The following is a 56,258-nucleotide window of genomic DNA, read 5'->3' on the forward strand; positions in this document are numbered from 1 at the left end:
CCGCCCTTGCCGCGGGTGAGCGCCTTGAGCTGCTCGTAAGGGTTGGGCACGCCATATCGACGCATCACGGTCTGGATCGGTTCGGCGAGCACTTCCCAATTGTTGTCCAGGTCTTCCTCCAGGCGCTGGCGGTTGACCTCGAGTTTGCCCAGTCCCTTGAGGCAGGAGTCGTAGCCGAGCAGGGCATAGCCCAGCGCGACGCCCATGTTGCGCAACACGGTGGAATCGGTCAGGTCACGCTGCCAGCGGGAGATCGGCAGCTTTTCCGCCAGGTGCCGCAGCACTGCGTTGGCCAGGCCCAGGTTGCCTTCGGAGTTCTCGAAGTCGATCGGGTTGACCTTGTGCGGCATGGTGGAGGAGCCGACTTCGCCTTCCTTCACCTTCTGCTTGAAGTAGCCCTGGGAGATATAGCCCCAGATGTCGCGGTCGATGTCGATCAGGATGGTGTTGATGCGGGCGACCGTGTCGTAAAGTTCCGCCATGTAGTCGTGCGGCTCGATCTGGATGGTGTAGGGGTTGTAGGTCAGGCCCAGGCTCTCGACGAACTTGCGGGCAAAGCTTTCCCAGTCGAACTCGGGATAGGCGGAAAGGTGGGCGTTGAAGTTGCCTACCGCGCCGTTGATCTTGCCGAGGATTTCGTTGCCGGCGAGCTGCTCGCGCTGGCGGCGCAGGCGGTACACCACATTGGCGAGCTCCTTGCCCAGCGTGGTGGGGGAGGCGGTCTGCCCGTGGGTGCGCGACAGCATCGGGGTGTCGGCCAGCTCGTGGGCAAGCTCGGTCAGTCGCGCAATGATGTTGTCGATCGCGGGAACGATGACTTCGTCACGCGCATTTTTCAGCATCAATGCGTGCGACAGGTTGTTGATGTCTTCGGAAGTACAGGCGAAGTGGATGAACTCGCTGACTTCGCGGATTTCGTGGTTGCCGTCGAAATGTTCCTTGAGCCAGTATTCCAGGGCTTTGACGTCGTGGTTGGTGCGGGCTTCAATCGCCTTCACCTGCGCGGCATCCGCCTCGCCGAAGGCCGCGATCACCTTGTCCAGCTCTGCGATGGTGCCCGGGCTGAATGGCGCGATTTCCTTGAGTTCCGTTTCGGCAGCGAGGGCCTTGAGCCACTCGACCTCGATCAGTGCGCGGAAGCGGATCAGCGCATATTCGCTGAAATAGGGGCGTAACGGATCGAGCTTGGATTGATAGCGGCCATCGAGGGGGGAAAGTGCGTTAAGAGGTGTGAGCTCCATCGGTAAACCTTTTTGCATGGTAGTGAGCGCCGGCGCAAGGGCAACAGTCATGTTAAGCCGCTCTGCCAGCGTTGGAAAAACGTGATTTTACCTGACATCTGCGATTGACAAAATCTCGGCTTCACCCGTTTTTTTCGCGGTGCCCATGCCAGCAGTGTTCATATTGGCGCCCCTTGCTGCGCCAAAGCGGTGCATTGGGCTGGCAGCGTCATTGTTGAGGGTGCCGTGCCTCCCGGGATTCTCCTAGTGAATCGATGAAGAAAACATGACTGAGGTGACGAGGTTGTGCTGCAGCAACTGCAAAAATACATGCGCTATTGACTGGGAGAGATGTAAACAAGATTCATTCTCTAAAAAATCCTGTGAAAACAGGCACGTTCATTGCCTGCAGCACATTGCCGGCGATTTATAAGCCAGCCGCAACACTGTATAATTCGCTTATTCAGGCCATGCAAGCCATATTGGCAACCAGCAGCGAACGCTGCCTTGGAAATGCGCCGCAACGGCGCCATGCGGGAAATAGACAATATGCGTTGCAGCCTACCGCTATCACGAAGTTAATGGAAAACCATGCTAATCGCTTATCGTAAACATGTAGAAGAACGCGCCACCGCCGGCCTGCCCCCTTTGCCGCTGGATGCAGAGCAAACGGCCGCCCTGGTCGAACTGTTGAAGAATCCTCCCGCTGGCGAGGAACAGTTCCTCGTCAACCTGCTGGAAAACCGCATCCCTGCCGGTGTGGATCAGGCCGCCTATGTGAAGGCAGCCTTCCTCGCAGATATTGCCAAGGGCGAGGCAATATCGCCGCTGGTTAGCCCGCAACATGCCGTGAAGCTGCTGGGCACCATGCTGGGCGGCTACAACGTGCAGGCCTTGGTCGCATTGCTGGACGGCCCGCTGGCCGTTGACGTCGTCAAGGCGCTGTCGCACACCATCCTCATGTTCGACGCCTTCCATGACGTGGCAGAGAAAATGAAGGCAGGTAATACCCATGCGAAGACGCTGATCGAGTCCTGGGCCGCCGGGGAGTGGTTTACCAGCCGCCCCAAGCTGCCGGAAGAAATGCGCCTGGTGGTGTTCAAGGTGGATGGCGAAACCAATACCGACGACCTTTCGCCCGCGCAGGAGGCCTGGTCGCGCCCCGACATTCCCTTGCACGCCAAGGCCATGCTCATCAACAAGATGGCGGACGGCTTGCAGACCCTGGAAAAACTCAAGGCACAAGGCCTGCCGCTGGCTTATGTCGGCGACGTGGTCGGCACCGGTTCATCGCGCAAGTCCGCGATCAACTCCGTGCAATGGCACATGGGCAACGATATTCCCTATATCCCGAACAAGCGCACCGCCGGCGTAGTGCTGGGCGGCAAGATCGCGCCTATCTTCTTCAATACCGCTGAAGACTCTGGCGCCTTGCCTATCCAGTGCGACGTGAGCGCGATGAGCACGGGCGACGTGATCGTGGTGCGCCCTTATGACGGCAAGGTGCTGAATGCCGCGGGCGAAGAAATCGCCAGCTTCGACCTCGCGCCTTTGACCATGCCGGACGAAGTACGCGCGGGCGGCCGCATTCCCTTGATCGTCGGCCGCGGCCTCACCAACAATGCGCGCCAGTTGCTGGGCCTGCCGCCTTCAGATCTGTTCATCCAGCCGGTTGCGCCCGAAGACACCGGCAAGGGCTACACTCTGGCGCAGAAGATGGTGGGACGCGCCTGCGGCCTGCCTGAAGGCAAGGGCGTGCGCCCGGGCACCTATTGCGAACCCAAGATCACCACCGTCGGCTCACAAGATACGACTGGCGCGATGACGCGCGACGAACTCAAGGAACTCGCCTGCCTGGGCTTCTCGGCCGACCTGGTGATGCAGAGCTTCTGCCACACCGCAGCCTACCCCAAGCCGGTCGATATCAAGCTGCAGCACAGCCTGCCGGAATTCATCTCCAGCCGCGGCGGCGTCAGCCTGCGTCCCGGCGACGGCGTGATCCATTCCTGGCTCAACCGCCTGATCCTGCCCGATACCGTCGGCACCGGCGGCGATTCGCACACCCGCTTCCCGATCGGCATTTCTTTCCCGGCCGGTTCCGGCCTGGTGGCGTTTGCCGCCGCGATGGGCGCGATGCCGTTGGATATGCCGGAATCCGTGCTGGTGCGCTTCAAGGGCGAAATGCAGCCCGGTATCACCCTGCGCGACCTGGTGAACGCGATTCCCTATGCCGCGATCCAGAAGGGCGAGCTGACCGTAGGCAAACAAGGTAAGAAGAACATCTTCAACGGCCGCATCCTCGAAATCGAGGGATTGCCCGACCTCAAGGTGGAGCAGGCGTTCGAGTTTGCCGATGCCTCTGCCGAGCGTTCCGCCAACGGCTGCACCGTGCACCTGAACAAGGAACCGGTGATCGAGTTCCTCAAGTCGAACATCGTCCTGATGCAGAATATGATAGACAACGGCTATGAAGACGCCCGCACCCTGCAGCGACGTATCGAGGCAATGGAGGCCTGGCTTGCCGACCCGCAACTGCTGGAAGCCGATAAGGATGCCGAATACGCCTACGTGCTCGAAATCGACCTCAACGAGGTCAAGGAGCCGCTGGTGGCCTGCCCGAACGATCCGGACGACATCAAGCCATTGTCCGCCGTGGTGGGCGACAAGATCGACGAAGTCTTCATCGGCAGTTGCATGACCAATATCGGCCATTACCGTGCAGCGGCCAAGGTGCTGGAAGGCGCCGGCAGCATCCCGACGCGCCTGTGGATTGCGCCACCTACGCGCATGGATGAGAGCCAACTGCGCGACGAGGGCGTGTATTCCGTGTTTGGCGTGGCCGGGGCGCGTACCGAAGTGCCTGGCTGCTCGCTGTGCATGGGCAACCAGGCGCGCGTGGCTGACCGTGCCACCGTGTTCTCGACCTCGACCCGCAACTTCGACAACCGCATGGGCAAGGATGCGCGCGTGTATCTTGGCTCTGCTGAATTGGCCGCTGTCTGCGCCCGCCTGGGCCGCATCCCGACGCAGGAGGAATACCTGGAGACGGTAGGCGACAAGCTCAGCAAGAATGCCGACAATATCTACAAGTACCTCAATTTCGACCAGATGCCTGAATATGCCAAGAAGGTCATCCCGATTTCGGAAATCGCAGGCTAGTAATTTGTCATCGCATTAAAAAAACAGCCGCTTGATGCGGCTGTTTTTTTGTCTATGCTATTCGGAGGCAGGGGCTCATGCAGGAGAGTAGCTCCAGCGCGGACTCAACAGCACGATGATGAATGAGACCAGCGAGAGTGTCGCCGCAATATACAAAAAGGCGGGTTCTGTCGACAGCCGTTGTGGATAGATGGCCTGGGCGGCCCCAAGCCCGGCGATATTGCCGCCCGCTACCAGCACTGCCGCGGCATAGTCGTGGAAGCGGCGCGCCTTGTTTGCGCTGCGGGACCACAGCGGGTCAGTGTTGTAGCTCGGCAAACGTTCGTGGGCGGCATCGAGCTTTTCCAGGCTGGATAGGAACGTGCGCAAATTGGTGATGGCGCATTCCGCCTTGTAATTCAGGAAGGCCAGGCAGATTGAAGCGACCGGAAAGCCCAGGATCAGCCATTCGACGGGCGGTGCATGGTCAGACGGGGAAGGGCGCAAGGCCACGAGCGCAGCCAGCAGGCTGACCATCAGGGTCACGTACAGCGCCAGCGCTTGTTGCCTCTGGGCAATCCGCGCGTTGACTTCTTGATATGCCGCAATGAACCTATAGTTTGCATCGACGATGATAGCCATGTGATTGGTAGGGAGTGATGAACGTACGAGTTATCGTATGTGACAGGTGGTTTTGCGTCAAACCGGCTGGGCAGCCCCCATTAAAGCCTATCCCCGGCATTGTTGATGATTGCGTTCCAGGATGTATGGGCAAGTGCGGCCATGAGAACGAATAGATAAAGGAGGTTGTCTTGCATGAGGGCAGTGCTCAGATTGAATTGGTGATGGTTTCAGGTAGAGCAAGAATAATGCTTGAGCCTATGGGCCATTCAGGAATAGGTGTTGATTTTCTAACGCTATGATATTTAATGGTTATGATGGATGTGCGGCCGGTTTAAAGGAGCCATTGGGATGAAGATTCTAGTTTCTGTCGTGCTGTTTTTAAGCTGCGGAGTATTGTTTGCAGCAGAAGCTGCACCCAAGCCGCCAGTCCAGGTGGAATATATCTCGCCGGAGAGGTTCACGGATATTTCCAGCACCAACCATGGGCCGCCCAACCCCAATTATCTTGACCAGTTGCGCAAGCACGTTGAAAAGAAGGCGGCGGGTTATCTGCGCCCGGGTGAACAGCTGACGATATCGATCAAGGATATTGATATGGCGGGCGGCTTCGAGCCCTGGATCATGCCAGTCAATCCCGACGTGCGCATGGTGCGGGATATTTATCCGCCACGCATCGTGTTGAATTACGAATTGCGGGATGGCGATGGGAAAGTGCTGCAGGTTGGCGATGAAAAATTGAGCAACCCAGCGTTTTTGCTCAACCCGCGTCCCAATAGCCTGGATACCATGCGCCATGAGAAAGCGTTGCTGGACGGCTGGTTGAGCAAGGTATTTTCCGGGCGCGCTGGCAATTAGTCTATGGAGGCATGGTCATGACCTTGGATTGGGAAAGCGCGACGCCGCTGGCCTCGCTATTGGGGGGAGGACTGATCGGGCTGTCCGCTGCGCTGCTGGTGGTGGCGAATGGCAAAGTTGCCGGTATCAGCGGCATTCTGGCGGGTCTGCTGCAAAGGCTGGACCAGCGCAATGCCTGGCGGCTTGTGTTTCTTCTGGGCCTGCTGTTCGCGCCTATTGCCTATGAGGTTTTATGGGGCATGCCGGAGATCGTGGTGACAACGGACAAGGGGCTGCTGATCAGCGCCGGGATACTCGTCGGGTTTGGCACGCGCCTGGGTAACGGCTGCACCAGTGGGCACGGCGTGTGCGGCATTGCCAGGCTTTCCCTGCGCTCGATCGCGGCAACGGCGGTCTTCATGGCAACGGCGATGTTGACGGTATGGATAGGCCGTTGGATCTAGGAGGAAATACGTGCCCTTGATGACTGCGCTGATTGCCGGTTTTCTGTTTGGCTTGGGCTTGATCGTCTCCGGGATGGTCAACCCGCAGAAAGTGCTGGCGTTTCTTGATGTTGCCGGGCGATGGGACCCGTCATTGGCCTTCGTAATGCTGGGCGCGATCCCGGTCGCAGCCGTCGGTTTTTTCAGGATGCGTTTGCGTCAGCGCACTTTCCTGGGCCAGGAGGTGCAGGTTCCGGAGCCCGGGTGCATCGACGCCAGGCTGTTAATAGGCGCAGGATTGTTCGGGATAGGGTGGGGAATGGTCGGATATTGCCCCGGGCCTGCTTTGGCGGGTGTGGGAGCAGGCAGCGCCAGCGCTGTGGTCTTTGTCGGCGCCATGGTGGTCGGCATGTGCTTTTACCGGTGCGTCGATAGCCTGTTCCCCGGGAAATGAAATGTCCGGCAGCAGGCTGGTGCCTGCTGCCGGCAGTCGCTTAATGCTTGTCGTCCGGATGCGCCATGATGCGGTCGATCCAGGCGATGGAGACCGCTGAGGCGATGAAGGCCATATGGATGACGGTTTGCCAGATCAGGGTCTTGTCGTCCAGGTTCTCGACATTGATGAAGGTCTTGAGCAGGTGGATCGAGGAGATGCCGATGATGGACATCGCCAGCTTCACCTTGAGCAGGTTGGCATTGACGTGCGACAGCCAATCCGGCTCGTCCGGGTGCCCCTTGAGGTTGAGGCGCGAGACGAAAGTTTCGTAGCCGCCGATAATGACCATGATCAGCAGGTTGGAGATCATCACTACGTCGATCAGGCCCAGCACCATGAGCATGATGTCGGCCTCGTGCAGTTGCGGCAGGCGCTCGATCAGGTGCGCCAGCTCCTTCATGAAATGGATGACATAGACCACTTGCGCCACGATCAGGCCTAGGTAGAGCGGCAATTGCAGCCAGCGGCTGCCGAACAGGATGGCGCTCAACGGACTCATTCTGGTTTTAGGCGGGGATTGCATGCGTGTTTCCTTTCTTGCTGGATAAAACGATTCGATGATCTGGAGCTGGAAGATGCTTCAGGGAATATGATGTTGCAGGGTGTAGCCAGCACCGTCGTCCAATGCCAGTTTCTCCGCCAGATAAGGCAGGGCTTGTTGCAGGGTGTCCGGCAACGTCCATGGCGGATTGATCACGAACATGCCGCTGCCGTGCATGCCGAAACCGTCCGCGGAGGGGGCCTTGATGCTGAGCGTCGCATGCAGCCAGCTGGTGGCGCCCAGCTTGGCCAGCCTGTCGGTCAGCAGGTCGACCTCGGGGCGCTGCAATAATGGATACCAGAGCAGATAAGTGCCCGTGGCAAAGCGCTGCAGGCTGTCCTTCAACGCTTCGATGACGCGCTGGTAATCGCGCTTTTCCTCGTAGGGCGGGTCGATCAGCACCACCGCCCGGCGCGGTGGCGGCGGCAGCAGGGCTTTCAGGCCCGCAAACCCATCCTGTTGTTCGACCAGCACCTGGCGGCCTGCCGGCTTGAAATGTTGCCTGAGCAGTTTCGCGTCGCTCGGGTGCAGTTCGAACAGGCGCTCGCGGTCGCTGCCGCGCAACAGTTCTTGTGCGACGGCAGGGGAGCCGGGGTAATGCTTGAGCGCCTTGCCGCGGTTGATGTGCTTGATCAGCTCGATAAAGGATAGCAGCGAGTCAGGCAGGTCGTCGCATTCCCATAGTTGTCCGATACCTTGCTTGAACTCGGCATTCTGTACCGCATAGCCGTGGTCCAGCGCATACATGCCGGCGCCGGCGTGCGTGTCGATGTACCAGTAGGGCTTGTCCTTTTGATTGGCGTACGCCAGCACTTGGTGCAATACGAAATGCTTGAGGACGTCGGCATGGTTGCCGGCATGGAATGCGTGACGATAACTGAGCATGGGCAGGGGTTGGCAATAACTGGCGACATTATAAAGGACGGGCCGGCCGGTATTGTGTTTTATCCATGAAATTTCTACCCCGCCATTATGGCGCGGAGACGACGGCATACGCGACAGATATTTACGGCCGCGGCTTTTTAATTGCTGCCATGCCTGCTAGCATTACACCCTTATGGGCGCTCATCATCATCAAGATCATTCACATGCGTGCGGAGGCAGCCAGCCTTCCCTGTTGCTCCCTTTGCTCCTGATCGCCGGGTTTGCCGTGGTCGAGGCTGTCGGCGGCTGGTGGACGGGTTCATTGGCCTTGCTCAGCGACGCCGGCCACATGGTGTCGGACGCCTTCGCCTTGGCGCTCGCCTGGCTGGGCGGCTGGATCGCCCGCAAGCCGGCCACGCGCAAGCATAATTTTGGCCTGGTGCGCGCCGAAGTCATTGTCGCGTTGTTGAACGCATTGCTGATGCTGGCGGTGATCGCCGGCATTGCCTATGAGGCCGTGCAGCGTCTTGCCGACCCCCGGCCGGTGCAGGGCGGGGAAGTGATGCTGATCGCGTTTGTCGGCATGCTCGTCAACATCGTCGTGGCATTGATATTGCACAAGGGACACAGCAGCTTGAACAGCCGCGCGGCCTTGCTGCACGTGCTGGGCGACTTGCTCGGCTCGGTAGTGGCGATCGTGGCCGGGGCGGTGATTTACTTCACGGGCTGGATGCCGATCGACCCCATACTGTCCATCTTCATCTCGGTGTTGATCCTAGTCTCCACCCTGCGCCTGCTGGGCGAAGTGCTGCACGTGCTGATGGAAGGCGTGCCGCCGCATATCGATATCCAGGCCGTAGAGCATGCCATGACCGTAAGCGACAAGGTTCAGGGCGTGCATCACTTGCACATCTGGTCGCTTTCCTCGGAAAAAACCGCGCTTTCGGCCCATATCGTGCTGGAGGACATGCACGATTGGCATGAGGTCTTGAACAACCTGGGGCATATGCTCCATGACCGCTTCAACATCGAGCATGTCACGCTGCAGCCGGAAACTAGGAGCGCACATAGCGATGCCAACGCCAATTGCTGGCTGACGAGCAATACTGGCCATCTTCATGATCATGGGCACGATCATCCGCATGAGCATGGCCATGCGCATTGAACCCGGACTGAATCTGACAACCCACGCCAGGAGAATAAGCAAATGCCTTACGTCGACATCAAGGTAGCGGGCACATTGACCCGCGAGCAAAAGGCCAAGATTGCGGAAGAAATCACGGATACGCTGGAACGTATCGCCAAGAAGCCCAAGTCCTATACCTACATCACCTTTGAAGAGGTGGCGGGAGAAAATTGGGCCGTGGCGGGCGAGTTGCTGGATAGCGATTAAGCCGTTGCCCTGTCCTATTGAGTTGATGCTGCTGGCCGCCTGACGGCCAGGAACCCCTATGTTCGACCCCAAACCGGTACTGAAAAACCTGCCCAACCTGCCTGGCGTGTATCGCATGATCAATGCCCAGGACGAAGTGATCTATGTAGGCAAGGCCCGCGACCTCAAGAAGCGGGTGTCGTCCTATTTCCAGAAAAACCTGCCGTCCCCGCGCACGCGGCTCATGGTGTCCAATATCTCGCGCATCGAAACCACGGTGACGCGCTCGGAAGCGGAAGCGCTGCTGCTGGAGAACAACCTCATCAAGGGCTTCATGCCGCGCTACAATGTGCTGTTCCGCGACGACAAATCCTACCCATATATCGCCCTGACCGGAGATGCCTTTCCGCGCCTGGCTTTCCATCGCGGCGCGCAACGCAAGGGCAGCAGCTATTTCGGCCCGTTCCCCAATGCGGTAGCGGTGCGCGAAAGCATCCAGCTCCTGCAGAAGGTGTTTCGTCTGCGCACTTGCGAGAATACCGTGTTCGCCAACCGTTCAAGGCCCTGCCTGCTGCACCAGATCGAGCGCTGCACCGCGCCTTGCGTCGGCTTCATCACGGAAGAGGATTACCGCCGCGACGTGATGCACGCCAGCCTGTTCCTGCAAGGCAAGGAGCAGCAGGTGATGGACGAACTCGGCGAGAAGATGAACGAAGCCGCCGAGCAGATGGACTATGAACTTGCGGCCGTGTACCGCGACCGCATCCAGAACCTGCGCCAGGTGCAGGCCAAGCAGTTCGTCAGCGATTTCAACGTCAGCGATGCCGACGTGATCGCCTGCGCCGAGCTGCAAGGGCAATGGTGCGTGAACCTGGTCATGATCCGCGGCGGCCATCACCTCGGCGACAAGAGCTTCTTTCCCAAGAATGCAGACGGCGCCGACCTGGAAACCACCATGGAGGCCTTCCTCGAGCAGCATTACATGGCAGGCGCTATTCCGCCGTTGCTGATCGTGGGCGCGCCGCTGGAAACCACTGCAATGGAGGAAGTGTTCAGCGAGCAGGCGGGCCGCAGGATCAAGATCAACACCAACCCCATCGGTGACAAGCGCGTCTGGCTCAAGATGGCGCAAACCAATGCTGAACTGGCCCTCAGCCAGCGTGTTGCCCAGCAGGCCAACCAGCAGCTTAGGCTGAATGCCTTGCGCGAGGCGCTGGATCTGCCGGAGAACACTGAACGCATCGAGTGTTTCGATATCAGCCATACCATGGGCGAAGCGACGGTGGCCTCCTGCGTGGTATTCGACAAGGGCAACATGCAGAATTCAGAGTATCGCCGGTACAATATCACTGGCATTACGCCGGGAGACGACTACGCGGCGATGCGCGACGCGCTGACGCGGCGTTACCGCAAGGTGGCGGCCGGCGAGGGCAAGCGTCCTGACCTGGTGTTCATCGATGGCGGCAAGGGGCAATTGGGCGTGGCGGTCGAAGTCATGAACGAAGTCGGCCTACCGGACATCCAACTGGTCGGCATCGCCAAGGGCGAGGAACGCAAGCCGGGACTGGAACAGATGTTCTTTCCCGAGCGTGAAGAGCCTGTGGGCTTGAAGAAGGATCATCCCGGGCTGCACCTGTTGCAGCAGATCCGCGACGAGGCCCACCGCTTTGCCATCACCGGCCACCGCGCCAAGCGCGGCAAGGCGCGCATGCATTCAAGCCTGGAGGATATCGGTGGCATAGGCGCCAAGCGCCGCAAGAGCCTGCTGATGCGGTTTGGCGGCCTGGATGGCGTCAAGAATGCCAGCGTGGACGAAATTGCACAGGTGGATGGCATCAGCCATGCGCTGGCGCAGAAAATTTATGAGGAGTTGCACTGATGGTCTGGAATGTCCCCAATAGCCTGACGGTGATGCGCATCCTATGCATCCCGCTTTTTGTCGGGATATTCTATTTCCCGGAAAGTACCTTGCCCATGCACGACAAAAACGTGCTGGCGACGTTCATTTTCGCCTTCGCCGCCATCACCGACTGGTTCGACGGCTACCTGGCGCGCGCGCTCAACCAGACTTCGGCATTCGGCGCCTTCCTCGACCCGGTCGCGGACAAGCTGATGGTGGCGGCCGCCTTGGTGCTGCTGATCGAGCTCGACCGCGTCGGCGCGGTGGTCGCCTTGATCATCATCGGGCGCGAAATTGCGATCAGCGCCTTGCGGGAATGGATGGCGGGGGTAGGCGAGCGCGGCAGCGTCGCCGTCGCGTTCATCGGCAAGGTCAAGACGGCGGTGCAGATGGCGGCCATCCTGTTCCTGCTGTACTACGATCCATTGGGGCCGCTGAATATCAGTTTTTACGGCGAGGCGCTGATTTACATCGCAGCGTTTTTGACATTGGTGTCAATGGCTTACTATTTGAAGGCCGCATGGCCTCGCATGAAGGCTGGTTGATCGGGCTGAAATACGCTTGACACACGCCTGAAAATCCTTAGAATAGCGCCTTCTTTCGATGCGGGAATAGCTCAGTTGGTAGAGCGCAACCTTGCCAAGGTTGAGGTCGCGAGTTCGAGACTCGTTTCCCGCTCCAGGATTTAAAAGGGAAAGTGGCTGCAAGCACTTTCCTTTTTTATCAGGTATCCGGAAGGGTAGCCTGATACTGTTTATGGCGCGATAGCAAAGCGGTTATGCCGCGGCCTGCAAAGCCGTTTAGGCCGGTTCGACTCCGGCTCGCGCCTCCAGGTAAATGATTTTGCTGTGAAGCAATGCGGGAATAGCTCAGTTGGTAGAGCGCAACCTTGCCAAGGTTGAGGTCGCGAGTTCGAGACTCGTTTCCCGCTCCAGAATTCATCAAAAGCCCAGACTTCGGTTTGGGCTTTCTTGTTTGTCTTGCATCGTGCCTGCGACAATTCCAGCATACTTTGCAATGCTTCTTAGCCGAGTGATTCTTTTACAAGAGGATTGCTAACTGGGCCCATCCTCACTTCTTGCTTCAAGACGTTTCTGGCTGCGCCCGAGCAACAATCCATTGCCTGCCCATACGAGGGCGAACAGACTGCCGATCAGCATTGCGACAGCAGGTTGTCCTGCCAACAGATCTATTCCGTGCTTGACCCAGCCGCTCACGGCATCGCCGCCGCGGTATACGACGGTGTCGATGAAGTTCTTGGCCTTGTATTTCTGCTCGGGGGAAACCGAGGTGTAGAGCATCTCGCGGCCAGGGCGTACCAGCGCATATTCTCCGGCACGGCGCACCACCATGACGACAGCGAGCACCGCGAATACGGGGGCCAGCGCGAGCCAGAGAAAGCCGGCAGCAATTACCAGCGGCACCGCGACCAGCAGCACGCTGACGCCGAGGCGCTGCGCGATGCGGCCGGTCAGGAAGAACTGGGTCAGCAGCGCCAGCGATTGCACGACGATGTCGATGATCCCGAAAACCTGGGTCTGCTGCACTTTATCGGGGAAAGTCGCTTCCACCAGGCGCGCCTGCTCGAAGTAGAGGAAGGTATTGGCCGTCGCCAGCAAGATGACGAAAGTGGCGATGCCCAGCAGGTATGGCGAGCGGAATACTGCCGTTGCGCCCGAGAACGGGTTGCCGCCCAGCGGCTGCGAGCGGGCACATGCCTCGTCCGGCGCGCGCGGATGCAAGTTGCGCCAGCGTTGCAAGGCGAGGCCGGCTACAGCGCTGCCCGCCAGCATCAGCGCCGACAGCGCCAGCAATCCGGAGTGGCCGAGCGGCCCGACCAGGAGCGTGCCCAGCACCGGCCCGGCCAAGCCGCCCAGGCTGGCGCCTGCGGCCATCAGTGCAAACAGGCGCTTGGCCTGTGCGCTGGAAAAGACGTCGGCGAGGACGCTCCAGGCCAGCGAGATGGTCAGCATGTTGAAGACCGACAGCCAGATGTAAAACGCCCTTGCCACCCATGGATTGTCCGGCTGCCATGCCATGCCTGCGGCGAAGGCAAGCAGGTTCAAGGTGAAGAAGCCGTAAGTCCAGGGCAGGATGCGCCGGCGCTGCGCCATAGAGGCGAGCCAACCGAACAGCGGCAGTACGGCAAGCGTGGCGACGAAGGTGCCGGTGAACAGCCATTGCAGGTTGCGCACGCCGCCTGCCAGGCCCATGGTCTCGCGCACCGGGCGCAGCATGAAATAGCCCGCGAACAGCAGGAAGAACATGAGCAGGCCGGCCAGCACCGCTGGCGCTTCCTGCTTTTCCACATTGAACAGGCGGCTGGCAAGCGAGGAGAGGCGCATGGAGTGAATTCCCTCAGCCGACCGTGTCGATCAACGATTTCCGCTGCGCTTCGGTCAAGGCCGGTCCGCTGCCGGCCTTGAGGTTGTCGCTCTGGCGATCCGGCTTGCCGGTAGCGGGTATCACGGTGGTGACGGCGGGGTGGCTCAGGGCAAACCTGAGAAAAGCCTGCGCCCAGGAGGTGATCCCAGCTTCTGCGGCCCAGGGCGGCAGCAGTTTGCCTTGCATCCTGGAAAACAGGCGGCCGTCTTCGAAAGCGCGGTTGATCAGGACTGCCACGCCGAGTTCCCTGGCGATTGGAAACACTTTCTGTTCCGCGTTGCGGGATATGACGGAGTAATTGACCTGCAGGAAGTCCGGCTTGACCTTGCGCACCACCTCGGCCAGTTCGTCATGGCCGCTGTCCACGTAATGGGTGAGCCCGGTGTAGCGGGTCTTGCCCTGCACCTTGAGCTCCTTGATCACTTCGAACTGGGTGCGCCAGTCCCGCAGGTTGTGCACCTGGAGCAGTTCCACCTTGTCGGTGCGCAACCGCTTGAGCGAGGCCTGGAATTGCGCCAGGCCGGCCTCGCGCCCGGAAGTGCCGAGCTTGGTGGCGAGGAAGGCCTTGGAACGCAGGCCCAGCTCTTCCAGCAATTGGCCGATCACTTCCTCGGCAGTGCCATAGGAAGGGGCAGTGTCGATGACCGTCGCGCCGCCTGCGAAGAACCGCCTCAATACTTCACGCAAAGGGTCGAGCTCGGCGGCGCTATTGCCGACTTCGAAGCTGCCTGAGCTGCCCATGCCGATCACAGGCAAGCGCTCTCCGCTGGACGGGATAACGCGGGTCTGCATGGATGCGGCTTGTGATAACGGCTTGGCGAACACAGGACGGGCCAGGGCGAGGCCTGCGCCGGCTGCCGCGATGCCGGAGAGGAAACTGCGTCGGGATAGCATGGGAAAGCTCCTTATTCAGTTGGCAAGATGTTCAACGTTTGCTTTATTGGAGTTTAGTTTTATTGTTGGAGTAAATAAATGACGGATGCATTGAAATGCATTATGGCATGCTGAGCCAGCGATAGCTGCCCTTCCTGTGCTCCGGGTTGTATGCGCGATCTCCGGAACGTCGGGTTTACGCAAGCATTGCAGGGAAGAATCATGTTGCCGATATGCGGTTGATGGCAATGTAGGGAAGCCGCATGATCTTGTCGATTGCAAGCCGGGCCAGTGCCCAGGCGCGTTCCTCGCGCATTTGCTCTCTTTCCTGTTCGCTATGGGGCAGGAACTGGCCGCCGAACGTCAGGGAGTGACGCACGGTATTGTTCTCATTCATATAGGCTTTGACAACATCTTGTACTCGCTCTTCGCGGCTCTTGTATAACGAGGGCATCGCTTATCCTTCTATCCGTGGCAGGATTCTACCGGTTCAAGTTTTGTAAATGACACAGTTTTTTCATCTTACATGGCGCCGCCGTGCCTGTGTCAAGCGAATTGCTTTAGAGCGGCTGACAAAACTCTCCTGGCGTCGTTGCGCTGCCATGCCGTACTGCTTGTGCTGTCTGCGGCAAATCGGCTAGCCAGGATTGTTTCGCTGAGTTGTGTAAGCCATTCTTGGTTGCGAATTCCTACACATGCTTCGGAATATGACGACTCTTATTTTAAAGAACGCCATGTTTACGATTATGGAATCCAGATCAAGTTTGAGGATGATGTATGCGGTTTTTCAAGTTTTCATTGCTGATGCTGGCATTGTCTTTGCCGTTGTACGGCCGTACCGAGGATAGCGAGTCCCTGACCACGTATGCTGACGATTCGGCCACTACCGGCAAGGTCAAGGCTGCGCTCGCGCGCGACCAGACGCTGGATGCGCTTGATATCAAGGTGCAGTCCGACGACCTCGGTGCGGTGCATTTGAGCGGCACCGCGCGGTCGCAAGCCGAGGTGAGCCAGGCGGCAATAGTGGCGCGCAGCGTGAGCGGAGTGGTATCGGTGCAGAACGATATCGTCATCGACAGTCCGGATCCCAAGAAGAAGTAGGGCATGGTATAGCGGTTCGAGGTTAGAATACGCGGGTTAGTGCCGTGAATAAGGTAGTAAGCCTGCATGCAGGCCGATGAGCCGTCATTGACCCAGTGTGACTCTGCCGATATAGATTGGGCGCACTAACTTCCCACCTACATATCAAACAAGCTGCATGTGCAGCCGTTTTATCGCTGTGCAGTTAGCAACCTGGCGGCAAGCCCGATGAAGACGACCCCTGCAATCCTGTTCATGTTCCTGACCGCCTTGGGCGAGCGTTGCAGCCAACGGCTGAGCCGGCCGGCGGTATAGGCGACCAGGCTGAAGATGACCAGCGTGGTGATCATGAACAATACGCCAAGCTGCAATATCTGCAGAGGCGCACGTCCGGCGCCATCCTTGACGAATTGCGGCAGGAAAGCCAGGAAGAACAACGCCACCTTGGGGTTGGTGACGTTCATGAGGATGCCGCGCTGATAAAGCCCTTTGTCGAGCCCGATAGTGTCATGATTGGGGAGAGCCGTGCCTTCGTTGCCGGGCGATGTGCCCATGCCTGAGGTGAACGCGCCGTAGGCAAGGTAAAGCAAATAGACAGCTCCCACGATCTTGAGCGTGGTAAAGGCGGCGGCCGATGCCTGGAAAATGGCGGCGACGCCGAATGCGACGGCGGCGGTGTGCACGACCAAGCCGGTGCATAGCCCAAGCGTCACCGCAATGCCCTTGCGCACGCCGCCGGCAGCCGCTTGCATCAGGACGAACATATTGTCCGGGCCGGGCGCCAAGGCAAGCACCGCCGATACCGCGACGAATTGCAATGCCGTGTCGATTGAAATCATGCCAATTCCTTTAAGGACTGCGAACAAAACTCTCCGGCGTGTTGCTTGCCTTATCGTACGCTTTACTGCCTGCGGCAAACCCCTTGCCAATCCCAGCATAACCCCGCCGGGGAAGGTTGTCCAAGGGCGCGCTTGGCGGCATGGCCCGGCTAGGGCTAGCCACGGTTATTTCGAGGCGACGACCGGCGCAGCCTCCCAGCTACCGCCCAGCGCGCGGATCAGGTTGACCGTGGCGCGGGCGCGCTCGCCGTCGAGTTGCAGGGTGACGCGCTTTTGCTGCAGCAAGGTTCGATCCGCATCGATCACCTCAAGGTAGCTGACCAGGCCTTCGCGGTAGCGGCTCTGGGCGAGGTGGCTGGCGCGTTGCGACGAGGCGACGGCCGTGTCCTGCACTTCGGACTGGTTGTCGAGGATGCGCAGGCTGGCCAGGTTGTCCTCGACCTCGCCAAAGGCGTTGAGCACGGTCTGCCGGTATTTGGCGACGTCTTCTTCGTAGACGGCGCGTGCGCGTTCCAGCCCGGCTTCGCGGCGGCCGCCGTCAAAGATCGGCATCGAGAGCATGGTGCCGATCAAGGGCCCGAGCAGGAAGGTGCGGTTGGACCACTCGAACAGGCTGCCTAGCTCGGAGGATTCGTAACCGAGCGCGCCGGTGATGTTGAGGCGCGGGAAATAGGCCGCCTTGGCGACGCCGATGCGCGCATTCGCCGCCGCCATCGCGCGCTCGGCGGCTGCGATGTCTGGCCGGCGTTCCAGCAACGAGGACGGCAAGCCGGCTGGCACGTTGATGCTGATGCGTTGCAATGGAAGCGCTGCCAGGCTGAATTCCGCTGGGGTTTTGCCCAGCAGGATGGCGAGGGCGTGTTCGGCAATCGCGCGGCGGCGCGTCACGCCCAGTTCCTCCGAGCGTGCGGCCGCGAGTTCGGTCTTGGCGCGCGCCAGTTCCAGTTCGCTGATGTCGCCGGCGTCGTAGCGGTGCTGCGTCAGCTGCACGGTTTGCTCGCGCAGCTTGACGGTGTGCTGGTAGATGTCACGCTCGGCATCCAGCTCGCGGATGGTGAAGTATTGCTGCGCCACATCCGCCTGCAGGGATAGCAGGACCGAGCGCAGCAGGGCGGCGCTCTGTTCCGCATCGGCCTGGGCGGCGTTGACCAGCGAGGATACGCGGCCGAACAGGTCTGCCTCATAGGCGAATTGCGCCTGCGCGCGCCACAATGTCTGTTCGCTGCCGTTCTCGGTGCGCTGGGCATCTGGCGATACGCGTTGATGCCCGGGGCTGATGCCGCCGCTCAATTGCGGGTAGCGGTTGGAACGCTCGTCCTTGAACAAGGCGCGGGATTGCGCCAGCCTGGCGGTGGCAGCCTGCAGATTCTGGTTGGCGGCCAGGGCCTCGTCCTCCAGGTTGTCCAGGGTGAGGTCGTTGAAGACCTGCCACCACTGGCCGCGGTGGTTGAGTTCCGCCGGCTCTGCAGTCTTCCACTGGCTGGACTGTTCTCCAGTCGCATGAAGGGAGGCTTCCTTGAATTGCGCCGGTGTTGCCACCTTTGGCTTTTCATAGACCGGGGCCACTGAGCATGCCGTCAGCAGCAGCGTCGCGGTCAATAGCGATAATGTCTTGGTCGGTTTCATGGTGTGCTTCCTATATCAAATGGCTGGCGGCTGGGCCGGCAACATGGGGTTTGTGCTCGGTGGCCGAATGCAGCTGGCGGCCTCCGCTCAGCTTGCGCAGCAGCACGTAGAACACGGGCGTGAGGAACAGGCCGAACAGGGTCACGCCCAGCATGCCGAAGAACACGGCGATGCCCATGGCGTAGCGCATTTCCGAGCCCGCGCCGCTGGACGTCACCAGCGGCACCACGCCCATGATGAAGGCGATGGAGGTCATGAGGATGGGGCGCAGACGTAAGCGGCTGGCCTCGATCGCGGCCTTGACGATGCTGCTGCCTTGCAGTTCCAGCTCGCGCGCGAACTCGACGATGAGGATGGCATTTTTTGCAGATAGTCCCACCAGCACCATCAGCCCGATCTGGGTAAAGATGTTGTTATCGCCCTTGGTCAGCCAGACGCCCGTGAGTGCCGCCAGGATGCTCATCGGCACGATGAGGATCACCGCGAGCGGCAAGGCCAGGCTCTCGTACAGCGCCGCCAGCACCAGGAACACCAGCAGCACGCTGATTGGGAACACCCAGATGCCGGCATTGCCCGCGAGGATCTGCTGGTAGGTCAGGTCGGTCCACTCGAACTTGATGCCGGGCGGCAGGGTCTGCGCGGCTATCCTTTCCACTGCCGCCTGGGCCTGCCCGGTGGAATAGCCCGGCGCCGGCCCGCCGTTGATGTCGGCGGCGGTATAGCCGTTGTAGCGCACCACCATTTCCGGACCGTAGGTAGGGGTCACCTTGACCAGCGAGGACAACGGCACCATGTCGCCCGCCATGTTGCGGGTTTTCAGTTGCAGGATGTCCTCGGCCTTGGCGCGGTAGGGCGCATCGGCTTGCGCGCGCACCTGGAATACGCGGCCGAATCGGTTGAAGTCATTGATGTAGAGCGAGCCGAGGTAGATCTGCATGGTGTCGAACACCTCGGTCACCGGCACGCCCAATTGCTTGGCCTTGGCACGGTCCAGGTCCACGTTCAGCTGCGGCACGTTGATCTGGTAGTTGGTGAACATGGGGCCCAGTTCCGGCGCCTTGGAAGCCTCGGCGATGAAGGAGTTCACTGCCTTGTCCAGCTCGGCATAGCCCAGCGCGCCCCTGTCCTCGATCTGCAGCTTGAAGCCGCCGATGGTGCCCAGGCCCATGACCGGGGGCGGCGGGAACACGGCGATATAGGCGTCCTGGATCTGGCCGAATTTCTCATTCAGCGATTGCGCGATCGCGGCGGCCGACAATTCCTTGCCTTTGCGTTCGTTGAACGGCTTGAGCGGTGTGAAGACGATGCCGGCGCTGGAACTGTTGGTGAAGCCGTTGATCGAGAGGCCGGGGAAGGCGACCGCGTTTTCCACGCCGGGCTGCTGCAATGCGATCTCGCTCATGCGGCGGATGACTTCCTCCGTACGTTCCAGCGAGGCGCCGCTAGGCAGCTGGGCGAAGCCCACCAGGTATTGCTTGTCCTGCGCCGGCACGAAGCCGCCCGGCACAATCAGGGAGACGCCCACGGTCAGGCCGAGCAGCACGGCATAGACGCCCATGGCCGAGCCCTTATGGTTGATGATGCCCTTGACGCCCTTGCCGTAGTTGTCGGAGGCGCGGCTGAACAGGTTGTTGAACCTGGCAAAGAAGCCGCCCAGCCAGCGGTCCATGAAGCGCGTGAGCCAGTCCTTCTTGTCGCCGTGGCCCTTGAGCAGCATGGCGGACAGGGCAGGGGACAAGGTCAGGGAGTTGAACGCCGAGATCACGGTGGAAATGGCGATGGTCATGGCGAACTGCTTGTAGAACTGCCCGGTAAGGCCGGTCATGAACGCCAACGGCACGAACACCGCGATCAGGGTCAGCGCGATGGCGATGATGGGCCCGCTCACCTCGCGCATGGCCTGGTAGGTGGCGTCGCGCGGGCTCAGGCCCGATTCGATATTGCGCTCGACGTTTTCCACCACGACGATGGCGTCATCCACCACGATGCCGATCGCCAGCACCATGCCGAACAGCGACAGCGCGTTGATCGAGTAGCCGAATGCCAGCATCAGCGAGAAAGTGCCGATGATGGAAACCGGGACCGCCAGCAAGGGGATGATGGATGCGCGCCAGGTCTGCAGGAACAGGATCACCACCAGCACCACCAGGGCGATCGCTTCCAGCAGCGTGGACACCACGGCGCGGATGCTGGAGCGCACGAACTGCGTCGGGTCGTAGACGATATGGTATTCCACGGATTCGGGGAAATCGGCAGCCAGCTCCTTCATGGTGGCGCGCACGGCATCGGAAATCGCCAGTGCGTTGGCGCCGGGCGCCTGGAAGATCGGGATGGCGACCGCAGGCTTGTTGTCCAGCAACGAGCGCAGGCCGTATTCCGAGGCAGCGAGCTCGATGCGCGCCACGTCGGAAAGGCGCGTGATGGCGCCGTCGGCAGAAGTCTTGAGGATGATCGCGGCAAATTCCTCCTCGGTCTTGAGACGGCCCTGCGCATTGACCGACAGTTGCAGCGGCACATTGTTGGGCGATGCGCCGATCACGCCGGCCGCCACCTGCACGTTCTGCTCGCGGATCGCCTGCACCACGTCGGATGCGGTCATGCCGCGCTGGGCGACTTTCTGCGGATCGAGCCAGACGCGCATGGCGTAGTTACCGGAGCCGAACAGGCCGACTTCGCCCACGCCCTGGATGCGCGCCAGCCTATCCTTGACGTTGATCACGGCATAGTTGCGCAAATAGGTCATGTCGTAGCGGTTGTCCGGCGAGGCCAGGTGTACCACCATGGTGAGTGTGGGCGAGCTTTTCAGCGTGGTGAGGCCCAGCCGCTGCACGTCGGGCGGCAGCCTGGGCAACGCCTGGTTGACGCGGTTCTGCACCAGTTGCTGCGCCTTGTCCGGGTCTACGCCGAGCTTGAAGTTGACGGTGATGGTGAGGTTGCCGTCGCTGTTGGCCTGCGACTGCATGTAGATCATGTCTTCCACGCCGTTGATGGATTCCTCCAGCGGCGAGGCCACCGTCTCGGCGATCACCTTGGGATTGGCGCCGGGGTATTGCGCGCGCACCACCACGGATGGCGGCACGACTTCGGGATATTCCGAGATGGGCAGCTGGAACATGGCCAGCGCCCCGCCCAGCAAGATGAGCATCGACAGCACGCCCGCAAAGATCGGGCGGTCGATGAAGAATTTTGAGATATTCATTTGTAAGTTCTCCCTAAGATTTAGAGCCTGTTCATCCTCTTTTTATAGGGGACGCATGGTTTCAAAGCGTGCCCGATCAAGGCGCAGGCCGCAGGCGATGCTTATTGCCTCGCCAAGGTCTGGAACGCAGAGCGGGTGCGGTTTGAAGCCATGCCCTGTGGGTTGTCCCGCCAGCATAGTCGCTGCGTCGTTGCAAATCCTCGCCGGGCAACGGCCCGACTGTGGTTTTCGCCTTGCATCGCCGGCCCTGGCGGGACAACGTACCCTGTGAAAAGAGGATGAATAGGCTCTCATGCGTTGACGGCCTTTTGCTGTTTATTGGGAAGGCTGCGGATCGTGTGGATCGCTTCCTCTGCCCGAACCTGGGCCAATGGCGACGCGCTGCCGGGCATGGCGACCAGGTGCGGGCTGACCTGGCTGCCGGGACGCACCCGTTGCAGGCCATTGACCACGATGCGTTCGCTAGGCTGCAGCCCGCTTTCCACCACGCGCAGCTCACCATGGGCCGCGCCTAGCCGTATCTCTCGGTAATTGGCCTGGTTCTGCGCATCGACCACCAGCACGTAGCGCTTGTCTTGGTCGGTGCCCACGGCTTTCTCGTCTATCAGTAACGCCGGGTGGGTGCTGCCGCTGCCCAGCCTGACGCGCGCATACAGCCCCGGCAGCAAGTCGCCCTTGCGGTTGTCGAACACGGCGCGCACGCGGATGGTGCCCGATGCGGTGTCTATGCGGTTATCGACCGAGCCGATGCGGCCTTCGCGGCTATAGCCGTCCTCGTTCGCCAGCCCCAGCAAGACCTTGAGCTGGCTGGTGTGTCCGGGCTGGATGAATTTCAGGTAGCTTTGCTCGTCCACCTCGAGCGCCGCGTAGATGTTGTCGGTAGACACCAGCGTGGTGAGCGGCGTGGAGCTCGCGCCCGCGGAAACGATATTGCCCAGCGTCACCTCGGCGCGGGAAATCCGGCCGGATACCGGTGCCGTGATGCGGCTATATTCCAGGTTGAGGCGGGCGGTCTGCAATGCGGCCTGCGCTGCCAGCAATGCGGCTTTCGCCTCCAGCGCCGCGTTGCGCTTTTCCTCGAAGTCGCGGCGGGCGATGGCGTTGTCGCCGATCAGGCGCTCCGCGCGTTCCAGGTCGTGGCTGGTGTAGTCGAGCCGCGCCTCGGCGCCGCTCAGCTGGGCCTGGGCGCGCGCGACCTCCGCCTCGAACGGCCGCGGGTCTATGGTGAACAGCACGTCGCCTTTCTTCACCAGGTCGCCGTCCTTGAAATGGATCCTGGTCAGCGTGCCGGAAACCAGGGGACGGATTTCAACACGCTCGACCGCCTCCAGGCGGCCGGAATAATCCTGCCAGTCGGTGATGTCCTGTTGCGCGACAACCGCAACGTCCACGGTAACGGTATTGCTGGCGACAGCAGTGTCGGCCTGGGCTTCGTGGCTGGCGGGCGACCACAAGATGACGCCGCCCGAGATTGCCAGGGCGGCCGCCAACAGGGCGGCGAATTTCTTTTGTTGGAGTGGTTTAGACATGATGTTCCTCATCTTTAATGTTGAAATCAAAATTTAGCGCGGCTAACAAAACGCTCCTGTCAGGAGCGCTTCGCTGAGTGTTGTTAGCCGCTGTTAATAGGTAAACCGGCTTGTCCCGCCTGGCGTCGCAGGAACTCCACCACCTCGCGCAGCATGGGCTGGTGGGCAGGCAATTCGGCATGCTGGACGCCGGCAAAACGCGACACCTGGGTAGGGATGCCGGCCTTGATCAAGGCGCTGGCGTATTTTTCCGCCTCGATGTGCAGCACGTCGCATTCGGCAGTGGCGATCATGGCGCTGGGTAGGCCGGCAAGGCGCAGCGATTCCAGTGGTGCGGCATAGGGATGCATGCGTTGCGTGCACTTGGGCAGATATTGCCGGTAGCGCTGCGCGCATTGCGCCGCGGTGAGCTCGGACTTGAGCCTGGCGGCATCGCCGAGCAGGGTCATGCTCGGGTCCAGCATCGGCGCGATAAGCACTTGCGCGGCAATGCTGAATTCCCCGCGGTCGCGCGCCATCATGCTCAGGCCCGCTGCGATACTGCCGCCCGCATCGTCCCCGGCCACGACGAGCAGCTTGGCGGCCGCGTTCAGGCGGCGTGCATTGCGTGCGGCCCATTGCGCCGCGGCATAGGCATCTTCCGGCGCTGCGGGGAACGGGTGCTGTGGCGCCAGGGCATAGCCGACGGAAAGGACGACGGCAGGGCAATGGTGCGCGATGAAACTGGCGGGAAAGTCCGCATCGTCGAGGCAGCCCGCGTTGAATCCGCCGCCATGGAAGTACAGCACCAACGGCAGGTTGCCTTCCGCCTGCGCGCCACGGTACAGCCGCACGGGGATCGCTCCCTCGGGTCCGGGGATGATGAAGTCTTCACGGGAAACGCGCGGTTCGCTCACAATCGGTCTGCATTGGCTGATATTGGATGCGACCCATTGTGATCGTTATTGCCAATTTAATAATCTGCGTAAATGTGGAAACACTATTCGTAATTCGCAAACAATGGCGTCCGGCACGCGGACGTACGGTCAATACCGTAAAAAATTGCATGAAAACAACCACACGGATGAGTTTTCCCAATTTATTGATTACAATGGGAACTGATTCTTATTTCCAATCGTGGACATGTCCCGATGTCGCATTTTTCCTCGCACCTGCTGGCCGAGCAGCTTTACCAACAACACCAGCAATGGCTGCGCTTGTGGCTCAATCGCCGCCTGAATAACCATTCCGAAGCGGCCGACCTTGCCCAGGACACCTTCATGCGCATCCTGCTGATGCCGGAGCTCTCGTCGAGCAACCTTGAAAGCGAGCCGTTGCGTGAGCCGCGCGCTTACCTGGCGACAGTGGCGCGCCGGGTGCTGTTGAACCATTTCCGCAGGGCGTCGCTGGAGCGGGCCTGGCTCGATGCGCTGGCGCTGATGCCGGAGGCGGAGGCTCCCTCGCCGGAACAACAGGCGCTGATCGCCGATGCGTTGAACGAGGTGGATGCCATGCTCAACGGCTTGTCTCCCATCGTGAGGGAAGTATTCGTGCTGTCGCAGGTCGAGGGGCTGACCTATGCCGAGATCGCCGAGCAGCTCGACATCGGCTTGCGCTCGGTCAAGCGCTACATGGCGCAGGCCATGGCGGAATGCATCGTACTGGCCTCCAGCTACCAAGGCAGCATCTGACGCCATGGCTGCACCGGAGCTTGCAATTCGCCAGGTCGCCATGCAGGCTGCGGAATGGTTCGTGCTGATCGATTCCGGGGAAGCCACGCCACAGGAGCTGGTTGCCTTCGAACAGTGGCGGGGCGCTGATCCCGCCCACGAGCAAGCCTGGCAACAGGCCCAGCGCATCAGCGGCCTGGCGTCAAACCTGCCGCAGCAGACGGGCAGCACATTGCGGCGCAAAACGCGCCTGGACAGGCGCAAGGCCATCAAGCAACTGGCGATACTGATTGCGGCCGTGCCTGCCGGCTGGCTGGGCTGGCGTACCGGCGAGCAGCAAGGCTGGCTGGCCGATTACCGCACCGCCGCGGGAGAGCAGCGCCGCATTGTCCTGGCAGACGGCACGGTGATCCAGCTCAATACCGCCACCCGCGTTGACATTGACTATAACGCCGCATCACGCACCGTACACCTGCGTGGCGGGGAAATCCTCATCACAACCGCCCCCGATCCCGATGCCCAGCGGAATGGCAAGCCGCGTCCCTTCATCGTGCAGACCGCTTATGGGCGAGTACAGCCGTTAGGCACCCGTTTTGTCGTGCGCCATATCGATGACCATGTGTTTGTGGCGGTGCAGGAGGGGGCCGTGCAAATCAGCAATGGGGCCAGGACTGACATCCTCCATGCCAATGAAGAAACCCGCTTCGATGCCGATGCCATCGACCAGCCGCAAGCATTGTCTCCCCGCGAGTTGAATTGGACGCGCGGCGTGATTTCTGCCGATGAAACCCGCCTGGGCGATTTCATTGCCGAACTTGCGCGCTATCGTCCGGGCATCCTGCGCTGCGATCCCGCCGTGGCGGATATCCGCGTGACGGGGGCTTACCAATTGCAGGATACCGACGCCATCCTGCTCAACCTTGCCAAGGTGTTCCCGGTCAAGCTCGAATACAGAACGCGCTATTGGGTCACTGTGGTAGCGCGGTAGTTTGATGCTATAAAAAATAATCCTCTCGTTCTGGCCCCTTTTACCTGCCTGTCGTGTCCTGTCTGTTGACGTAACAAAAACGATTAACATTACAGGAAGGAACATATGTCATTGCGTCATCAACCCCAAAGCACGATTCCCCAAGACATGCAGGCGGTAAATGTCTCACCGCGTCCTCGCATCCATCATGCTGTGCATGCGGCAGTTTTGGCTATCGGGATGGCGGCAGGTGCTGCCAGCTGGCATGAGGTACATGCCGAACAAGTCACAAGCCAGACCGAGGTCAGGGAGCTGAACATTGCCGCTGGTTCGCTGGCTGCCGCTATTACGGAATTTGCCGTGCAGACCGGCATCAATATCACTGTGGAGCCTGCGCTGGTCCAGGGGCGTGAAACCCCGGGTTTGCACGGCGATTATTCGGTGCGGCAAGGTTTATCGTCATTGTTGGCGCCGCTGGGATTGCAGGCAGAGGAACAGCAACAGGGCAATTTCATTATCAGAGTGATTCCTGAACGGCAGATGGAGCGGGGATCAGTTGCCGTGTTGCCCGAGGTGGCAGTCAGCATTTCCGGCAAGGCGCCGGGTTCGACGACCGAAGGTACGGGGTCTTACACTACCTGGTCGACAAGCAGTTCGACACGACTCAATTTAACGCCGCAGGAAACGCCGCAGGCTGTCACTGTGATGACGCGTCAGCGCATGGATGACCAGAAGCTTGATACGCTGGTCGATGTGCTCGATGCCACACCGGGCATCATCGTTCAGAGAACCTTTATTGGTGAAGGTATTGATGGCACCGACATTTTCGCGCGTGGTTCCCGCCTGCGCAATTATCAGATCGAAGGTGTGCCGACCTCGCTTGCGGTCGGACCTCTGTTGTCAAATACGGCGGCTTATGACCGGGTTGAGGTGGTGCGCGGTGCTACCGGCATTATGAACGGACTGGGCACGCCCGCTGCGACGATTAACCTGATCCGCAAACGTCCGACTGCCGTGCCACAGAAGTTCGTGACTGCCCAGGCAGGCAACTGGGATCGCTATGGAGTTGGCATGGATATTTCCGGCCCGCTGAACGAAAGTGGTACTGCGCGTGCCCGCCTGGCGGCAAACTACAGCGAAGAAGGCGCGTGGGCAAAGCGTTTCGACCAGAAGAATCTTGCGCTATACGGTATCGCTGAATTCGATCTGAGTGAACACACTCTGTTTACCATTGGTTTCAACCATTTAGACCAGAAGACCGATTCCACCATCCTGGGGCGTCCATTGTTCTTTACGAACGGTCAACGGATCAAGCTTTCGCCATCCGACGATGGAACGACTTCATGGAATTACTACGATCATGAGTCGAACAATATTTTCGCCTCGCTCGAGCACCGCTTCGGAACAAACTGGATAGGCAAGGTGGAATACAGCCAGACGCGTTACGATGATGATGCCATCACTGTGGGCGTCACGCAGACAATTGACGCGGCAACCGGAAATGGCATGGAAGTCTGGCCTTACCGCTGGAGCAGCAAAACCCGTCAGAACAACCTTGATGCATACGTGAGCGGCGTGTTTTCGCTGTTCGGACGAGATCATGAACTGATCGGCGGCGTCACATTGTCGCGCAGCCGTTCCAGTACCACTCTTTTCGATTATGATTGGATGAGCTATCCGGCCGACTTTAATATCTATGACTGGACAGATACTGCGCCTGCCCCCGAATTTTTCAAAACGGGCAAAGGAGGTTTTCGTGAACGTCAATATAGCGCTTATCTGAACGCTCGCTTCCAACTCAGCGATGCCACCAGCCTGCTGCTGGGCGGACGTAGTGCGCATTGGCAACTGGACGAGGGATCAGGCAAGCGCAAGGAAGATGTGTTCGTGCCATATGTAGGGCTTGTCCATGCACTCAACGACACTTGGTCGGTATACGGTAGCTACACCAAGATATTCCAGCCGCAGGAAGGCGTCGTATTCTTGTACGGCCGCCCTGGCGCTTCGCCCGACCCCGAGAAGGGGGAAGGTTACGAGGCGGGCGTCAAGGCCAGTTTCAATGGCGGCCGGCTGACCGCTAATCTCGCCGTGTTTCAGATGGATGTGGAAAATCTGGCCTTCTGGGACCCCAATGTCCGCTTTTACGAAGTGCAAGGCGAAACCCGAACACGCGGCGTTGAGCTCGAGGTGAATGGAAAATTGACCGAAGGCTGGCAGACTGGCGCTGGCTACTCCTATGCGCGTACGGAAGATGAGCATGGCGAGCGTGCGTTTACTCGATTGCCGCTACACACCCTGAAGTTGTTCACCACCTATCGCTTGCCGGGTGCGTGGAACAAGCTGACGCTGGGCGGAGGCTTGAACTGGCAGAATTCCATCCGGAGCGGTAGCGCCATCGAGTACACGCAAGGCAGTGTGGCCCTGGTTAACCTGATGGCGCGTTATGAGGTGAGCAGCAATCTGTCTGTTTCGCTGAATTTAAACAATGCGTTGGATAAGGAATACTACTCGACGGTAGCCAACAACTTTGGCACTTTCGGCGCGCCGCGCAACTTCATGGCTTCCATGAAATATACCTTCTGACCATTTTCAAGAGGCGGATGCCGGGTTTGACCCGGCATGCAATTCATCTCCCAAAAGCACAGCATCACGATAAAGATCATGCTGTGCTTTTTTTGTTATAGGCGCATCCCAGCGATATAGCCTGCAAGATACTGAGCAGGCGTATTGGGAATGCTTCGTGTCATTTATCGGACCAGATGAATAAAATGCAGGTGGAGCGCGTCCTCGTTCGAGATATTACGATAAGGGGATGTAACAACAGGTGGTCACAGCCCGAAATCTTCCCGGAAGCGATCGATCTGGTGCATGCGCTCATGCAGAATGGTCACGATACCGATGTCACCGTTCGATAGCTGGCGCCAGTAGACGAAGTGCCGCTCGTACCGGAAGAAGTAGCCATCAATGCCGAACTCGGCTGGAATGGCGCGGGAGGCCGTCTGGTGAGTTGCGATACTGTCAAATGCCTCGAACAGGCCAGTGATGTAGCGATCGGCCTGTTGCTGGCCCCAGCGGTCGCGAGTGTGGCGATAGATCTCATCAAGCCGCCAGGATGCGGCCTCCTGGATGCGTATCTGTGCCATGGCTGGTTCAAGTCCGGTTGCGTGCGATGACTTCGGATGCCGTCAACGGTTGGTACGAGGACTCCGGAGCGGAGTAAGCATGGGATAGCTCTGCCTTGAGCCGCTTGAATGCGGCAGTTTCCTTGGCTTCCTTGTCGCGGCGGATGAGGTCGCGCACATATTCACTGACATTCTCATAGTTGCCTTGTTCGCCTACGTTGGCAGAGACGAATTCACTCAAGGGGCCGCTCAGGCGCACTGTCATTGTGGTGGTCTTCGTACGGGACATGGCTGGATCCTTATTTTGTGAGTTGTCATCAATATAATCAAAAATGAAGACGTCGCCAAGATTTTAATTCCAATGTGTACGGAGGATCAATGAGCGCCCCCGTATCGACTTGTCTATATTTAAAACAATTTATCAATTTTTAGTGAATTGTTAGTATTATTCATAATAATTGTTGATCTAAGTATGAAGGAATGTCTTAAATATGGACCGATTCCAGGCAATGCAGGTATTCACCCGGGTGGTGGATGCCAACAGTTTCACGCGCGCGGCGGATAGCCTCGGCTTGCCGCGCACGACGGTGACGACCACCATCCAGGCGCTGGAAGGCCTGCTCAAGGTGCGCCTGCTCAACCGCACCACGCGGCGCCTGAGCCTGACGCCGGACGGCGCGGCCTATTATGAGCGCTGCATGCGCATCCTGGCCGAGGTGGACGAGACCGAAGCCTTGTTCCGCGACGTGACGCGCGGGCCGAGCGGGCGGCTGCGCATTGACGTGCCGCCCTCGATCGGCCGCCTGATCATCATTCCCAAACTTTGCGATTTCTACACGCGCTACCCGGACGTGGAGCTGGTGATCGGCATGAGCGACCGCCCGGTGGACATGGTGCAGGAGGCGGTGGATTGCGTGGTGCGCATGGGCGGGCTGCAGGATTCCAGCATGGTCGCCCGCCGCATCGGCGCGTTCGGTGTGGTGACCTGCGCTTCGCCGCGCTACCTGGAGCAGCACGGCGTGCCCACGACACTGGAAGACTTGGAGCAGCACCATGCCGTGAATTATTTTTCCAGCCGCACGGGGCGGAACATGGACTGGGATTTTGTCGTGGACGGCAAGGTGACGGAAGTGCGCGGCGTCGGCAAGGTCGCAGTCAACGACGCCGAGGCCTATGTCGCCTGCGCATTGCAGGGCTTCGGCCTGATCCAGGCGCCGCGCTACATGGTGCTGCCGCATCTTCAATCCGGCGAGTTGGTGGAAGTCCTGCCGCAATGGCAGCCGTCCAGCCACCCGATTTCAGTGGTCTACCTGCACAACCGGCACTTGTCGCCCAAGGTCAGGGCCTTTGTGGACTGGATCGCCGAGCTGTTCGCCAGTTGCCCCTTGCTGGGCGAATGCAGCAGCGACATGGTGGATGGGGAGTGCCGCTTTGCCCAGTGCGAGCAGGGCAACACCATGCGCGAGATCATCGACCGCAACAATACGGCCGAGGCGGTGTTCTAGGACACGACAGTTCCTATGTTTATGCGTATAGCAGCGAAGCGTATGCCTGGCGCACGACCTGGTAGCACTCGCACGCCATGCGTTCGAGGCCCGGCCGGTTCAACACGTGGATATGGCCGCGGCTGTAGCTGATCAGCCCTTGTTTCTGCAGTTTCCCCGCTGCTGCGGTGATGCCTTCGCGCCTGACGCCCAGCATATTGGCGATGAGCTCCTGCGTCATGATGAGCTCGGTCTTGTGCAGCCGGTCCAGGCTGAGCAACAGCCAGCGGCATAGCTGCTGTTCCAGCACGCAATGACGGTTGCAGACGGCGGTCTGGGTGATTTGGGTGATGAGGGCCTGGGTGTAGCGCAGGAACAGGTGCGCGACGGCAGGACGGCGGTCGAAAATCTGCTTCAAGGTGCCGGCGCGGATGCGGTAGCCATACCCGGCGCTCTGCACCACGGCGCGGCAGGAAGAGGTATTGGTGCCCATGATGACCGGCGTGCCGACCATGCCTTCCTCCCCGACCACCGCAATTTCCGTCGATGCGCCGTTCTCCATGACGTAGAGCAGGGAGACGATGGCATCGACAGGAAAGAACACGTACTTCAATAATTGTTCCGATTCGTACAACACCTCGCCCAGCTGCATGGAAAGCGGTTCCAGGCTTGCTAACAGCTGCCGCTGATCCTCCAGCGGCAGCGCGTTGATCAAGGTATTGCCATGCGGGCTGAACGGAATGTCCATTTGGCCTCCAAGCAGGTGCTGCAATGCAGTATATGCCGATCGATCCGGCTTGGAAGGGCCAATTGCCGTGTATTAGTCCGATTGGGCTAATTTTCCTATAAATCATCAAGTTATGTTCGCTAGCGCACAGTAAGGCACATGGTTGCCATGCATGCTCGGTCCACCTGGCGCTCATAGCCGGGCAAACGTACTTTTCTTAAAGCAAATGACGATGAGAAGGAAGAGAAAATGAATAAACTGACTATGGCGATTTGTGGGGCACTACTGGCTGCAAGCAGCGGGGTGAATGCAGCGAACATCGTGGTGAACGGGGGCTTCGAGGCTGATGCCATCTCGGGTTCCTGGGAACAGTTGCCTGCGGTGACTGGCTGGAGCTCGGACGGCGTGTTCGAAATACAGCGCGGCAGCGATCATGGCGGTTGGCCCGCATTCAATACTGCATTCGAAGGGGAACAGTACCTGGAGCTGAACTCGACCAACCTGACCTCGATCTGGCAGGACCTGACAACGACTTCCGGCGGTTTGTACAACCTCAGCTTTGCCTATTCCGGCCGCTCGGATACCCCAGGCGACCTGAACAGCGCACTGGAAGTGTATTGGGGCGGGAGCCAGGTGGTGGCAACTTCGGTCACCTCGCATAGCGGATGGGTGGAGTACCACTTCACCAACCTGCTGGCCTCCGATAGCCTGACCACTTTGAAGTTCGTCTCGATAGAGCCGCAGAATGCGCCTTCGTACGGTTCATTCCTGGATGGCGTGATGGTCACTGCCGTGCCCGAACCCAGCACCTACGGCATGCTGGCGCTGGGCCTGGGCGTGATGGGCCTGATCAGCAGGCGCAGACGCCAGCACCAACATCCTCTCTACTAAAATACATTTCTTCTCAATGGGCCAGGCCGACGCCTGGCCTTTTTCATTCCGCTGCCAGCTTGTCGCGGATGGCGGCCACGGCCCGGTACGACTGCAGCCTGACCGCTTGGTCGAATACATGGCCGGTCACCATCAATTCGTCGGGCGCAAGGTCATTGAGCAATTTCCTCAAGCCGGCTTCCACGGTGGCGGCGGAGCCGACCAGCGAACAGGCCAGCATGCGTTCCACGCCGATTTTCTCGGCAGGCGTCCAGTATTGCTCGATGTCGTCCACCGGCGGCGGCAATTGTCCCGGTGTGCCGCGGTGGAGGTTGGTGAAGCCTTGCTGCTGGGAGCTGAACCAGTAGCGCGCTTCTTCATCGGTGTCGGCGACCAGCATATTGGCCGTGACCATGAAGTAGGGCTTGTCCAGCGAGGCGGAGGGCTGGAAGTTGCGGCGGTAAGTGTCCAGCGCCTGCAACAGAAAGGTGGGGGCAAAGTGCGAGGCAAACGCGAACGGCAAGCCATGGGCTGCGGCAAACTGGGCTCCGTAGAGGCTGGAGCCCAGTATCCAGATGGGGATGGTCAGCCCCGCGCCGGGCACCGCTCTGATGCCCTGGCCCGGCTGTGGCAAGGCGAAGTAGTCCTGCAGTTCGGCCACCAGTTCGGGGAAATCCTCACCATGCGCATGCAGGTTGCGCCGCAAGGCACGCGCGGTAGCCATGTCGCTGCCAGGTGCGCGGCCCAGCCCGAGGTCGATGCGCCCCGGGTAAAGCGATTCCAGCGTGCCGAATTGCTCCGCAATCGCCAGCGGGGCATGGTTGGGCAGCATGATGCCGCCGGCGCCGACGCGTATGGTCTTGGTCTGGCCGGCGACATGGCCAATGACGACGGCAGTTGCCGCGCTGGCGATGCCCGGCATGTTATGGTGCTCTGCCAGCCAGAAACGCCGGTAGCCTGATGCTTCCCCAACTTGCGCCAGTTCAATGGAGTTGCTGAAGGCCTGCGCGGGCGTGCTGCCCTGCACGATGGGGCAGAGGTCGAGGATGGAAAATGGAATCATCGCTTGCAAGTGTCGTTCATCAGGATGTTGTGGAAGACAGGTGTTTGCCCTTGAGGTTCGGTTCAAACCCGATTATGCACCGGCCTCAACAATTTCTGTGGGTAACTTTGTGGGCATGATGGGCATTGAATAAATAAGCCGCTGTTATGCCATGCATAAATTAATCCTGCTTGTTTTTTAAGCATCTGCCAGTTTAATTTATCCCACGGGAGAACATACAATACGGGACGCTGTCATTCCTATATACCTTCTCTGCTTCTTGAATCTTATTGATCGGCCCCCATACTTTGACCATGCTTACTTTTGATAACCGTTTCTTGCGAGAGCTGCCGGGCGACCCGGAAACCAGCAACCAGTTGCGCCAGGTATATGGCGCCTGTTGGTCCAGGGTGATGCCGACTTCGGTGTCTGCGCCCAGGCTGCTCGCCTATTCGCCCGAGATGCTGCAAATGCTGGGGCTGAGCGAGGAGGAGATCAAGTCGCCGGCGTGGGTAAGCGCGCTGGGCGGCAACGGCCTGATTCCAGGCATGGAGCCCTATGCCATGTGTTACGGCGGGCACCAGTTCGGCAACTGGGCGGGGCAGCTGGGGGATGGACGGGCCATCAGCCTGGGCGAGGTGGTCACTCCCCAAGGCCAGCGCTGGGAACTGCAGCTCAAGGGCGCGGGCGTGACGCCGTATTCGCGCATGGCGGACGGGCGCGCAGTGCTGCGCTCCTCGGTGCGCGAATTCCTCTGCAGCGAGGCCATGTACCATCTCGGCATCCCCACCACGCGCGCCCTGAGCCTGGTGCAGACCGGCGATATCGTGATCCGCGACATGTTCTACAACGGCAACCCACAGGCGGAAAAGGGCGCGATCGTCTGCCGGGTGTCGCCTTCGTTCATCCGCTTTGGCAATTTCGAGATTTTTGCCATGCGCGACGACAGGGAAACCTTGCAAACGCTGGTGGATTTCACCATCGACCGCGATTTTCCCGAGTTGAAGGATTACCCGGAAGAAGAGCGCTTTGCAGAATGGTTCGCCATCGTCTGCGTGCGCACCGCGCGCCTGATCGCGCAATGGATGCGCGTGGGCTTCGTGCATGGCGTGATGAACACCGACAATATGTCCATCCTCGGCCTGACCATCGATTACGGCCCGTACGGCTGGGTGGACAATTTCGACCCGGGCTGGACGCCCAACACCACCGACGCGGCAGGCCGCCGCTATTGCTTCGGCCGCCAGCCCGACATCGCGCGCTGGAACCTGGAGCGCCTGGCGCAGGCGCTATATGCCTTGAAGCCAGAACGCGAAATCTACGACGAAGGCCTCATGCTTTACGACCAGGCCTACAACAAGGAATGGGGCTCCGTCCTGGCTGCCAAGTTCGGCTTCAGCGCCTGGCGCGACGACTACGAGCCCTTGCTCAATGAAGTGTTCGGCCTCATGACCCAGGCCGAGATCGACATGACCGAGTTTTTCCGCAAGCTGGCTTTGGTGGATGCCGCTCAGCCCGACTTGGCCGTATTGCAGAGCGCAGCCTACAGTCCGGCATTGTGGGAAACCTTCAAGCCCAGGTTCGGCGACTGGCTCAAGCAATACGCACAGGCGACGCTCGCAGACGGGCGCGACCCTGCCGAGCGGCGCGAGGCCATGAACCGGGCCAATCCGCGTTACGTGCTGCGCAACTACCTTGCCCAGCAGGCCATAGACCTGGCCGACGCGGGCGATACCAGCATGATAGAAGAGCTGCTGGACGTGCTGCGCAAGCCTTATGACGAGCAGCCGGGCAAGGAACGTTTTGCCGGCCTGCGGCCGGATTGGGCCAGGCACAAGGCAGGGTGTTCCATGCTGTCTTGCAGTTCTTGATTCAATATTCCGTTAATCAAGGACGAGCGAAGCGAAGCCAAGTGCGGTTTTGACCTTGGGTTCCCCGTTTGGCTGCGCCGAGTAGCGCAGATCTGGCTGGAAAAAGAGCTTGCGTCTGTTTGAGCGAAGCGAGTTCAGCAAGCTCCCAGACAGATTGAGCAACGCAGGGAACCGGGAGCTTGCTCCCGGCGCAGACTCCGGGGTCGCCTTTTGTTTGATTCCTTTATTTTGGCGAAGCAAAATAAAGGGACTCGCTGACAAGCGAAAGGCAACGGGCCAATGGTCTGCAACAGTGGTCAAGACCATTGATCCTTCAACATCCCAATCCCATCAAGCTCAACGATTTTCCGTCTTCATCACTACTCTCGCATCATGTAAGGATGGGTTTCGCCCCTGACGGGCGAGTCACTTTCCTTTGCTTCGCCAAAGGAAAGTAACCAAAGGAAAGGCGACCCGATTGTCTGCGACCCGGAACGTTGTTCCGGGCAACCTGCGTTGCTCGCTTTTAATGGGGACTGGCTGAACTCGCTGCGCTCAGACAGACGCCAGTCCTGTTTCCATTAAAAGTTGCGCTACTCGGCGCAGCCAGACGGGGAACCCAAACCCAAACTTGGCTTTGCTGCGCTCGCCCTAACGTTTTTTTATAGTTGTTCCCGGTCCAGCCTGCGGCTTGCATGTGCCAGCGCGGCAAGTTCGAAGTGTTGTTTGCGTCGCTTGATCAAGCGGGTGAGGGCGATCACCGCGACAGGCGTCAATGCGGCCAGCAGGAAGGCTTCGAGTAGGTGGGTGGCGGGCTGATCCGGCATGGGGAACATGAACAGTCCGGCCGCCAAGCCCGCTACCGTCCCGGTCAAGGCCTCCGTGCCTGTATGCGAGCGGCTGAACAGGCCGAAGAACACGGGGAATGCCGCGGCGGCGCATAGCAGGTCGGCCAGCAGGAACAGGTAGAGCACGCTGTAGCCTTGCGCGGCGACAACCAGCACGGGTATTGCAACCAACAGGACCAGCCAGCGCGACAGGCGCATCAGGCTGGCGGCGCTACGCTTCGGCATCACCCGGCCGATGTCCACCGCCACGATGCTCGAGATGGCGCTGATGGCCGTGTCCGCGCTGCACATCACCAGCGAGATGCCGAGCGGAATCAGGGCGACGGCCAGCCAGAGCGGGATATTGGGCATGACCACGCTGAACAAGGCCACCGAGCTGTCGCCATCCGGTGTCGTCGCCATGAAGGCCAGCCCGAAAAGGCCCATGATGAAGATGAAGGGCACGACCAGCAGGCCGCCGAGCAGGAAGCCGTTGCGCATGGTGGGAATGTCCTTGGCGGAGTAGATGCGCTGCCAGTTGCCCTGGTGGAAGATGCCGGTGAGCAGGATGGCGACGAAGAAGGTCAGCCCGGCCGTGATGCCGCCGATATCCTCAAGGTTGATCAGCTGCGGCGCGGTTTGCTGCAGCTTTTCCACGACCGGGGCAATGCCGCCGGTGGCCTGCCAGCCGATGAAGACCAGCGCCGCCAGCAACGGAATGATGATGACGATCTGCACCTTGTCGGTAAAGATGGAGGCGCGCAGGCCGCCGTAGGTGGTGTAGAGCAGGGTGAAGCCGAGCACGATGGCGGCGGTGGCCCAGAGCGGCACGGGCGCCAGCAGTGTCACCATCTTGGCGATGGCCGTGATCTCGGCGCTCATGGCGATGAACAGGTAGAACAGCATGATGGTCAGCGCGAGCAGGTACATGGGCTTGCCGTAGCGCGCCACCAGGAACTCGGTGAGGGAGTGGCCGTTGGGCATCAGCTCGCGCATGCGCTTGCCGAGCGGGATCATGGCGATGCGCGGCGACATCGCGCCGATGGCGTAGCCGATCACGGCGGTCAGGCCGCCCCAGGTCGCCGCCTGCGCGGGCGAGAACAATATCCACGCGCCCAGCGACGAGGCCAGCAAGGTCATGATGCTGGCCAGCGTGCCCTGGCTGTTGCGCGCGACGATGTATTCTTCAAGGTTGCCGCGGAACCTGCGCGAATAGGCCATGCCGGCGATGGCGAAAACGGCGGCGAAAAAGACTAGCCAGGCGAGGGTGGCTTGCGTACTGAGCATTGTGTGGTGACTCCTGTAATCGACGAACGACAAGGAGTACGCAAATGATGGATGCGCTATTTCCTTCCCTTCGCCAGCATGATCTGGATCAAGTATTAAGGGTCATGGCAATTGCCATTTCTCAGCCGCAAGCGGCTCCCCTAGGTTAGGCCTGGAATTATAGCGATATTCCTCCAGTGTGCGATGAAGACATGCGGATAATTCATGTTTCATGGTATGGTTCGGCCTCAGAGTGGCTAACAAAACTCAGCGAAGCTGATCCTGACTAGGCGCTCTGCCGCAGACAGTACAAATAGTACGGCAAGGCAGAGCAACAACGTCAGGAGAGTTTTGTTAGCTACTCTTTGGCACGGGGTGCCCTGAATAAGCTGTTCCTTCAGGGCTGAGACTACACCCGTAATACCTGATCCAGATCATACTGGCGGAGGAATGCCTGTCGCAGCTTTTTTGCTGCGCATTCCTTTGCCATGAAAAATTGCAAAGGAATCGCATGGGCAATCCATCTTCACCGCTACTCCCGATTCAAGAACAACTCGTGCTCGTCACCGGCGCAGGCCGTGGGCTGGGCCGGCATATCGCCCGCGCCTTCCTCGGCCAGGGAGCGAGCGTGGTCGTGAACTATCTGCATAGCGCGGACGCTGCTGCGGCCTTGGCGGACGAAGCGCCGGGGCGGGCCCTGGCGATCCGGGCGGACGTGAGCGACGCCGACGCCGTGCGGGCGATGGCGGAGCAGGCGCAAGCGCATTTCGGCAAGGCGATCACCACGGTGGTCAACAACGCCCTGCCCGACTTCAGGTTCAACGGCGATGCGCGGGCGCATGCGCATGATCTCGGCTGGGAAGGGTTGCAGCAGCAATTCGAGGGCGTGGTGCGCGGCGCGCTCAATACCGTACAGGCCTGCTTGCCCGGCATGCTTGCGCAGGGATGGGGGCGGGTGGTCAATATCGGCACCAACCTGTTCCAGAACCCGGTAGTGCCCTACCACGACTACACCGCCGCCAAGGCGGCGTTGCTTTCCCTGACGCGCACCTTGGCGCAGGACCTCGGGCCTGGTGGCATCACCGTCAACATGGTGTCGGGCGGCCTGCTGCGCACCACTGATGCTTCCGCCGCCACGCCGGATGCCGTGTTCGACCTGATTGCCGCGAGCACGCCATTGCGCCGCGTCACTACGCCGGAAGAGTTCGCCGACGCGGTGCTGTTCTTCGCCTCGCCTTGGTCGCGCGCGGTGACGGGACAGAACCTGGTTGTCGATGGCGGCCTGGTCAAGAATTAGAGCCTGTTCACGATCATTTCATAGGGCAGGCTCTTAGCCAGGATCGCTACGCCATGTTTTTTCAGCCGCTCTTGATCGCACATGCTATCCGCTGACTCAGCGCCTGCTATTCCTGAATTCACTAAAGAGGCTCTTGTTTTGCCATGATGCACATCAACCTGTTCCTGTTCGGCTGCGGCCACCACAACGCAGCCTGGCGCCATCCGGATTCCCAGGTCGAGCGGCTGGGCGATATCCGCTATTACGAGGAAATGGCGCAGCTGGCCGAGCGCGGCAAGCTCGATGCGGTGTTCTTTGCCGACGGCCATGCCACCAACAATATCACCGACGGCCCGCGCTGGTTCCTCGAGCCGGTGACCATGCTCACGGCCATCAGCCGCGCCACCCAGCACATCGGCTTGGTGAGCACCATTTCCAGCACCTTCTTCACGCCGTTCCATGCCGCGCGGCTGATGGCTTCGCTCGACCATATTTCCGGCGGACGCGCGGGCTGGAACGTGGTGACTTCCATGTTCGACGTCGAGGCCAGGAACCACGGATATGAAGCCATGCCCGGCCATGCCGAGCGCTACGCCAGGGCGGAAGAGTTTATCCAGGCGGTGCTGCAGCTGTGGGATAGCTGGGACGACGGCGCGTTGCTCAACGACCGTGCAGGGGATTATGTCGATGAAAGCCTGGTGCGCCAGATCAACCACCGGGGCACGCATTTCCTCGTCGATGGGCCATTGACCGTGCCGCGTCCGCCGCAAGGCAACCCCGTGCTGTTCCAGGCCGGCGCTTCCGAGCATGGACGCGTGCTGGCGGCGAAATACGCCGAGGCGATCTACGCAGTGGCCTATGACCTGCCATCGGCCCAGGCCTATTACAGCGACGTCAAGGCCAGGGTCAAGGCCGCCGGGCGGCAGGTGGACGTGCCTATCCTGCCAGGCCTGGTGACCTTTATCGGTTCTACCGAAGCCGAGGCGCGCGCCAAGCAACGCGAGCTTGATGAACTGCTGCCTGCGGAAACCTCGTTGCGGCAATTGCAGTTGTTCATCGACCAGGACTGTCTGGACTGGGAGCTGGATGGCCCGGTACCGCCGTTGCCGCCGCTGGAGGCCTTCACCGGCCCCAAGGGGCGCTATGCCACCGTGCTGCGCATCATCGAAACCGAGCGGCCCACGGTGCGCCAGCTATTGGGCCGCCTGGCCGCCGGGGGAGGGCATTGCACCATGGTCGGCACGCCGGAACAGGTGGCGGACCAGATGGAGCATTGGTTCCGCAACGGCGGCGCCGACGGCTTCAACCTGATGCCGCCGGTGCAGCCCGACAGCGTGCGGGATTTCGTCGACCACGTGATTCCCATCCTGCAGCGGCGCGGCCTGTTTCGCGAGGATTACGAGCACGCGACATTGCGCGGCCACCTGGGGCTGGCGAGGCCTGGGAGAAAGTAGCGCGGCTTCGGCTTTGCCGTTACTGGAGCCTGTTTCGGATATAGCGCCCTCATGTATGATGCAATTCATTGTGTGAGAAAGCTGCCTTATGCCTGAGTCCGTTTCCGTAGAAGTCATGTTGCACCTGCTCATCGCCCTGGGGGCAGGGCTATTGATCGGCGCCGAGCGCGGCTGGCAGGAGCGCGACGAGAAGGAGTCCTACCAGAGCGCGGGGATACGCACTTTCGCCCTCACCGGCCTGCTCGGCGGCTTGAGCGCCTTGCTCAGCCAGCATCTCGGAATCGCGGTCTGGGTGACGGTGCTGGTGGCGCTGATGCTGGTCGTCAGCATCGCCTACGTCGGCGATTTGCGCCGTACCGGCGACCAAGGCATTACCAGCGAGGTGGCGCTGCTGATCACTTTCCTGCTGGGCAGCCTGGCGCTCTCGGATTACGTCATGCTCGCCAGCGCCGGGGCGGTGGTGGTGGCCTTGCTGCTCAGCCTCAAGAATGTGCTGCATTCGCTCCTCAAGCGCTTGAGCGAGACCGAGCTGTCCGGCGCGTTGAAGCTGTTGTTCATCTCGGTGGTCATGTTGCCGGTGCTGCCTAACGAGAGCTACGACCCCTGGCAGGTATTCAATCCCTATACCACCTGGTGGATGGTGGTGCTGATCGCCGCCCTCAGCTTCATCGCCTATATCGCCGTGCGCCTGACCGGCACACGCTACGGCTTGATGATCACCGCCATCCTCGGCAGCCTGGTTTCCTCCACGGCCATGACATTGACCCTGTCGCGCTTGTCTTCCAAGAACCTGCACAAGCTGCTCGCTGCGGGGTTGCTGGCGACGTCGGGCCTGATGTTCCCGCGCGTGCTGCTGGAAGTCGCGGTCGTCAATGCCTCCTTGTTGCCGCCGCTGGCCTGGTCGCTGGGAACGATGTTCCTGGTCTATATGGCAGGGGCGGCTGTTTTCTGGCGGCGCGCTGTCAAGGACGAGCCCGCAAACGCTGAAACCCCGCTGCGCAACCCGTTCGAGCTGGGGCCCGCGCTGCGGTTCGCCTTGCTGTTGACATTGATCCTGTTCCTGGTGGAGGCGGGCAGGCGTTACTGGGGAGATGCCGGCGTCTACCTGGTTTCCCTCCTGGCCGGGATCGCCGATGTGGATGCGATCACCTTGTCCCTCTCGCGCAGCGCGCGCAATGAGCTCAGCAGCCATGTCGCGGTGCAGGGTATCGTGCTGGCGGTCATCAGCAACAGTGTGTTCAAGGCGGCCTTGGTGGGCTTCATCGGCGGGCGGGAGCTTGCGTTGCGCACTTATCCGGTGGTGGCGCTCGGCCTGGGCGCTGGCATATTGGTGATGCTGATGACAGCCTGATCGGCTGGTGTAAAAACAAGGGCTGCATTTGCAGCCCTTGTGTCGATTCAAACGTCAGCAGGATATCGTAAGTAGCGTTTAAGGCGCAGGTACGCCGTATTTGTCCGCCTGCATCTTGCCGTTCACGCTGTGCGAGCGCACATCCGGGGTGATCGGCAGCATGCTGTTGTTCCAGTGCTGCCATTTTTCCTTGAGCTCGGCCAGCACCTGCGGGTGTTTCTCGGCCAGGTTGGCGCGTTCGCGCTGGTCCTTGCCTAGGTCGAACAGGAATTCGTTACGATCGCACCAGCGGCAGAAGCGTCGATGGGTGTTCTTCCAGTCGCCATAAGCGGGTGGCAAGTCACGCCAATGTGTCATGCATGATCTCCAGGCAAAGTGAGCGCCGCCGGGAATTCACGGCGGCGTGCCATGAGCATACTGCAATCAAGCAAAATCGGCATCCAGCACTACCCTGTATCGTGCATTGCCATCGGCCAGATGGCGCATGGCGTCATTCACCCGGCTCATGGGGAAATGCTCGACTTGTGGATAAATCTGGTGGCGCGCGGCAAAACGCAGCATGTCGGCAGTGGCGGCGGGGCTGCCGTTGAGCGAGCCAGCCACGCGCTTCTGCCCGAAAATGAGGTCGATGGCCGAGATTTGCATGGGGTCGAGAATCGCGCCGACGATCGCCATGCGGCCATTGGGTTTCAGGGTTTGCAGCAGCGCGGACCAATCCAGCGAGGTGTTGACGGTAATCAGCAGTAAATCCAGCGTGTTGGCCGCCTTGATGATCTCATCGGAATGACAGCTGTTGACGACATGATGCGCGCCAAAGCTGCGGGCTTCGTCATGTTTGGCGGGGTTGGAGGTAAAGGCCGTGACTTCACAGCCCCATGCCCTGGCGAATTGCAGGCCAAGATGCCCCAAGCCGCCTATGCCGACGATGCCTACGCTGTCGGTCGGCTTCACGTCAAAGGTCAACAAGGGCGTGAATACCGTTGCGCCCGCGCAAAGCAAGGGGCCGGCGGCGGCCATGTCCAGGCTGTCGGGCAGCGGCACTGCCCAGGCCCAGTGCGCCCGCACCCGTTCCGCGAAGCCGCCATGGTGATTGACGATGGTGGGTTGTATGCTGCCGCAGAGATTGTGCTCGCCGGTCATGCAGGCGTGGCAATGCATGCAACTGCCGGCATTCCAGCCTATGCCCACCCTTTGTCCGAGTTGCAGGCCCTTGACCTGCGGCCCCATGGCGACGATATGACCGACCACTTCATGGCCGGGAATCAGCGGGTAGTGCGACAGGTCCCAATCGTTATTCAACATGGAAAGGTCAGAATGGCACAAACCGCAATAGGCCACCTTGATCTCGACCTCTTCCGCGCCCAGTGCAGAGGGAGCATATTGATGCGGCTGGAGTTCAGCGTGAGGAGCCAGCGCTGCCCAGCTTCTGATCGGTTCCATGATTTTTCCTTTATTCGAATGAGGGAAGAAACAAGGTTAAAGGCTGCGAGAACGGAAAAAACTCCGATTCTTGCTATTGAGTCATGGGGTTTGCCATTGCCATAGATGCGCCGCGAGCAGGGAGCGCCATGGGCTGAACGGCTGCAGCCAGCTTTCGGCGGATTTTTCGGTCAGTTCATTGGCTTGGAGGCTAGTGTCGGATTGCATCAATGCGCGGATGGCGCGTCTGACAGCGGCATCACCATGCAGCGAGCCATCCAGCCAGGCATAGCCGCGCAGCAGGGTGTAGTTGATGGTCCATGGGCCTATGCCCTTGATGCTTCTCAAGGTGGCGGAAATGTCCGGGAAAAGTTCGGCGGGCGCATGCAACCATGCGTCCAGTGGCAGGCGCTGTTCCAGCACGGCATGGCTGATGGCAAGCAGGGCGGCTGCCTTGCCTTGCGATATGCCGGCGAGCCTGAGCGTGCCGCTATCCATGCCGGATAAATGATAGGCGTCAGGATAGCAATACAAGCCAGAAGAGTGGCGGATGCCAGCCTGCCGGATCAATTTCCTGCGCAGGGAGAGTGCCGCGCCCAGGCTGATCTGCTGCCCGGTGATGGCCCAGCTCAATGCCTCGAACGGCGAGGCGCATACCGGCACCCGCAAGCCAGCCTGCTGCCGGATCATCGCGCCCACCACGGGGTGCATGCCATGCGTGGCTTCAAACTGCTCGATATCCTGCGTCAGGCCCAGCATGCGGCTCGCCAGCGCAGTCAGCGCGGCGGCATCGTCCGGGCGTGGTTGCGCGTCGTCTACCTGTAATTCAACCTTGGCAAGCCTGGTTTGCAGGCTGATGGACAGCAATGCAGGTTTGCCATGCCAGAGCATGCCTTTTTGCAGAGTATTGCCCGAGATGCGCTCGGAAACGCTCTGGCTGTCGCGCCCGTGAAACGACAATATATCCGCGGGGCGATAGTTGAGCGGCAATGGGAAAGTCTGAGTAAGCAACATGGAGCCTATTTCTCTGCATCGTGCAGAATCACGCCCAGCGTGTGCCGCTGGCCGGACAATATCCTGCTGACGCCATGGCGCAGATGCACGCGGTAAACGCCGCGCGTGCCTGCGGCGGGTTTGTGGTGTGTGGCAAAAATGGCGGCATCGCCCTGCTGCAATGGCACAACCTCGACCCTGGATTGCATGCGCGGCCTTTGCTCCGTCATGACAAATTCGCCACCAGTGAAATCTTTGCCGGGCGCGGACAGCAACACCGCCATTTGCAGCGGGAACACATGCTCGCCGTACAAATCCTGGTGCAGGCAGTTGTAATCGCCCTGGGCATATTGCAGCAGCAACGGCGTGGGCAACGACTGTCCGGCTTGGTGGCACTGGGCGATGAAATCCTCATGGCGCGGCGGAAACCGCGCCTCCAGCTTCATGAGCTGCTGCCAGCGGTTGGCAATCGGCGCGAGATGCGTATAGAGCGTTTCCCGCAGCGCTTGCAGCGGCGCGGGCAGGGGATAGGCGAAATACTGGTATTCACCGTTGCCGAACCCGTGGCGTTCCATTACCACGCGCTTCCTGAACAGGGGTGCATCGTCATACTGCCGCGCCATCCATTGGCATTGCCTGCGCGAAAACAGGCCGGGAATGATGGCATGGCCATGATGATTCAAGTGATCTTCCACCTCGGGCCAATCCTGTTGCTGCAGGATGTTGGCTGGGAAGGGATGCGGCAGGGTGGTTTCACTCATTGCAGTTTTCCGGCTGATTGTCCTCTTGGTTTTTCTGCGACGTGGCCTGCGCTTCCTTGTCGAGCAGGCGCTGCTTGCGTTCCACGCCCCAGCGATAGCCCGAGAGCGAGCCATCGGTGCGCACGACCCGGTGGCAGGGAATCGCCACCGCCAGCGCATTGGCCCCGCACGCCTGGGCGACCGCGCGGACAGCCTTGGGCATGCCGATTTTTTCCGCAATTTGGCTATAGCTCGCCGTGCTGCCATAGGGAATGTTGCGCAACGCCTGCCAAACCCGCTGCTGGAACGCCGTGCCGCGCACATCCAGCGGCAAATCCAGCCCGAGCTGCGGCGCTTCCACAAAGCCTACCACCTGCGCCACCAGTTGCTCATAAGCGGCATCCGCGCCGATCAGGGTGGAGCGGGGAAACCTGTCCTGCAAATCCCGCAGCAGGAATTCCGGGTCGTCATCCATTAGAATGGCGCACACGCCTTTGGCGCTGCTGGCAACCAGGATGCTGCCCAGCGAGCATTCCGCAATCGCAAACCTGATCTCGGTATCCTGGCCGCCTTTTTTATAATCCGAAGGCGTCATCCCCAGCACCTGTCCCGCTGTCTCGTAAAAACGGCTGCTGGAGCCGTAACCGGCGGCATAAATGGCATCCGTGATCTTGTTCTGCTGGCCGAGATGTTCCTTCAACACCCGCTGGCGCTGAGCGGTGAGATAGGCTTTCGGCGTCAGCCCGGTGGCAGCCTTGAACAGGCGATGGAAATGATGTTCGCTCATGCCGACATGCGCCGCGATCTGCGCCAGGGTGGGCGCTGCGCTGGATTGCTCGATAAAGCGGCAGGCTTGTTCCACCAACATGCGATGCCGCTCCGCCAGGTGGGGCTGGTCGGGCTTGCAACGTTTGCACGGCCTGAAGCCCGCTGCTTCGGCCTCTTGCGCGGTGTTATAGAGCAACACATTTTCAGGCCGCGCGGGGCGGGCGCCGCAGGAAGGACGGCAATACACGCCGGTCGTCCTGACTGCATAATAAAATGTCCCATCCGCAGCGGCGTCGCGCGCCAGCACTTTCTGCCAGCGAGGGTCGTTCAAGGTCATGGCAGCGCGTTCAGCAGTCGTTTTATTCATGATGCTCACTTTAATCCTCTCTGGTATTGCAGGCATCATAAGCCATGCTTTCCATGCAAACACTCCAACTCTTGCTTTTGAATTCTATCTATTGAAATACCAGCTCTCGTCGGGGTTGGTGAGGAGTGCCAAAATATTGTGGCAGTAAATGCTTGACGCTGTGTACATTCGTACAGTACATTTTTGCTTATGGGACAAGACAAAGACTTTGAATACCTGGGCAAGATCCAGGACTATTTCGCCGAACACAAAACGCTGCCTACATTCAGCCATGTGGCGCAGTTGCTTGGCTTCAAATCCAAGAACGCCGTCACCTCATTCGTGGCGCGCTTGAAGCTGCAAGGCTTCATCGACTACGCGCCGGACAAGAGGCTCAAGCCAGGCCGGCGCTTCTTCGAGCGCATTATTGCCGAGAGCACGGTGCAGGCCGGGTTCGCCACCCCTACTTATGGCGACAGCCTGGACACGATGGGGATCGACGACTACCTGATCGAGAAGCCGTCGCAGACCATCCTGATCACGGTGCGCGGCGACTCCATGAAGGACGCGGGCATTTTCGACGGCGACGTCGTCATCGTCGAAAAGCGCGCGTTCGCCAATGTCGGGGATATCGTCGTCGCCATCCTCAACAAGGAGTTCACGCTCAAGACCTTGGGCAAGGAAGGCAACCAGTTTGTACTGATTCCTGCCAACAAGGATTTTCCCGTTATCCGGCCGAACGGGGATTTCGAGATATTCGGCGTGGTGGTCGGCCAGTTCCGCAAGTATTCCTGAGACTTTATCCGTCATCCTGACGGGCTGCCTATAAAACGGGCAGCCTTGTTTCTTTCCATCGTATCAGCCGCTTGACCGCTGTTTCCCCAGGCCGCCCACAATGTTATGCACAGACTTTGTGGGCAGGTATCGGTGGTTTCGCCTGCCACATATCACCGCGTTTAGCCGTTTTGTCCTGGGTCAGCGCCATCTGCGGCAATCTGCCTCATTCTCGGCTTGAATACAAAACTGCATGTTGCCAAGGCCACCGGCAGGGATGGCTTCTTGTGATGATTGTCTTGTTGTTGAACAGGTTTTGCTGCTGATTGTCGCGGGTCAGGCCTGTCCGCGTTACAACCCCTGGGTTTGCAGGCGCAGCATCGAAGGCGTAAGCCCGGTCCAGCGTTTGAGCGAGCGGCGGAAGTTGTTGACGTCGTGGAACCCGAGGTAGGCGGCGATCTGGTCGTTGCTGTAGCCGTGTTCCTGGATGAGCTGCAAGGTGACATGGATGCGCACCTGGTCGAGCTCGGCCTGGAAATGGGTGCCGTGCAGCGCGAGGTGGCGCTTGAAGGTCGCGGGGCTGACGCCGAATGCGGCGCTGGCTTTTTCCAACGATGGGCTCGTGCGGATGTGCTCGAGCAGGTAGTCGTAGAGGCTGGCAAGCAGGCTGCGCCCGTATTCCATCTCCATACCAGCAAGGGCGGCGGATACCGCGATTTCGCTGCCGCGCGGCCATGGCTGCTCCAGCCATTCCAGCGGCAGGCTCATGGCGTCCAGGTGGTCGTTGAAATGCAGGTCCGGGCCCAGGTGCACGGCATATTGCTCGATATGCGCGGGACGGGTGCGGTTGAAGCGGTAGCGCCAAGGCAGTTTGGTCTCGCCCAGCCAGCGGCTCATGCCGGCGACCGCGGCCATCATCATTTCGACAGTGAAGCCACGCAGGCGCGGCGTGATGCAGCTATCCGTCCAGTAGAGCACGGCATGCCCCGAATGCTCCACGAGGTGCGGCGCGAGCAAGGGGCTCAGCCACGACTGGTACGCGACCAGGATGTTCAGGGCCTGGCGCAGGTTGCCTGCCTGCAGCATGGCATGGCTGAGGTTGCCGTAATGGCCCGGCAGCAGTTGCTGCCCGAGCATGAAGCTGGTGTCGGCTGCGGATAGCCCAGTTTGCAGGTTATTCAGCAGTTGCAGGTAGTCCGAGGGGCTGAGCTGGGTGGAGGGCGCGAGGATGTCCTGTTCTGAAAGCCTAGTGCCGCGCAGCAGTTCTTGTGCCGTCATATCCCGGCTGAGCGCATATTCAAGCAGCAAGGCGGCCTGGTGCCTTGCCGGGATGAACGGCGTCGTTGTCAGGTAATAGCGCTCTATGGTCGAGGTCACGATACGGCCGGGGATGCGTGCATAGCGGCTTGCGATGGCGCTTCGAGCCTGGCGTTCATCTTGGCGAGCAATTGCTCGGGGTCCTCGTCGGCGCGGGCGCAGGCTGTCCTGGCGGAGAGGTTGATGCGGTGCTTGCCGTCGCGCGTGTGGTGCGCCAGGGTGGCGATGGCCTGCTGCAGGTGGGCGGCGGCCCACCTGGCCTGGATTTCCTCCATGTCCGGCAGCAGGATGGCAAAGCGGTCGCCGGCATAGCGGCAGACGAGGTCCTGCGGGCGCAGGTTGAGCAGCAGGAGGTGGCTGACGGCCTGCAATAGCCGGTCTCCCTCGCGCTGCCCGTATTCGCGGTTGACCTGGTGGAAATTGTCGAGATCGAGCAGGACCAGCATGCCTTCGTCGCCGAGGTGGTTTTCCTGCTGCATGCGGATCTGCCGGTACAGGTAGCTGGCGTCGGCAAGCTGGGTGATGCGGTCGAATGACCTGTGGTCGCGGAACAGGCGCTCGCGCTTCTGCATGTGCTCGTTGAGCACGGCCTGCTCCTGACGCCAGTAGTAGAGGCCCACCGTCACGATCAGCATTCCCACCGGCATGAGCGCTTCCAGCCAATTGTCCCAATATTGCGTGGAGGGAATCGCGAAGAATTCATCCAGGCAGTCGGCCCAGGCGCCGAGCATGATGGTGACGAGCCCGCCCGCTAGCAGCATGGTGACACGCCCGCCAGGACGGCTGCTGACGATCAACAGCGCCCAGAGCGCCGCCATGGCGGCAGTGCCGCCTTCGCCGACGATATCCATCCATTTCCAGGCGGACATCGGATTGGCCTGGCCCAGGCTGGCATACAGCAGCGAGGTGGTCAGCAGCAGCGCGAAAATGCTGAAAAGCGCGGTATGGTTGAGTTGGGGCATGGTGGGGTTGCCTTGTATGGACTGATGGGAATCCTAGGACATTTGCGTGACAGAACGATGATGAAACGATGAATGGCGGGGAGGGGGTGCGATCGGCTCACGGCTGTGTGGCAACTTCGTATCCGTCCAGATTAGATTCGACTAATTCCTTATTGGTAGGGCTTGTAACGCAGGGTAATGCCAGGGTCTTAAAAGCTCAGATTGAATTGATTTTTAACGTAAGTGGTTGATTTTTATTTTTTAATTTTATTGCTGTCATGGAAATGAAATTTTTCACGGTTAGCTTGTGCGGCATTCGCAACGACTCAAGCAGTTTTTTTAAAGGGGAATGACCGTGCAGGAAAATCATGAATTGAAGCTGGGCAAGGCCGGGTGTGGCCTGCCGACCAGGGCGATTGCGGCGGCGATCGCGCTGATGGGAGGGCTGGCCCAGGCGGACGATACGCCCGAGCTGGTATTGCCCGTGGTGTCGGTGGTAGGGCAGGCGGCCAGCATGAACAGCGCGCTGGACGTGCAGCAGATGGCCGACAATATCGTCAGCGCGGTACATGCGGACGATATCGGCCAGTTGCCGGACACCAATGCGGCGGAAGCCTTGCAGCGCATCCCCGGGATATCGATCGAGCGCGACCAGGGCGAGGGGCGTTATGTGCGCATCCGCGGCCTCGGGCCCGACCTCAATGCCGTGACCATCAACGGCAGCCTGGTGCCTGCGCCGGAAAGCGACCGCCGCGCGGTGTCGCTCGACGTATTGCCCGCGGGCCTGATCCGCTCGCTGGAAGTCAGCAAGACCTTGATGCCGAGCCAGGATGCGAATTCGATCGGCGGCACGGTCGAGGTGAAGACGATCTCGGCCTTCGACCACAAGGGCATGTTCTATTCGTTGGAGGCGGGCGCTTCCCACGACAGCAATACCGACCGGGAAGGCCCCAATTTCGCGGCGGCGTGGAGCAACCGCTTCCTCGACGGCAAGCTCGGCATCGCGTTGGGGGTGAATTCCTCCAAGCGCAAGTTCGGCTCCGAAAACGCGGAGACCGGCGGCGCATGGGATTTCTCCGGCCCGCGTCCGGCACTCGAGGAGTTCCAGCGCCGCGACTACGACATCACGCGCGAGCGCCAGGGCGGCATTCTCAACCTGGACTACCGCCCCAACGACAACGAATCCTACTACCTGCGCACGCTGTACAGCCGTTTCGTCGATAACGAGATACGCCAGCGCCACAACATCGAGTTTGATAATCCCCAGTTTGCAGGAGAGCTGGGCGACGCCGAGTCCTCGCGCGAGTTGAAGGCGCGCGAGGAAACGCAGGATATCGCTTCCATTGTGCTCGGGGGTGAACGCACCTTCAAGGACTGGAAGGTGGCGGTGGCGTTCGGCACCAGCCGCGCAAGCCAGGATACGCCGGATGCGATCGACGCGGCCAGCTTCGAATCCGGCGAGACCTATAACGCCGGGTATTCCAGCTCCAGGCTGCCGCGCCTGATCGGCGGCAGCGGCATCAACAACGCAGCCGACTACGAGCTGGATTCCATCGAGCTCAGCAAGCAGAAGACGGTGGACCGCGAGCGCAACCTCAAATTCGACATCGACCACAACTGGCAGGTATTCGGTATCGATTCCGAGTTGAAGTTCGGCGCCAAGGCCAGCCGCCGCAAGAAGACCAATGGAATGACCGCCTGGGAGATCGACGGCGGCGATTTCGGCAATCCATCGCTCGCGGGCTTCCTCGGCAGCAACGTGGATTATGCCTACGGCAATTACGGCTCGTCGATCAGCCGCTCTGCGGTCAAGCGCTTCCTGTCCGGGGTGGACATGTCCAATTACGTGAACGAGGAGGAGTCGAGGATCAACGATTTCTCCATGCGCGAGGATATCAATGCGGCCTACGCGCAGAACACCTTCAACCATGGCATGTGGCGCATCCTTGCCGGCGTGCGTTACGAGCAGACCAAGTTCAGCGCCAACGGCACGTCGGTCGAGGACGGAGCGTATAGCGACGTCAGGGCATCGCGCAAATACGACCACTGGCTGCCGGCATTGCATATCCGCCGCGACCTCGACAACGACACCTCGATCCGTGCTGCGCTGACCAACTCCGTCGTGCGCCCGACCTTCGGCCAACTCGCGCCGGGCGTGGTCATCAACGCCGACGAAGCCAGCTTCGGCAATCCCTCGCTGAGCCCGATGGAATCGCGCAACCTCGACCTGGGCATTGAGCACCGCATCGGCTATGCGGGTGTGCTTTCCGCCTATGTCTTCCACAAGGACATCAAGAACTTCGTTTACCGCACCGACCTTGCCGGCACCGGCATGTGGGCGGACTTTACCCATGCGGACACCTATGCCAACGGCAGCTCGGCCAAGGTCAAGGGCCTCGAGCTCAACTATATGCAAAGCTTCAAGGAGCTGCTGCCCGCGCCGTGGAATGGCCTGCTGCTTTCGGCCAATGCCACTTTCGTCAGCTCCGATGCCAAGATCGACGGCTATAGCGACGGCGTGCTGGCGAGCCGCAAGATCTCGCTGCCCAGCCAGTCCGACCGCACCATGAACCTGATGGTCGGTTACGAGCGCGGCCCTCTGAACATGCGCCTGGCGGCCAATTACAAATCCAAGTACCTGCTCGAGGTGAACGACATTGCCGATTCCCGCAGCGACCAATACGTGGATGCGCAGACGCAGTACGATTTCTCCGCCCGCTACAATATCGCCAAGCAGGCGCAGATCGTGTTCGAGGTGCTCAACCTGACCAACGAGAAATATTACGTCTACACCGGCAGTCGCAGCCTGAACGCGCAATACGAGTCCTATGGCCGCACTTACCGGTTGAGCATGAAGATAGCGACGTTCTAGGCGAGGCTGACAAAAGAGCGGCTCACAAAACGCTCCTGGCGTTGTTGCCCTGCCTTGCCGTACGACTTGTACTGTCTGCGGCAGAGCGCCTAGCCAGGACCGCTTCGCTGAATGTTGTTTGCCGCTCTAAATGTCGAGTGAACAACGCTTGAACACATGGCGCGGCATTGCCGCGCCGTTTTGATAACACCTGATAATTGAGCCACTATGCAGCGATTGAAGATATTCCTGGTTTTTTCCTTTTTATGCATGCAGCATCCCGCTGCAAATGCGGCTGATGCGCCACGCACGTTGCCGGTGCTGAAGACGTTCAAGGAGGTGGCCGCCTTGCCCGACGGCCGCTGGCTGGTCGTCGACAAGCGCGCGGTGCGGCTGCTCGACCAGCGAGGCGTGGAGCAGGGCAGCTTGGCCTTGCGTGCGCAGCACCTCGATACCCGCGTATTGCCGGATGGCGTGCTGGCGGTCGTGTTCGATGCCGACAAGCAGCAGCCGCTGCTGCTCAGGGTAGATGCGAAGCGGCTGCGCATTGATAAAGAATTGGCGCCGGTCGATTTCGCGCTGGACAGCATGTGCCTTTACCGTGACGCGCAGCAGCTCAACCACCTGTTCCTGATCGCCAAGGACGGCCAGGCCGAGCAGTGGCTGCTGGCCGGCAATGCGCCCAAGCGCCTGCGCCGCCTCGCCCTGCCGCCCGGCGTGGAGTCCTGCCGCGTAGACGATACACGCCAGGCGCTGTACGTCAGCGAAGCAGGCTTCGGGGTCTGGCGCTATGCCGCCAACGGCGAGGGCATCCCGGAACGTGAGCTGCTGCTGGGACGGCGGCCGCATGGCGATATTGCGGGCGAGCCCGGTGCATTGGCCGTGCTGCCGCATGGCGTTGCCGTGATTGATAGTAAAAAGGGAGAGGTGCATCTGCTGGACCATAACGGCAACTTCCTGTCGCAGCAACTGTGGCTGAAATCCGCCGAGGCGCTTGCCGTGGCGGGTTCGGACTTGCTGGTGCTGGACGGCAATGCTTGGCAGGCGCATGCGCTGGCGGGAGAAAGCCAGTCCAGGGAGAAAGTGCAGAACCTGCCGGTCGTGGTGGCGCGTGGCCAGACCGAGACGGTGGCACGTTCGGGCGATGCCGCCGACGACCCCGCCATTTGGGTGCATAGGCAAAACCCGGTGCAATCGCGCATCATCGCGACCAACAAGAAGCAGGGGCTATTGAGTTACGACCTGAAAGGCAGGCAGATGCAGTTGCTTGAGGCCGGACGCCTCAACAACGTCGACGTGCGCCAGAACATCGCCTGGCCGGGCGGCAAAGCCGATCTTGCCGTAGCGACGCAGCGAGACGAGGCGGCGCTGGCCGTGTTCGAGATCGACCGCGACGGGCGCATCCGTGACGCGGGCAGGATCGCGACCGGCCTCGACGACATTTACGGCACCTGCCTCTACCAGCCGCCGGGCGGCGGCCTGGAGGTGTTCGCCAACGACAAGGACGGCCGCATCGAGCACTACCGCATCGAGCGCAAGAAAGGCGGCTACCAAGGCAAGTTGCTGCGGGCTTTCAGCGTGGATAGCCAGCCGGAAGGCTGCGTGGCGGACGACCATGCCGGCCGCCTGTTCGTCGGCGAGGAAAAGCACGGCATCTGGGCCATGCCTGCAAGCGCTGATTCGGCACAAGCGCCGCAATTGGTCATGCCGGTAGGCGGGCAACTGGTGGCGGATGTCGAGGGATTAGCGCTTTACCATGGCAAAGGCGCCAGTTACCTAATCGCATCGAGCCAGGGCAACAGCAGCTACGTGGTGCTCGATGCGCAGCCGCCTTATGCCTATCGCGGCGCTTTTCGCATCGGCATCAATGCCGACGCGGGCATCGACGGCGTCTCGGATACCGACGGCCTGGAGGCGAGCGCGGTGGATTTCGGCGGCGCTTTCCGCAAGGGCCTACTGGTGGTGCAGGACGGCTACAAGCGCCTGCCGGATGGCGCGCAGAACTTCAAGTACGTTGCTTGGGAGGATATTGCACGCGCCTTGAATCTGCCGTAGCAACCCGTTAATCCATTGCCTGCCAACTATAATAGGTTGGCAGGCACGGACTATACCGTTGTTAGAGCCGCTAAAAACCAGCGTAGCGATTCTGGCTAGGCGCTCTGCCGCAGACAGTACAACGACGACAGAAGGGTTTTGTTGGCGGCTCTTATTGGGCCTGCAGCGCCTTCCAGCCCATTTCCCTCATACACAGCAGCAGCCCGCGCGTCGCCTTAGCAGTGGTGCCCGACATGTCGGGCTGGTGCTCCGGCCCGAGCTTGGCGACGCATTGCTGGATGTCGCTTTTCAGGTTTTCCGCTCCCTTGCCTATCTTCCACCAGGAGCTGACGGTAAAGACGTCCAGCGGGCTTTTCGGTGCGGGCGGAGGTGTTTCTTTGGCTACGCCAGCTTCAGTGGTGGCGGTATTTGCAACGACAGGCCCTTGCTCCTGGGCGGGTGAGGTATCACGGTAATCATTCTTCAGCGATGCCTTGATCACCGGGTCGTCATCGTCCAGGCTGTCTTGCGGGTTACGGAATACCCAGCCGTTGTCCTCCATGCATTTCGCAAATGCATTCCCTTGCAGGCCCTTGGCCTGGCATTCGTTTTTCGCCGTATTGAGGTCGTGTACGCCGGCCCCCCTTTTGTAGGCGAATTCGCCGCCGCACCCGGCCAGCGCCAGGCACAGGATGACTGCGGCGGATAACGGTTTTTCTCTTCCTTGATTCTTCATATGATTTTCCGGTGTTGGCATGCCCGTCGGGTGGCGGGCATCAATTGTCGACGAGGCCAAATTACCACGCTGCCTCATTCTGGCATGTACGCAATATGACGTATTTAAGCCGACCCCCTCAATCGCTAATCTGGCAACACGAAAGATTTGGCGGGTAGTTCACCGTTCGGTTTGATGGTTTTTGGTGAAACTTAAATTAAGGGGTAAGGGAAATGAAATTCAAGATGAAGAAGTGTGCATTCATGGTGGCACTGGCAACATCCGCTGCGTTGCCATCCATGAATTCACAAGCTGCAGGCACGATCACTTTCGGTGAAGATAAGTCTATCAGCATCGGCTTGGGCGTGCGTACTGCATTCACCAGCGTTGAGGATGCAGCACCTAACGGTAGCTCCCGTTCCAAGGATTTTGATGTGGATGACGCGCGTATCTACATCAATGCTTCTTTCAACAAGTATATCAAGGCGACGTTCAATACTTTCACTACCACTAATGATGGTAGCGGCAAGGATGACATCAGCACCCTGGATGCTTATCTGCAATTTGAGTTCATGGATGAATTCAATATCTGGATGGGTCAGTTGTTGCCACCATCAGACCGTGCCAACCTGGATGGTCCTTTCTTCCTCAATGCCTGGTCTTACCCAGGTGTGGTGTCTCGCTACCAAAACAAGTTCGTTGGCCGTGATATTGGTGTGACCGTCTGGGGTAAGTTGCTCGACAAGCGCCTGGTTTACTCCGTTGGTGCTTATGAAGGTAATCGCGTTTCCAGTTTCAACAATGACAGTGCACTGAACCCCAACCGTTCCGACAACCTGATGTACAGCGGTCGTATCCAGTATGACTTCCTGGATGCAAACAACGATCCAGCCTACTACACCAGCAGTGCGTACTACGGCAAGGACGTGCTTTCCATCGCACTGGTCGGGATGTTCCAGAAGGACGCAGTAGGTATTGCTGGCAACAGTGATGACTACAAGGCTTACAACGTGGATGCCTTATTCGAGAAGAAATTTGCTGCAGGCGTGCTGAACCTCGAAGGGGCTGCTTACAAATACAACTTCAGTGATGCAGCCGTTGCTGCAGATTCCGCAGCAGTCGTTGCTGGTGGTGGTACTTTCACTGGTGCCGTACCAGGCAAGGCTTACCTCGGCTTAGTGTCCTGGATGTTCGGCGATACCGTAGGCTGGGGCAAGTTCCAACCCTATGGCCGTTACCAGAAATTCGATGCAGACGGCACGATTGGTCGCGACCAGAAGGAATACGACATTGGCTTGAACTACATCATCGACGGCCATAACGCCCGTATAAGCACCGTATACACCAAGACCAAGACCGAGGGCTTGAGCGATATCGACAAGTTCACGGTCGGCCTGCAGTTGCAATTCTAGTTGGGGATGGCCGCCATCGCTAGATGCGATGGCGGCTGTCGTGAGTTTAGTTGTTAAAGGAGACGTATAGATGAAGACCTTGATTAAGCTGGATTTCGACAAGCCAGCCTGGGAGCAGGACGGCCAGATCCATAACCGTTGGCACCCGGATTTGCCGATGGTGGCTATGGTCAAGCCGGGCGACGAGTTCCGTGTCGAGTGCATGGACTGGACCGGCGGCCAGGTCGGTAACAACGACAGCGCGAACGACATCCGCGATGTCGACCTGTTGCAGGTGCACTACCTGAGCGGGCCGATCGGCGTCGAAGGCGCGGAGCCAGGTGACCTGATGGTGGTGGATATTCTGGATGTGGGCACTTTGCAGGACCAGCAATGGGGCTTCAATGGCTTGTTTGCCAAGGAAAATGGCGGCGGCTTCCTGACCGACCACTATCCCGACGCCTCCAAGAGTATCTGGGATTTTCACGGCATCTATACGACTTCCCGCCATGTGCCCAACGTGAAGTTCGCCGGCATCATGCACCCCGGACTGATCGGCTGCCTGCCATCCCGCGAGTTGCTGGACACATGGAACAAGCGCGAGGCGGACCTGATCGCCACTGATCCAAACCGTGTGCCCGCGCTGGCATTGCCGCCGAACGAAACCGGCGCCGTCATGGGCCGGTTGAAGGGCGAGGAAGCCAAGGCTGCCGCGCAGGAAGGCGCACGTACCGTGCCGCCGCGCGACCACGGCGGCAACTGCGACATCAAAAACCTGACCAAGGGCTCGAAGATTTTCTTCCCGGTCTACGTCAAGGATGGCGGCCTGTCCATGGGCGACCTGCACTTCTCGCAGGGCGATGGCGAAATCACGTTCTGCGGCGCGATCGAGATGGCCGGCTACCTTGATATCAAGGTCAGCCTGATCAAGGACGGCGTCAAGAAATACGGCATCAAGAACCCATTGTTCCAGCCTAGCCCGTTGACGCCGAACTATCGCGATTTCCTCGTGTTCGAGGGCATTTCGGTCGACGAGCAGGGCAAGCAGCACTACCTCGACGTGCACATCGCTTACCGCCAGGCTTGCCTCAACGCCATCGAGTACCTGAAGAAGTTCGGTT

General features: G+C 60.0%; 49 protein-coding genes, 3 tRNA genes and 2 riboswitches (2 of these 54 only partly in view). Of the genes, 26 read left to right on the forward strand and 26 right to left on the reverse strand.

The features are described 5' to 3' along the window. A protein-coding gene (purB, locus tag ACKF11_RS10435; RefSeq protein ID WP_407997172.1) for an adenylosuccinate lyase crosses the window boundary here: on the reverse strand, positions 1–1,241 show its 5' portion. It extends 130 nt beyond the left edge of the window; the window shows 1,241 of its 1,371 coding nt (coding positions 1–1,241); it begins with the start codon at positions 1,239–1,241; its stop codon lies off the left edge, out of view. 570 nt (positions 1,242–1,811) lie between these two features. Here purB and acnB point away from each other — a divergent pair. Continuing rightward, a complete protein-coding gene (gene acnB, locus ACKF11_RS10440) occupies positions 1,812–4,379 on the forward strand; it encodes a bifunctional aconitate hydratase 2/2-methylisocitrate dehydratase (protein WP_407997003.1) in 2,568 nt (855 codons plus the stop codon). Between the two features lie 75 nt (positions 4,380–4,454). Here the strand turns inward: acnB and ACKF11_RS10445 are convergent, their stop codons facing one another. Beyond that, entirely contained in the window at positions 4,455–5,000 is a 546-nt protein-coding gene (locus ACKF11_RS10445; protein WP_407997004.1) for a hypothetical protein, read from the reverse strand. A 330-nt stretch (positions 5,001–5,330) separates the two neighbouring features. Here ACKF11_RS10445 and ACKF11_RS10450 point away from each other — a divergent pair, with 330 nt between their 5' ends. Genes ACKF11_RS10450 through ACKF11_RS10460 form a run of 3 tightly spaced genes read left to right on the forward strand, consistent with a single transcriptional unit; the run spans position 5,331 to position 6,713 of the window. Continuing rightward, positions 5,331–5,837, forward strand: a complete 507-nt coding sequence (locus ACKF11_RS10450) for a DUF3016 domain-containing protein (RefSeq protein ID WP_407997005.1) — start codon at positions 5,331–5,333, stop codon at positions 5,835–5,837. Positions 5,838–5,854: 17 nt separating this feature from the next. Beyond that, positions 5,855–6,280 (forward strand): YeeE/YedE family protein, encoded by a 426-nt coding sequence (locus ACKF11_RS10455; protein WP_407997006.1) that lies wholly within the window; start codon positions 5,855–5,857, stop codon positions 6,278–6,280. A gap of 19 nt (positions 6,281–6,299) precedes the next feature. After that, complete coding sequence (locus ACKF11_RS10460) at positions 6,300–6,713, forward strand: DUF6691 family protein (protein ID WP_407997173.1); 414 nt, start codon at positions 6,300–6,302, stop codon at positions 6,711–6,713. Between the two features lie 40 nt (positions 6,714–6,753). On the opposite strand, the gene ACKF11_RS10465 is transcribed toward ACKF11_RS10460, so the two are convergent. Next, positions 6,754–7,278, reverse strand: coding sequence for a TIGR00645 family protein (locus tag ACKF11_RS10465; RefSeq protein WP_309566817.1), 525 nt, complete (start codon positions 7,276–7,278; stop codon positions 6,754–6,756). A gap of 57 nt (positions 7,279–7,335) precedes the next feature. Then, positions 7,336–8,181, reverse strand: coding sequence for a 23S rRNA (adenine(2030)-N(6))-methyltransferase RlmJ (locus ACKF11_RS10470; RefSeq protein WP_407997007.1), 846 nt, complete (start codon positions 8,179–8,181; stop codon positions 7,336–7,338). Between the two features lie 232 nt (positions 8,182–8,413). On the opposite strand from ACKF11_RS10470, the gene ACKF11_RS10475 reads away from it, so the two are divergent. The 7 genes from ACKF11_RS10475 to ACKF11_RS10505 all read left to right on the forward strand — a co-directional run bounded on the left by ACKF11_RS10475 (position 8,414) and on the right by ACKF11_RS10505 (position 12,366). Beyond that, complete coding sequence (locus ACKF11_RS10475; RefSeq protein ID WP_407997008.1) at positions 8,414–9,325, forward strand: cation diffusion facilitator family transporter; 912 nt, start codon at positions 8,414–8,416, stop codon at positions 9,323–9,325. 42 nt (positions 9,326–9,367) lie between these two features. Further along, entirely contained in the window at positions 9,368–9,553 is a 186-nt protein-coding gene (locus tag ACKF11_RS10480; protein WP_309566820.1) for a tautomerase family protein, read from the forward strand. 58 nt (positions 9,554–9,611) lie between these two features. Further along, a complete protein-coding gene (uvrC, locus tag ACKF11_RS10485; RefSeq protein WP_407997009.1) occupies positions 9,612–11,411 on the forward strand; it encodes an excinuclease ABC subunit UvrC in 1,800 nt (599 codons plus the stop codon). Then, complete coding sequence (pgsA, locus tag ACKF11_RS10490; protein ID WP_309566822.1) at positions 11,411–11,977, forward strand: CDP-diacylglycerol--glycerol-3-phosphate 3-phosphatidyltransferase; 567 nt, start codon at positions 11,411–11,413, stop codon at positions 11,975–11,977. Before uvrC ends, pgsA begins: the two co-directional genes overlap by 1 nt. Positions 11,978–12,037: 60 nt before the next feature. Continuing rightward, positions 12,038–12,113: transfer RNA gene (locus ACKF11_RS10495), tRNA-Gly, on the forward strand. Positions 12,114–12,190: 77 nt separating this feature from the next. Further along, positions 12,191–12,264: transfer RNA gene (locus ACKF11_RS10500), tRNA-Cys, on the forward strand. 26 nt (positions 12,265–12,290) lie between these two features. Beyond that, positions 12,291–12,366: transfer RNA gene (locus tag ACKF11_RS10505), tRNA-Gly, on the forward strand. A gap of 121 nt (positions 12,367–12,487) precedes the next feature. Here the strand turns inward: ACKF11_RS10505 and ACKF11_RS10510 are convergent. The 3 genes from ACKF11_RS10510 to ACKF11_RS10520 form a co-directional block, all read right to left on the reverse strand. Further along, positions 12,488–13,777: an NTP/NDP exchange transporter gene (locus ACKF11_RS10510; protein WP_407997010.1), complete on the reverse strand. Its 1,290-nt coding sequence runs from the start codon at positions 13,775–13,777 to the stop codon at positions 12,488–12,490. Positions 13,778–13,790: 13 nt separating this feature from the next. Beyond that, positions 13,791–14,711: an aldo/keto reductase gene (locus tag ACKF11_RS10515; protein WP_407997011.1), complete on the reverse strand. Its 921-nt coding sequence runs from the start codon at positions 14,709–14,711 to the stop codon at positions 13,791–13,793. 199 nt (positions 14,712–14,910) lie between these two features. Next, positions 14,911–15,144, reverse strand: coding sequence for a hypothetical protein (locus ACKF11_RS10520; protein ID WP_309566827.1), 234 nt, complete (start codon positions 15,142–15,144; stop codon positions 14,911–14,913). Between the two features lie 323 nt (positions 15,145–15,467). Between ACKF11_RS10520 and ACKF11_RS10525 the strand changes: the two genes are divergently transcribed. Next, complete coding sequence (locus ACKF11_RS10525; RefSeq protein WP_407997012.1) at positions 15,468–15,791, forward strand: BON domain-containing protein; 324 nt, start codon at positions 15,468–15,470, stop codon at positions 15,789–15,791. A 170-nt stretch (positions 15,792–15,961) separates the two neighbouring features. On the opposite strand, the gene ACKF11_RS10530 is transcribed toward ACKF11_RS10525, so the two are convergent. The 5 genes from ACKF11_RS10530 to ACKF11_RS10550 form a co-directional block, all read right to left on the reverse strand. After that, entirely contained in the window at positions 15,962–16,609 is a 648-nt protein-coding gene (locus ACKF11_RS10530; protein WP_407997013.1) for a LysE family translocator, read from the reverse strand. Positions 16,610–16,774: 165 nt separating this feature from the next. Continuing rightward, entirely contained in the window at positions 16,775–18,235 is a 1,461-nt protein-coding gene (locus tag ACKF11_RS10535; protein WP_407997014.1) for an efflux transporter outer membrane subunit, read from the reverse strand. Positions 18,236–18,245: 10 nt separating this feature from the next. Further along, positions 18,246–21,434 (reverse strand): efflux RND transporter permease subunit, encoded by a 3,189-nt coding sequence (locus ACKF11_RS10540; RefSeq protein ID WP_407997015.1) that lies wholly within the window; start codon positions 21,432–21,434, stop codon positions 18,246–18,248. 290 nt (positions 21,435–21,724) lie between these two features. Next, the gene (locus tag ACKF11_RS10545; RefSeq protein ID WP_407997016.1) at positions 21,725–22,963 is read right to left on the reverse strand and encodes an efflux RND transporter periplasmic adaptor subunit; all 1,239 of its coding nucleotides are present in this window, start codon (positions 22,961–22,963) and stop codon (positions 21,725–21,727) included. Between the two features lie 83 nt (positions 22,964–23,046). Further along, positions 23,047–23,859, reverse strand: a complete 813-nt coding sequence (locus tag ACKF11_RS10550) for an alpha/beta hydrolase (RefSeq protein ID WP_407997017.1) — start codon at positions 23,857–23,859, stop codon at positions 23,047–23,049. Positions 23,860–24,093: 234 nt separating this feature from the next. Here ACKF11_RS10550 and ACKF11_RS10555 point away from each other — a divergent pair, with 234 nt between their 5' ends. The 3 genes from ACKF11_RS10555 (at position 24,094) to ACKF11_RS10565 (ending at position 28,162) form a co-directional block, all read left to right on the forward strand. Then, positions 24,094–24,633 (forward strand): sigma-70 family RNA polymerase sigma factor, encoded by a 540-nt coding sequence (locus ACKF11_RS10555; RefSeq protein ID WP_407997018.1) that lies wholly within the window; start codon positions 24,094–24,096, stop codon positions 24,631–24,633. 4 nt (positions 24,634–24,637) lie between these two features. Next, positions 24,638–25,600, forward strand: coding sequence for a FecR domain-containing protein (locus tag ACKF11_RS10560; RefSeq protein ID WP_407997019.1), 963 nt, complete (start codon positions 24,638–24,640; stop codon positions 25,598–25,600). A 105-nt stretch (positions 25,601–25,705) separates the two neighbouring features. Then, a complete protein-coding gene (locus ACKF11_RS10565; protein WP_407997020.1) occupies positions 25,706–28,162 on the forward strand; it encodes a TonB-dependent siderophore receptor in 2,457 nt (818 codons plus the stop codon). Positions 28,163–28,407: 245 nt separating this feature from the next. Here the strand turns inward: ACKF11_RS10565 and ACKF11_RS10570 are convergent, their stop codons facing one another. Continuing rightward, a complete protein-coding gene (locus tag ACKF11_RS10570; RefSeq protein ID WP_407997021.1) occupies positions 28,408–28,722 on the reverse strand; it encodes a type II toxin-antitoxin system RelE/ParE family toxin in 315 nt (104 codons plus the stop codon). Between the two features lie 7 nt (positions 28,723–28,729). Beyond that, positions 28,730–28,990 (reverse strand): ribbon-helix-helix domain-containing protein, encoded by a 261-nt coding sequence (locus ACKF11_RS10575; protein ID WP_309566843.1) that lies wholly within the window; start codon positions 28,988–28,990, stop codon positions 28,730–28,732. 202 nt (positions 28,991–29,192) lie between these two features. Here ACKF11_RS10575 and ACKF11_RS10580 point away from each other — a divergent pair, with 202 nt between their 5' ends. Beyond that, positions 29,193–30,206: a LysR family transcriptional regulator gene (locus tag ACKF11_RS10580; protein WP_407997022.1), complete on the forward strand. Its 1,014-nt coding sequence runs from the start codon at positions 29,193–29,195 to the stop codon at positions 30,204–30,206. Between the two features lie 19 nt (positions 30,207–30,225). Here the strand turns inward: ACKF11_RS10580 and ACKF11_RS10585 are convergent, their stop codons facing one another. Continuing rightward, on the reverse strand, positions 30,226–30,933 hold the full coding sequence (locus tag ACKF11_RS10585; protein ID WP_407997023.1) for a Crp/Fnr family transcriptional regulator: 708 nt from the start codon (positions 30,931–30,933) through the stop codon (positions 30,226–30,228). A gap of 228 nt (positions 30,934–31,161) precedes the next feature. Here ACKF11_RS10585 and ACKF11_RS10590 point away from each other — a divergent pair, with 228 nt between their 5' ends. Further along, the gene (locus ACKF11_RS10590) at positions 31,162–31,803 is read left to right on the forward strand and encodes a DUF642 domain-containing protein (RefSeq protein WP_407997024.1); all 642 of its coding nucleotides are present in this window, start codon (positions 31,162–31,164) and stop codon (positions 31,801–31,803) included. Positions 31,804–31,846: 43 nt separating this feature from the next. Here the strand turns inward: ACKF11_RS10590 and ACKF11_RS10595 are convergent, their stop codons facing one another. Further along, positions 31,847–32,845: an LLM class flavin-dependent oxidoreductase gene (locus ACKF11_RS10595; protein ID WP_407997025.1), complete on the reverse strand. Its 999-nt coding sequence runs from the start codon at positions 32,843–32,845 to the stop codon at positions 31,847–31,849. 293 nt (positions 32,846–33,138) lie between these two features. On the opposite strand from ACKF11_RS10595, the gene ACKF11_RS10600 reads away from it, so the two are divergent. Further along, on the forward strand, positions 33,139–34,695 hold the full coding sequence (locus ACKF11_RS10600; RefSeq protein WP_407997026.1) for a protein adenylyltransferase SelO: 1,557 nt from the start codon (positions 33,139–33,141) through the stop codon (positions 34,693–34,695). Positions 34,696–34,707: 12 nt separating this feature from the next. Here ACKF11_RS10600 and ACKF11_RS10605 read toward each other — a convergent pair whose 3' ends face one another. Further along, positions 34,708–34,995 (reverse strand): hypothetical protein, encoded by a 288-nt coding sequence (locus ACKF11_RS10605; protein WP_407997027.1) that lies wholly within the window; start codon positions 34,993–34,995, stop codon positions 34,708–34,710. 341 nt (positions 34,996–35,336) lie between these two features. After that, the gene (locus ACKF11_RS10610) at positions 35,337–36,788 is read right to left on the reverse strand and encodes a sodium:solute symporter family transporter (protein ID WP_407997028.1); all 1,452 of its coding nucleotides are present in this window, start codon (positions 36,786–36,788) and stop codon (positions 35,337–35,339) included. Between the two features lie 48 nt (positions 36,789–36,836). Then, a riboswitch (TPP riboswitch) is annotated at positions 36,837–36,940 on the reverse strand. Between the two features lie 188 nt (positions 36,941–37,128). After that, positions 37,129–37,235, forward strand: a riboswitch (TPP riboswitch). 43 nt (positions 37,236–37,278) lie between these two features. Between ACKF11_RS10610 and ACKF11_RS10615 the strand changes: the two genes are divergently transcribed. The 3 genes from ACKF11_RS10615 to ACKF11_RS10625 all read left to right on the forward strand — a co-directional run bounded on the left by ACKF11_RS10615 (position 37,279) and on the right by ACKF11_RS10625 (position 40,848). Beyond that, on the forward strand, positions 37,279–38,064 hold the full coding sequence (locus ACKF11_RS10615) for a 3-oxoacyl-ACP reductase (RefSeq protein ID WP_407997029.1): 786 nt from the start codon (positions 37,279–37,281) through the stop codon (positions 38,062–38,064). Positions 38,065–38,207: 143 nt separating this feature from the next. Then, on the forward strand, positions 38,208–39,497 hold the full coding sequence (locus tag ACKF11_RS10620; protein ID WP_407997030.1) for an LLM class flavin-dependent oxidoreductase: 1,290 nt from the start codon (positions 38,208–38,210) through the stop codon (positions 39,495–39,497). 88 nt (positions 39,498–39,585) lie between these two features. Further along, positions 39,586–40,848 carry an MgtC/SapB family protein gene (locus ACKF11_RS10625; protein ID WP_407997031.1) on the forward strand — a complete coding sequence of 421 codons (1,263 nt, stop codon included), beginning with the start codon at positions 39,586–39,588 and terminating at the stop codon, positions 40,846–40,848. A 78-nt stretch (positions 40,849–40,926) separates the two neighbouring features. Here ACKF11_RS10625 and ACKF11_RS10630 read toward each other — a convergent pair whose 3' ends face one another. The 5 genes from ACKF11_RS10630 to ada form a co-directional block, all read right to left on the reverse strand. Then, a complete protein-coding gene (locus tag ACKF11_RS10630) occupies positions 40,927–41,205 on the reverse strand; it encodes a hypothetical protein (RefSeq protein WP_407997178.1) in 279 nt (92 codons plus the stop codon). Between the two features lie 66 nt (positions 41,206–41,271). Next, positions 41,272–42,288, reverse strand: coding sequence for an NADPH-dependent aldehyde reductase Ahr (ahr, locus tag ACKF11_RS10635; protein ID WP_407997032.1), 1,017 nt, complete (start codon positions 42,286–42,288; stop codon positions 41,272–41,274). An 81-nt stretch (positions 42,289–42,369) separates the two neighbouring features. Next, positions 42,370–43,281, reverse strand: a complete 912-nt coding sequence (locus ACKF11_RS10640) for a DNA-3-methyladenine glycosylase 2 (RefSeq protein ID WP_407997033.1) — start codon at positions 43,279–43,281, stop codon at positions 42,370–42,372. A 5-nt stretch (positions 43,282–43,286) separates the two neighbouring features. Next, positions 43,287–44,021, reverse strand: a complete 735-nt coding sequence (locus ACKF11_RS10645; RefSeq protein ID WP_407997034.1) for a 2OG-Fe(II) oxygenase — start codon at positions 44,019–44,021, stop codon at positions 43,287–43,289. Continuing rightward, positions 44,014–45,135: a bifunctional DNA-binding transcriptional regulator/O6-methylguanine-DNA methyltransferase Ada gene (gene ada, locus ACKF11_RS10650; protein ID WP_407997035.1), complete on the reverse strand. Its 1,122-nt coding sequence runs from the start codon at positions 45,133–45,135 to the stop codon at positions 44,014–44,016. Before ada ends, ACKF11_RS10645 begins: the two co-directional genes overlap by 8 nt. Positions 45,136–45,324: 189 nt before the next feature. Between ada and ACKF11_RS10655 the strand changes: the two genes are divergently transcribed. Next, on the forward strand, positions 45,325–45,909 hold the full coding sequence (locus tag ACKF11_RS10655; protein WP_407997036.1) for a LexA family protein: 585 nt from the start codon (positions 45,325–45,327) through the stop codon (positions 45,907–45,909). 330 nt (positions 45,910–46,239) lie between these two features. Here ACKF11_RS10655 and ACKF11_RS10660 read toward each other — a convergent pair whose 3' ends face one another. Beyond that, positions 46,240–47,265, reverse strand: coding sequence for an AraC family transcriptional regulator (locus tag ACKF11_RS10660; RefSeq protein ID WP_407997037.1), 1,026 nt, complete (start codon positions 47,263–47,265; stop codon positions 46,240–46,242). Continuing rightward, a complete protein-coding gene (locus ACKF11_RS10665) occupies positions 47,262–48,167 on the reverse strand; it encodes a GGDEF domain-containing protein (RefSeq protein ID WP_407997038.1) in 906 nt (301 codons plus the stop codon). Before ACKF11_RS10665 ends, ACKF11_RS10660 begins: the two co-directional genes overlap by 4 nt. Before the next feature lie 334 nt (positions 48,168–48,501). Here ACKF11_RS10665 and ACKF11_RS10670 point away from each other — a divergent pair, with 334 nt between their 5' ends. Both ACKF11_RS10670 and ACKF11_RS10675 read left to right on the forward strand, forming a co-directional pair. Continuing rightward, positions 48,502–51,018, forward strand: coding sequence for a TonB-dependent receptor (locus tag ACKF11_RS10670; protein ID WP_407997039.1), 2,517 nt, complete (start codon positions 48,502–48,504; stop codon positions 51,016–51,018). Positions 51,019–51,225: 207 nt separating this feature from the next. After that, entirely contained in the window at positions 51,226–53,052 is a 1,827-nt protein-coding gene (locus tag ACKF11_RS10675) for a phytase (protein ID WP_407997040.1), read from the forward strand. 151 nt (positions 53,053–53,203) lie between these two features. On the opposite strand, the gene ACKF11_RS10680 is transcribed toward ACKF11_RS10675, so the two are convergent. Continuing rightward, positions 53,204–53,767, reverse strand: a complete 564-nt coding sequence (locus tag ACKF11_RS10680; RefSeq protein ID WP_407997041.1) for a hypothetical protein — start codon at positions 53,765–53,767, stop codon at positions 53,204–53,206. Positions 53,768–53,979: 212 nt separating this feature from the next. Between ACKF11_RS10680 and ACKF11_RS10685 the strand changes: the two genes are divergently transcribed. Both ACKF11_RS10685 and fmdA read left to right on the forward strand, forming a co-directional pair. After that, positions 53,980–55,158, forward strand: coding sequence for a porin (locus ACKF11_RS10685; protein ID WP_407997042.1), 1,179 nt, complete (start codon positions 53,980–53,982; stop codon positions 55,156–55,158). Positions 55,159–55,228: 70 nt separating this feature from the next. Further along, positions 55,229–56,258, forward strand: partial view of a formamidase gene (gene fmdA / locus ACKF11_RS10690; protein WP_407997043.1) — the 5' portion only. The gene runs 194 nt beyond the window's last position; only the first 1,030 of its 1,224 coding nucleotides appear in the window; it begins with the start codon at positions 55,229–55,231; its stop codon lies beyond the right edge, outside the window.

It is taken from the genome of Methylobacillus draconifructus (assembly GCF_045984385.1).
GTDB lineage: Bacteria > Pseudomonadota > Gammaproteobacteria > Burkholderiales > Methylophilaceae > Methylobacillus > Methylobacillus flagellatus_A.

Excerpts from the sequence above, each read along its gene's own strand:
- ACKF11_RS10460 (WP_407997173.1), top strand. The coding sequence starts at position 6,300 with ATGACTGCGCTGATTGCCGGTTTTCTGTTTGGCTTGGGCTTGATCGTC.
- ACKF11_RS10645 (WP_407997034.1), bottom strand. The coding sequence starts at position 44,021 with ATGAGTGAAACCACCCTGCCGCATCCCTTCCCAGCCAACATCCTGCAG.
- ACKF11_RS10640 (WP_407997033.1), bottom strand. The coding sequence starts at position 43,281 with ATGTTGCTTACTCAGACTTTCCCATTGCCGCTCAACTATCGCCCCGCG.
- ACKF11_RS10455 (WP_407997006.1), top strand. The coding sequence starts at position 5,855 with ATGACCTTGGATTGGGAAAGCGCGACGCCGCTGGCCTCGCTATTGGGG.
- ACKF11_RS10590 (WP_407997024.1), top strand. The coding sequence starts at position 31,162 with ATGAATAAACTGACTATGGCGATTTGTGGGGCACTACTGGCTGCAAGC.
- ACKF11_RS10580 (WP_407997022.1), top strand. The coding sequence starts at position 29,193 with ATGGACCGATTCCAGGCAATGCAGGTATTCACCCGGGTGGTGGATGCC.
- ACKF11_RS10620 (WP_407997030.1), top strand. The coding sequence starts at position 38,208 with ATGATGCACATCAACCTGTTCCTGTTCGGCTGCGGCCACCACAACGCA.
- ACKF11_RS10480 (WP_309566820.1), top strand. The coding sequence starts at position 9,368 with ATGCCTTACGTCGACATCAAGGTAGCGGGCACATTGACCCGCGAGCAA.
- pgsA (WP_309566822.1), top strand. The coding sequence starts at position 11,411 with ATGGTCTGGAATGTCCCCAATAGCCTGACGGTGATGCGCATCCTATGC.
- ACKF11_RS10525 (WP_407997012.1), top strand. The coding sequence starts at position 15,468 with ATGCGGTTTTTCAAGTTTTCATTGCTGATGCTGGCATTGTCTTTGCCG.
- acnB (WP_407997003.1), top strand. The coding sequence starts at position 1,812 with ATGCTAATCGCTTATCGTAAACATGTAGAAGAACGCGCCACCGCCGGC.
- ACKF11_RS10680 (WP_407997041.1), bottom strand. The coding sequence starts at position 53,767 with ATGAAGAATCAAGGAAGAGAAAAACCGTTATCCGCCGCAGTCATCCTG.
- ACKF11_RS10530 (WP_407997013.1), bottom strand. The coding sequence starts at position 16,609 with ATGATTTCAATCGACACGGCATTGCAATTCGTCGCGGTATCGGCGGTG.
- ACKF11_RS10470 (WP_407997007.1), bottom strand. The coding sequence starts at position 8,181 with ATGCTCAGTTATCGTCACGCATTCCATGCCGGCAACCATGCCGACGTC.
- ACKF11_RS10450 (WP_407997005.1), top strand. The coding sequence starts at position 5,331 with ATGAAGATTCTAGTTTCTGTCGTGCTGTTTTTAAGCTGCGGAGTATTG.
- ACKF11_RS10565 (WP_407997020.1), top strand. The coding sequence starts at position 25,706 with ATGTCATTGCGTCATCAACCCCAAAGCACGATTCCCCAAGACATGCAG.
- ACKF11_RS10575 (WP_309566843.1), bottom strand. The coding sequence starts at position 28,990 with ATGTCCCGTACGAAGACCACCACAATGACAGTGCGCCTGAGCGGCCCC.
- ACKF11_RS10685 (WP_407997042.1), top strand. The coding sequence starts at position 53,980 with ATGAAATTCAAGATGAAGAAGTGTGCATTCATGGTGGCACTGGCAACA.
- ACKF11_RS10630 (WP_407997178.1), bottom strand. The coding sequence starts at position 41,205 with ATGACACATTGGCGTGACTTGCCACCCGCTTATGGCGACTGGAAGAAC.
- uvrC (WP_407997009.1), top strand. The coding sequence starts at position 9,612 with ATGTTCGACCCCAAACCGGTACTGAAAAACCTGCCCAACCTGCCTGGC.
- ACKF11_RS10655 (WP_407997036.1), top strand. The coding sequence starts at position 45,325 with ATGGGACAAGACAAAGACTTTGAATACCTGGGCAAGATCCAGGACTAT.
- ACKF11_RS10570 (WP_407997021.1), bottom strand. The coding sequence starts at position 28,722 with ATGGCACAGATACGCATCCAGGAGGCCGCATCCTGGCGGCTTGATGAG.
- ACKF11_RS10585 (WP_407997023.1), bottom strand. The coding sequence starts at position 30,933 with ATGGACATTCCGTTCAGCCCGCATGGCAATACCTTGATCAACGCGCTG.
- ACKF11_RS10520 (WP_309566827.1), bottom strand. The coding sequence starts at position 15,144 with ATGCCCTCGTTATACAAGAGCCGCGAAGAGCGAGTACAAGATGTTGTC.
- ACKF11_RS10545 (WP_407997016.1), bottom strand. The coding sequence starts at position 22,963 with ATGTCTAAACCACTCCAACAAAAGAAATTCGCCGCCCTGTTGGCGGCC.
- ACKF11_RS10665 (WP_407997038.1), bottom strand. The coding sequence starts at position 48,167 with ATGCCCCAACTCAACCATACCGCGCTTTTCAGCATTTTCGCGCTGCTG.
- ACKF11_RS10615 (WP_407997029.1), top strand. The coding sequence starts at position 37,279 with ATGGGCAATCCATCTTCACCGCTACTCCCGATTCAAGAACAACTCGTG.
- ACKF11_RS10675 (WP_407997040.1), top strand. The coding sequence starts at position 51,226 with ATGCAGCGATTGAAGATATTCCTGGTTTTTTCCTTTTTATGCATGCAG.
- ACKF11_RS10515 (WP_407997011.1), bottom strand. The coding sequence starts at position 14,711 with ATGCTATCCCGACGCAGTTTCCTCTCCGGCATCGCGGCAGCCGGCGCA.
- ACKF11_RS10625 (WP_407997031.1), top strand. The coding sequence starts at position 39,586 with ATGCCTGAGTCCGTTTCCGTAGAAGTCATGTTGCACCTGCTCATCGCC.
- ACKF11_RS10595 (WP_407997025.1), bottom strand. The coding sequence starts at position 32,845 with ATGATTCCATTTTCCATCCTCGACCTCTGCCCCATCGTGCAGGGCAGC.
- ACKF11_RS10445 (WP_407997004.1), bottom strand. The coding sequence starts at position 5,000 with ATGGCTATCATCGTCGATGCAAACTATAGGTTCATTGCGGCATATCAA.
- ahr (WP_407997032.1), bottom strand. The coding sequence starts at position 42,288 with ATGGAACCGATCAGAAGCTGGGCAGCGCTGGCTCCTCACGCTGAACTC.
- ACKF11_RS10555 (WP_407997018.1), top strand. The coding sequence starts at position 24,094 with ATGTCGCATTTTTCCTCGCACCTGCTGGCCGAGCAGCTTTACCAACAA.
- ACKF11_RS10535 (WP_407997014.1), bottom strand. The coding sequence starts at position 18,235 with ATGAAACCGACCAAGACATTATCGCTATTGACCGCGACGCTGCTGCTG.
- ACKF11_RS10465 (WP_309566817.1), bottom strand. The coding sequence starts at position 7,278 with ATGCAATCCCCGCCTAAAACCAGAATGAGTCCGTTGAGCGCCATCCTG.
- ACKF11_RS10610 (WP_407997028.1), bottom strand. The coding sequence starts at position 36,788 with ATGCTCAGTACGCAAGCCACCCTCGCCTGGCTAGTCTTTTTCGCCGCC.
- ada (WP_407997035.1), bottom strand. The coding sequence starts at position 45,135 with ATGAATAAAACGACTGCTGAACGCGCTGCCATGACCTTGAACGACCCT.
- ACKF11_RS10600 (WP_407997026.1), top strand. The coding sequence starts at position 33,139 with ATGCTTACTTTTGATAACCGTTTCTTGCGAGAGCTGCCGGGCGACCCG.
- ACKF11_RS10560 (WP_407997019.1), top strand. The coding sequence starts at position 24,638 with ATGGCTGCACCGGAGCTTGCAATTCGCCAGGTCGCCATGCAGGCTGCG.
- ACKF11_RS10510 (WP_407997010.1), bottom strand. The coding sequence starts at position 13,777 with ATGCGCCTCTCCTCGCTTGCCAGCCGCCTGTTCAATGTGGAAAAGCAG.
- ACKF11_RS10540 (WP_407997015.1), bottom strand. The coding sequence starts at position 21,434 with ATGAATATCTCAAAATTCTTCATCGACCGCCCGATCTTTGCGGGCGTG.